We start from the raw sequence: 41,334 nt of genomic DNA on the forward strand, positions 1-41,334 counted from the left end.
TCCTCGTAGCCCATTTCCGGGATGGTGCCTCCTGGCAGCCGACGCCGGATCGCCAATTCTGGCTGACCGGTGTCGCCGAGGTCCCCGACACGACGATCACCATGCTGGTCGACGACAGCATCGGCGAATCTTCGTTGCTGCCCGGCATCCACCCCCTCCTGTACACGTACGTACCTGAGGATTGCTCTTTCACAACCGTTGACCCAGCCGTTGCAAATAAGGTCCTCGACACCGATCCAGGAGCCATCTATTCAGAATGGGGATCGTTCGAGATCCGCGAGTTCGCGTTCTCCGCTGACTGTAACCTCATCATCGTCACCGGCGATGGCCTCAACGCCTAGTACGTTAACGTTAAAGACACGTATTCAACCCATGAGGGAGGATTCAACCTGATCGGGAAGATTCAACCCGATCAGAAGGGGTTGAATCTTCCCGATCGGGTGTAACACCTCATCGGCAACAAGTCTCATCGTGGGGCTGACAGCGGCCGCACCTAACCGGCCAGCACCAGGCGCGGCGCCCGGAGGCAATGCACTAGTGACGACAGCAATGCACTAGTTACGAGGGCATTGCACCACCTACTATCTAGTGCAATGCTGCCCTAAGTAGTGCAATGCCACTAAGCAACAAGCTCACACGCAGCTAGGTCCGACCCAATACCTTTTCAGCAAGGCACCCGTTCCCCGCATCACCGTCAAAGCCCACTAAACGGACGGCCGGTCGACGAGGAACGAGGCCGGGGCGACCTCTTGCGCACACAAAACCATCGCAAAACCGAAAAACGAAAACTCACCCTGAGCTAAGTCGCGTCTCGAAGGCCCTAAAACGCCCGATAAGACGCTGTTTTTCACTGATCATTGTGGGCGATTTTTCCGCGATAAATGGCGGGTAAAACAACCTTGCGCACACTGTCTGAACAAAAACGCATGCTGGGACCTCAGACCTAGCCATAACCTGGGTGGGACAGCACCCACGAGGAAGGATCCCCCAGTGCGCATCGCTCTCTTTTCCACCTGCCTGGCAGACGTTATGTTCCCCCAGGCTGCCCAGGCCACAGTGACCCTGCTGGAACGCCTCGGCCACGAGGTCGTCTTCCCTGAAGACCAGGTCTGCTGCGGCCAGATGCACGCCAACACCGGCTACTTCGAAGACGCCGCGAAGATCACCCGCAACCACGTCAAGACCTTCGAGCCCGTGCTCGACGGCCAGTGGGACGCCATCGTCGTCCCCTCCGGCTCCTGCACCGGTGCAGCGCGCCACGAGCAGAAGGTCGTCGCCGAGCACGTGGGTGACAAGGAACTCGCGAAGCAGTCCCAGCGCATCGCCGAACACACCTACGATCTCACCGAGCTCATCACCGACGTGCTGGGCCTGGAGGACGTGGGCGCGTACTTCCCTCACACGGTCACTTACCACCCGACCTGCCACTCGCTGCGCGTCGCCAAGGTCGGCGACCGCCCCTACCGCCTCCTGCGCGCCGTTGAGGGCCTGACCCTCGTTGATCTGCCCGACGCCGAGGTCTGCTGCGGTTTCGGCGGCACCTTCGCCATGAAGAACTCCGAGACCTCCACGTCGATGCTCGCAGACAAGGTCACCAACGTCATGTCGACGCGCGCCGAGGTCCTCGTCATGGGCGACTACTCCTGCCTCATGCACGTCGGCGGCGGCCTCTCGCGTCTCAACTCGGGCATCCGCCCCATGCACATCGCCGAGATCCTGGCATCCACCAAGGACCAGCCCTTCGAGGGCAACATCTCCTTCGCACCCGAAAGCGCACAGGTGATCTGACATGTCTGAAACATTCATCGGTATGCCCGGCGTGGTCTCTGACGACGCGAATGCTGCGGCCCACACCGGCGGCTGGCGCACCACCGTCTCCATCCCCGAGGACACCCTCCGTTGGGGCCCCACGTTCCCGCAGGGCGCTCGCAAGACCCTGGCGAACACCCAGATGCGCCGCAACCTGGGCCACGCCACCCGCACGATCCGCACCAAGCGCGGGCAGCGCGTCGCGGAAATGCCCGACTGGGAGGACCTGCGTAGCGCAGCCGAGGCCGTCAAGTTCGAAGTCGAGTCCCGCATGCCCGAGCTCCTCGAAGAGTTCGAACGCAACGTGACCGCTCGCGGTGGCATCGTCCACTGGGCGCGCGATAAGCACGAGGCCAACCGCATCATCGCGGACATCATCAAGTCCAAGGGTGTCGACGAGATCGTCAAGGTCAAGTCCATGGCCACCCAGGAGACGAACCTCAACGAGTACCTGAAGGAACAGGGTATTCACGCTCGCGAGACCGACCTCGCCGAGATGATCGTCCAGCTGGCCGACGACATGCCCAGCCACATCGTGGTCCCCGCGATCCACCGCAACCGTTCCGAGGTTCGCGGCATCTTCCTGGATCGCATGGAGGACGCTCCTCGCGACCTCTCCGACGACCCGACCGAGCTGACCGCCGCGGCACGCTCCCACCTGCGTAAGAAGTTCCTGCACGCCAAGGTTGCTGTCTCCGGCACCAACATGGGCGTCGCGGAAACCGGCACCGTCTCGATCTTCGAGTCCGAGGGCAATGGCCGCATGTGCCTGACCCTGCCCGATACGCTCATCACCCTGATGGGCATCGAGAAGCTGGTCCCCCGCTTCCAGGACATCGAGATCTTCTCTCAGCTCCTGCCTCGTTCCGCCACCGGCGAGCGCATGAACCCCTACACCTCCATGTGGACGGGCGTCACCCCCGGCGACGGCCCCCAGGAATTCCACCTGATCCTCATGGACAACGGCCGCACCAAGGTCCTCGCCGACCCGATCGGCCGCCAGGCCCTCGCCTGCATCCGCTGTGGCTCGTGCATGAACATCTGCCCGGTGTACCAGCACACTTCCGGCCACGCCTACGGCTCCGTCTACCCGGGCCCCATCGGCGCGATCCTGACCCCGCAGCTCACCCAGGGCCTCGACGAGCACGATCCGGTGCACACCCTGCCCTTCGCGTCCTCCTTGTGTGGTGCGTGTGGCGAGGTCTGCCCCGTCAAGATCGATATCCCGACGATCCTCATTCACATGCGTGCACGCACGGTCGACGTCAAGCGCAACCTTGTGCCCGACGTGTGGGACCTCGCGATGGGCGTGACCACCCCGGTCATGTCGAACGCAAAGCTGTGGAAGGTCGCGAACATGCCGACCAAGGCGACGCGCCTCTTCGCGAAGAAGGGTGCGATTGGCGCACTGCCCTTCCCGGCCTCGCTGTGGACCCGCGCGCGCGACCTGCCGGTCGCTCCCAAGGAGACCTTCCGTCAGTGGTGGAAGCGCACTCACAAGGATTCCGACGCCAACGCGCCTCGCACGGACGCCCCCGCGACGGGCATCCCGCTCGCGTCCGAGCACGGCATGACCACCAACACGACCCCGAAGGAGGCGTGACATGAGCACCACCACCATGGACGCAAAGACCGCGATCCTGGCTCGCGCGCGCGACGCCATCTCTCGTTCCCAGCAGGACCGTCCGGTGCGTCCGATCCCCCGCGACTACATCCGCTCCACCGAGCACGCGCCCGGTTCTGATGCGGTCGTCGAGGAAATGATTGAGACGCTCGAGGACTACTCCGCGCAGGTCGTCGTGGTCTCCAGCGACGACGAGGCCGCCGACGCGGTCTCGAAGTTCCTGGCGGACAAGGAGGCCACCTCCGTCGTGGTTCCCTCGGGCCTGGATGACGTCTTCAAGAAGGCCGCAGCCCGCGACGGCCGCACGGTGCGCGAGGATAGCCGCGAGCAGGCAATCCCGACGCTGGAGCTCGACAAGATCGACGCCGTCGTCACGCGTTGCCGCGTCGCTATCTCCCTGTCCGGCACCATCGTCCTCGATGGCGAGCCCGACCAGGGGCGCCGCGCGATCACGCTCGTGCCCGACACGCACGTTGTCGTTCTGCGTGCCTCCGACATCGTCCCCACGGTGCCCCAGGCGGTCGATATTCTCGGCAAGAACCCGACCCGTCCGATGACCTGGCTCGCCGGCGGTTCGGCGACCTCCGACATCGAGCTGGTCCGCGTCAACGGCGTGCACGGCCCCCGCTTCCTGCGAGTCGTCATCGTCAAGTGATCTGATCACGACGCAGGAGTGCCCGGCTGCCACGCGGCAGCCGGGCACTGCGTTATGCCTTCTTCATGAGCGGTTCTGTCTCGGGGCATAGCAGCTGGGTCCTACGGGTAGCACCGCAAACCGCGGCAACGCAGCTGAGCCGGACAGGTCGAAGCGACCCGGGGATCGTGGACAGTGCCGTGGGCCGACGTCCGCACACAGGAGTTCGCCTGTCGCGCTTCATCAACCATAAGTCGCATGCAATTCGGATATCCGAACTTTCTACAGCGCCCCAAAATGTTGCAATTCCAACGATATGATTTCAATATTTGAAGTGTTTGCACGGGAATTGCATGCGATATTTCTGAGGAACCACCACACGCGGCCACACAGAACCCCAAGCAGTAGGCAACTCTCAGAAGGCGCCCACATCCCCGGCACCACCACAACTGCCAGAAGCGCGGGGCACTGCACCCGATCTGGGGCACTGCACCCGATCTGGGGCACTACACCCGAACAGAAGAGGTGCATTGCCTACGGATCGGGTGCAGCGCCCCAACACACAAGAACAAACGCGGCACAGGCAAACCGAGTGACTTCCCGCCCACAAGCAACCCGAGCACAGGACACCGAGCCCGTAATGATAACCCCGTCAGCGCAGGTAGCGGCCCGTCACCGAAGCCTCGTTGGCTGCAATATCGGTCGGCGTTCCCTGTGCGACGATACGGCCACCCTCGATGCCGCCTCCCGGACCCATGTCGATGATCCAGTCGGCGCAACGAATCAAATCCAGGTCATGCTCGATGACGAGCACCGTCGCTCCCCGCTCGATGAGGTGCTGCAACACGTCGAGGAGGACCTGCACGTCGTCGGGGTGCAGGCCGATGGTCGGCTCGTCGAAGACGAACAGCGTCCCATCTTGGCGCCGTCCCATCTCCGAGGCCAACTTGAGTCTCTGCGCCTCGCCGCCGGACAGGGCGGGTGTGGCCTCCCCCAGCGTCAGGTAGCCCAAACCTAGGCCTGACAGCGTTTCTAGGAGCGCACCCGCTTTCTTCAGACCGCGCACGGCAACCCGGGCCTCGTCGACGCTCATCGCCATGATGTCGGGCAGGCTCAACCCATCACGGCGAATCGATGCCGCCTGCGCGCCGTAACGGCTCCCCCGGCACTCGGTGCACTCGATGTCAACGTCGGGCAGAAACTGAACGTCCAGGGTGATCTGCCCGGTCCCATCGCAGGTCGGACAACGCAGCGAGCCCGTGTTGTAAGAGAACGCACCGGGTTTCAGCCCGGCCACCTGCGCTTGCTCCGTGCGTGCAAAGGCCCGGCGCAGCTCGTCCAGCACGCCAGAGTATGTCGCCACAGTCGAGCGCACATTCACACCGATCGGCGTCGCATCAATGAGGTTGACCCGCGACAGAGCGCCAGCATCCACGTCGCGCACGTGCGCAGGCAGGGAGTCGCCCGCCAGGCGCGCACGCAGTGCGGGAACCAGCGACTCAAGCACGAGCGTCGTCTTGCCCGACCCGCTCACGCCCGTAACGGCCGTCAGCGAGCCGATGGGAATGTCCACACTCAGGGGCCGCACCGTGTGTATCTGCGAGGTCTCCAGGTGAATCGCGCCGCGCCCATCGACGTCCGCGCCCCGATCTGACTCCCCGGCCGCACGCTTAACCCGACGCACCCCAGCCATGTACGGGCCGATGCGGGAGGCTGGGGCGTGGGAGGCCTCGTCGATGGCGCCCTGGAAGATGACGCGACCGCCGTCCGCGCCAGCTCCCGGGCCGATCTCGATGAGGTGGTCGGCGGCCCCCAGGACCCGCGTGTCGTGGTCGACGACGACAACGGAGTTTCCGTCGGCGATAAGCTCACGGATGATCGATAGGACACCGTCGACGTTGGAGGGGTGCAGGCCGATTGTCGGCTCGTCGAGGACGTAGAGGACACCGGTCGTCCGGTTGCGCACAGCTCGGGCGAGCTGCACGCGCTGGCGCTCGCCATTGGACAGCGTCGAGGACGCGCGGTCAAGGGACAGGTAGGACAGGCCAAGCTCCACGAGGCGATCCATCGGCTCGGTCATCTCGTCGACGATGACGCGGGCCATGGGCGCCACTTCCTCCGGGACGAGGCCGGGGACACGCTGGACCCAGTCGCGCAGTTCCGTGAGACTCAGGCGAGAGGCCTCGCCAAGGTCGATGCCGTCGATGAGCGTCGAGCGCACCCGCTCCCCCAGGCGTGTGCCGTCGCATGCCGGGCACGTGCGGGTGATGAGGTATTTGTCGACGCGGGCGAGCGCTTTCTCATCTTTCGCTTTCGACAGGGCATTCTCGACGGTGGCGACCGCGTTGAAGTAGGTGAAGTCCAGCTCCGCGCCACCGGTCTTGGTGGCGACGACGATGTGGCGTTTTTCGGCGGGCCCCTCGTAGACGATTGTCTTTTCGGCATCGCTCAGATCCCGGAAGGGCACGTTCGTGCGCACGCCCATCTCGCGGGCGACGTCTTTCATGAGCTTCCACATGAGAGACCCCCACGGGGAAACCGCACCCTCGTCGATGGTGAGGGACTGGTCGGGCACGAGGGACGCGCGGTTGACGACGCGCTGGACGCCCGTCCCTTCGCACACCGGGCACGCGCCTCCCGAGTTGAAGGCCATCTGCTCCGCGCCGAGGCCGTCAAAGGACTCCCCGCATTGCGGGCACGTCAGGGGCACTTCCAGGGCAACGCCCAGCGAGGGCGGGACGCGGTGCCCGTTCGGGCACAGGTAGGAACCCGCACGCGAGAACAGGAGGCGCAGGTGGTTGAGAAGCTCCGTCGCCGTGCCGAAGGTGGAGCGCACGTCGGGCACGCCCGGGCGTTGGCGCAGCGCGAGCGCGGCGGGCACGTGCGCCACCTCGTCGACCGAGGCCTTGGCCGCCTGGGAGATGCGCCTGCGCGTGTATGTCGCCAGGGACTCCAGGTAGCGCCTCGACCCCTCGGCGTAGAGCGTGCCCAAGGCCAGGGAGGACTTGCCCGACCCGGACACACCCGAGACCGCGACGAACGCGTTCAGGGGAACGTCGACGTCCACGTTCTTCAGGTTGTGGACGCGGGCGCCGCGCACGCGGATGACGCTCGGCACGTCAGAACCCGAGGCGTCCCAGCATCTTGGGGTCGGACTGCCAGTCCTTGGCGGTGCGCACGTGTAGGTCGAGGTAGACGCGCCTGCCCAGCAGCTCCTCAATGTGAGCGCGGGCCTGCGTGCCGATCTGCTTGAGACGGCTTCCCTTGCGGCCGATGATGATGGCCTTCTGGGAGTCGCGCTCGACATAGACGTTCACGTGAATGTCAAGCATCGGCGGGCGGTCGTCGCCCTCGCGGCGCGGCCGTTCGATGATCTCCTCGACCTGGACGGCCAGGGAGTGCGGCAGCTCGTCACGCACGCCCTCCAGGGCGGCCTCGCGGATGAATTCGGCGATGAGGGTGTCGCGCGACTCGTCGGTGACGTCGCCGTCGGGATAGAGCGGGGGCGAGAGCGGCACAGTCTCGGCGAGCACCTCACGCAGGTGGTCGATGCCCTTGCCTTCCACGGAGGAGACGGGGACGATGGCCGCCCACTCCCCCAGCTTCTCGATGGACAGCAGGTGCTTCATGACGCGCTCGCGCGGCACGGCGTCGCACTTGGTCGCCACCGCGATGATCGGGCGCTTGATGCCGCGCAGCTCGCGGGCGATGAACTGGTCGCCGGGGCCGATGCGCTGGTCGGCAGGCAGGCAGAAGAGCACGACGTCGACCTCGGAGAGGGCTTCGCGCACCATGTCGTTGAGGCGCTTGCCCAGCAGCGTGCGCGGGCGGTGGTATCCGGGTGTGTCCACGAGCACCAGCTGGTAGTTATCCCCGTGTACGATGCCGCGGATGTTGTGACGCGTGGTCTCGGGACGGCCCGAGGTGATCGCGATCTTGCGTCCGACCAGCGCGTTCGTCAGGGTCGATTTGCCGACGTTGGGTCGCCCGACGATCGACACGAAGCCGGCACGGAAGTCCTCGGGGAAGTCCGGGATCTCGATGGTCGCGGCCGCGTCCTCGCGCAGGGATGCGAGCGAGGTCAGCGCCTCGAAGGCGTCGAGGTCGGCGTCCTCCTCGTCCTCCAGGCCCTCAAGCTCATCGTACTCTTCGTCGACCTCGTCCTCGGAATCCTCGTCGTCGCCGGGCTCTTCCCCGGCCTCGTCCTCGATGTCTTCGCCGAGGCCGGCGTCGATCTGCGCGCGAGCGTCGGCTTCCGGGTCGGCCGCGTCGGGTTCGACCTCAATGCGCGCGTCCCCGAAGGCGTTGGGGCCGGCCATGAGTTCGTCGTCGGAGGGGAATCGCATGTCAGTTGTCCTTGTCTTCGGCGGGGTTGTGGTCGGGGGTCAGGGGCTGCGCGTCGGGGTCGAGGCGGCACAGGATCGTGGAAACCTGGCGGCGGCGTCCGCGCGCCCCTTCGGCGGTCATCATGACGCCAGCGAGGGTACCGGTCGCGCCGGGCAGGGGGACCTTACCGATCGCCTTGGCGAGCAGACCACCGACGGAGTCGACGTCCTCGTCCTCAATCTCGCGGTCGAGGAGCTCGCCCAGTTCGGAGATCGGGTAACGTGCGGGCACGCGCCACACGCCCGGCTCGACTTCTTCGGGCTCGATGGCGTGGCGGTCGTGCTCGTCGGTCAGCTCGCCGACGACCTCCTCGAGGATGTCCTCGAGCGTGACCAGGCCAGCGACACCGCCGTACTCGTCGATGACGATCGCCATGTGGAAGCGCTCGGCCTGCATCTGGCGCAGCATGTCGTCCGCAGGCTTCATTTCGACGGCGTATTCGGCGGGGCGCATCATCTGCTCGGCGCGCATGTCGAGCTGGCCGCCCGTGGCCTCCCAGCGGGAGACGAGGTCCTTGAAGAACAGGATGCCGCGGATATCGTCCACGTCGTCGCCGACGACGGGCACGCGCGAGAATCCGGAGCGCACGAAGAGGCGCAGCGCGGAGGGGGCGGGCGTGTCGGCGTCGATGGTCACCATGTCGGTGCGCGGCACCATGACCTCGCGCACGAGGGTGTGCCCCAGGTCGAGGACGGAGCGGACCATGTCGCGGTCCTCTTCCTCGAAGCTCTCGGGTTCGCCGACCTCATCGACGATTTCACGCAGGTCGGAGATGAACTCGGCGCGCGCCTGTGCCTCGGTGGGTTCTGGCGCGGGACGAGAGGAGCGCACGCGGGTCAGCAGCGGGTCCGCGAGGTGACTCAGGCGCGCGAGACGGTCAGCCAGCCTGGTACCAACGAGGGCGATGCCTTCGGGGTTGCGCGCGCCCCACTGGGCGGGCAGGAAGGAGACAAAGACCAGCTGGATGGCTGCGATCACGCTGACGGCGATGAGGGCGACGGCCCACCACGGCAGGTTCGTGCCGACCAGGACGATCGTGCCCATGACAGCGTAGACGACCTGCCAGAACGTACGGAAAGCACGCAGCGACAGCAGGGTGCGCCGACGGCGATCCACGAGCCCGTAGAGGACGCGCGCGTGCCTGCGTTCTTCCTCGATGAGGTCCTCGACGCCGGCCAGGGTCAGGCGTTGAATGGCCTGCTCGACGCTCTGCGCGAAGGACGCCGAGGCCAGGGCGATGACGGCGAGGATCAGAAGCGCGACGGAGGGCACGTCCAGCGGTGACGAGGCCGGGGACGCTTCAAGGGGAAGGATCATCGGGTGGCCAGGAAGGTCAGCAGGAGCTTGCGCTGGAGCGCGAACATTACCTCGCGCTCCGCGTCGGTCGCGTGATCGTATCCCAGGAGGTGCAGCATGCCGTGCGTGGCCAGGAGCAGCATCTCCTCGGCGGCGCTGTGGCCGGACTCTGCGGCCTGGCGCGCGGCGACCTTGGGGCAGATGCAGATGTCGCCGAGCATGCCGGGAGGCGTGGGGTGATCCGCCGTGCCGGGGCGCAGTTCATCCATGGGGAAGCTCATGACGTCGGTCGGGCCGGGCAGGTCCAGCCAACGCACGTGCAGGTCCTCCATCGGCTCGGGCTCGATGAAGATGATGTTGACTTCCGCGTCGGAGCTGACGTGCATCTGGTCGAGCACGTAGTCGGCCAGCGCGGAAAACTCGGCTTCGTTGATCTCGTAGTCGGTCTCGTTGATGACCTCAGTCATGACGTGTACTCCCTGCGTGCGGTGTTGTGGCTGCGCGTGCGTGCGCGACGCGCGGCGTTTCGATCGTCAAAGCGCTGGTAGGCATCAATGATTGCGCCGACCAGCTCGTGGCGCACGACGTCGGCGCTGGTCAGGTGGCAGAACTCGATGTCATCGATGTCGCCGAGGATGCTTTCGACGACAGACAGGCCCGAGGTCTGGCTGCCCGGCAGGTCAACCTGCGAGGCGTCGCCCGTGACGACGACCTTGGAGCCAAAGCCGAGGCGCGTGAGGAACATCTTCATCTGGCCGACCGTGGTGTTTTGGGCCTCGTCCAGGATGATGAAAGAGTCGTTGAGGGTGCGTCCACGCATGTACGCCAGGGGCGCGACTTCGATCGTTCCGGCGGCCATGAGCTTGGGCAGGGCCTCGGGGTCGAGCATGTCGCCAAGCGCGTCGTAGAGCGGGCGCAGGTAGGGGTCGATCTTGTCGGTGAGGGAGCCGGGAAGGAAGCCGAGGTTCTCCCCCGCCTCAACGGCCGGGCGGGTCAGCACGATGCGGCGTACCTCGCCGGAGAGGAGGCGGCGAACGGCCTGGGCCATCGCCAGGTAGGTCTTGCCCGTGCCCGCGGGGCCGATGCCGAAGACGACGGTTGCGCGGTCGATGGCGTCCGTGTACGCCTTCTGGCCGGGGGTCTTGGGGCGGATCGATCGCCCGCGCGCAGAGAGAATTTCCTCCGTGGGGGCCTCGCCCGAGGTCAGGCGCCCGAGCAGCCCGATGGCCTGCTCGACGGCGGCCGCGTCCAGGGCGGTGCCGCGCCGGGCCATGCCGATGAGTTCTTCGAGGAGGCCCGCGGCCACGTCGATGTCGGCCTGGGTGCCTGCCAGGGAGATTTCGCGCCCGGTCACGAGGAAGCGGACGTGCGGGAATCCGCGTTCGAGGGCGCGCAGGACCTGGTCTGCGACGCCGAGGACCACGATCGGGTCCATGTCTGCGGGGATGGTGACGCGCCCCGTGGTGTGTGCGAGGGTGGCCGCCGCGAGCGCCGGCGCTGTGTTCTCCGTAGTCATACTGCTTCCAGTCTACTCTGCCGCCCCATCTTCCTCAGCCTCATCACCTTCGTATTAGCCTGTGTGTATGAACAAACAGACCATTCGCGGGGAAGCTGTCAGCGACGAACAGATTGATGCGTGGGTCGCAGAGGCAGAAGCCGGGTATGACGTTGAAATGCTGCGGAAAAATGGCAGCTTCACGCAATGAAAGCCCGTCAGCAGTATCACTCTCTTTTGGAATATTGAGCCATGCCCATCCTCGAAGAACTCGTTTCGCACCCGCCACAGCTGCCGGTTACGCGCGCCCTGGGCGACATTGCGGCGGCGACGCGGCCGGGTGGCTGCGCGGTGATCACGGCGCCTCCGGGCACGGGTAAGACGACGCTGTTGCCGCCCGCGGTGGCGGTGGCGCTGGTGAGCCACGACGCGTCGGCGGGGCGGGTGCTCGTCACCCAGCCGCGCAGGGTGGCCGCGCGGGCGGCGGCGCGTAGGATCGCGCGCCTGCTCGGCGAGGAGGTCGGCGGGCAGGTCGGTTATTCGGTGCGCGGGGATTCGCGCGCCAGCGAACGCACGCGCGTCGAGATGGTGACGCCGGGCGTGGCGCTGCGTCGACTGCAGCGCGACCCGGAGCTACCCGGAGTGTCGGCGCTGATCGTGGATGAGTTCCACGAGCGCGACCTGGATACGGACCTGGCGCTGGCATTTGCCTTGGATGCCCGTTCGGCGCTGCGCGACGACCTGTTCGTGGCCCTCACGTCGGCCACGCTCGAGGCCTCGCGCACGGTGGATTTCCTGCGGTCCTCGACGGGTGAGGAGCCCGCGCTCGTTGATATTCCGGGGGATATTTTTCCGCTGGAGCTGCGTTACGCTCCCCCTCCGCGCGGCGTCGAGGCGGTGGGCGCGATCGGGAACGAGCGCGTGGGTGTGCGCCGCGAGTACCTGGCGCACGTGGCGCGCACGGTCGAGGAGACGGTCGTCGCCACCGAGGGCTCGGTTCTGGTGTTCTTGCCGGGTGTGGGAGAGATCGAGACCGTCCGAGGCAACCTGCGCCTAGGCGGCATGCCGGTCCTGACGCTGCACGGACAGCTGAGCGCCGCCGAGCAGGACCGCGCGCTCTCCCCCGCTTCCGGCCGCCGCGTCATCCTCTCGACGTCGATTGCGGAGTCCTCGCTGACGGTCCCGGGCGTGTCCGTCGTCGTGGACGCGGGGCTTGCGCGCGAGCCGCGCTTTGACGCGGGTCGCGGCCTCTCCTCGCTTGTCACGGTCCCGGCTGCGCTCGCGCGCCTCGAGCAGCGCGCGGGTCGCGCCGCGCGCACCGGCCCGGGCATCGCAGTGCGCGTCATGGATGCGGTGGACGTGGCACGCAGGCCCGCGCAGTCCGCGCCCGGCATCGCCACGCAGGACCTGACGGATGCGCGCCTGCAGGTGGCCGCGTGGGGCACCCCAGTGGAGGAGCTCGCCCTGCTCGACGCTCCACCCGCGGGCACGTGGGAGGCCGCCGGGCAGCGTCTGTCCTCCCTGGGCGCCATCGACGAGGCCGGGGCCGCCACCGCTCTCGGCCGCACGCTGGCGTCGCTGCCGTTGGACCCGCCCTTGGGCAGGGCCCTCCTGGCGTCGAGCGCGCTCCTGGGGGCGTCGAAGGCGGCGCGTTTCGTGGCCCTCCTGTCGGAGGACGTACGCGCTCCGGGGGCTGACCTGGGTGCGTGGGAGCGTCGGCTGGGTCGCGGAGGCGCCAGCGGCACTTCAGGTGCGCACGCTCAGGCGGCCCGGGTGAAGGAGACGCAGGCGCGCTTGGAGCGCCTGGCGAAGCGCCTTCCGAATTCTTCAGCGACAGACGTGCTTGCCCCGGCACCTGCGCGCCAGGATGCGCACGCGCGTACCCGCGAGGACGAGTTGGCGCTGACGTGCGCGCTGGCGTATCCGGAGTGGATTGCGCGTCGCCGCCCCGGGTCGATGGCCTACATTTTGGCGGGTGGCGTGGGTGCTGAGCTGCCGCAGGGCTCTCCTCTGGAGGGGCAGGAATGGCTGGCGGTCGCGTCGATTGACCGGGCTCCGGCTTCGCGCCACGCGCGTATTCTCGCGGCTGTACCCCTGTCGGAGGAGGACGCCCTGGCCGCGGGCGCGGCGCTGCTGGAAACCCGCACGCAGGCCTCGATTGACAAGGGCGTTCTCACAGCCACACGCACGCGCACCCTGGGGGCGATTCCCTTGAAGGCCGCCCCGGCCTCGTCCCTGAGCGAGGAGGAGGCCATCGCGCTGGTGGCCGAGCACCTGGCCGCCCACGGTCTGGGCGATCTGGGCTGGGGGAAGGAGGCCTCGTCCCTGCGCGAGCGCATGCGGGTGCTCCACGAGGTGCTCGGCGATCCCTGGCCCGACGTGTCGGATGAGGCCCTCGCACGCACCGCGGATCAGTGGCTCCTCCCCTGGGCGAAGCGCCTCGCGAACGGCGGATCCCTATCCAAGGTGTCGATGCTCGACGCGCTGCGTTCAATGCTGCCGTGGCCGGATGCTGCGCGCCTGGATGAGCTGGCGCCGGAGAAGATGCCGATCCCGTCGGGCGGCACCCGACCGATCGATTGGAGCGGCGCGCACCCTGTGCTCACGCTGCGCGTCCAGCAGGCCTTCGGGTGGACGGACACGCCCCGACTGGTGGACGGGCGCGTGCCTCTGGTGCTGCATCTGACGGATCCGGCGGGGCGTCCCGCGGCGGTCACCTCTGACCTGACGTCGTTTTGGGCGGGGCCGTATCGGGACGTGCGCGCGCAACTACGCGGGCGCTATCCGAAGCACCCGTGGCCCGAGGACCCGCTGCACGCGGAGCCCACGAACCGCGCCAAGCGCCGGGGGTAGCATGCTCGCGCTCCCCCGCGCCGGGCGTTTACTCGTCCAGTTTGCCGACGATTCCCCGCCCGTCGGGCAGGTTCTTGGACGGCATCTGGTAGGCGTCAAGGTCCGCCATGGCGGGACGTTCGAGGCCAAGTTCGCGCAGCTGCGCGTAGGTCGACATGCGCACGGGGCCCAGCTCGGCGACGGGCTGGCCTTCCTCTGTGAGCGTGACGACTTCACCGGATGAGGCGCGCGCGAGTGCGGCCCCCACATCCTCTTTGAAATCACCAATTTCTAGAGCCCTCATGCCCCCTATCTAAGCATGCCGACGGGGGTTTGAACGAACGGCACGATCACTATGTGACCCTTCGCTTCATTACACCCGCCAAACGAGCGTCATATGGCCGTTTCAACGTGATAATGCGCACCCAATGATTGACCACCTGTTGGAATAGATCCAGGTCCGGTGCGTTGAGATAGGTAACCCTGAACTACCCAAGGAGAAACATGTCCACGAACGCAATCGAGACCGTCGACCTGCTGGTCGTCGGCGGCGGCAAGGCCGGAAAGTCCCTCGCGATGGAGCGCGCAAAGGCGGGCTGGAAGGTCGCCATGGTGGAGCGCCGTTTCGTCGGCGGCACCTGCATTAACGTCGCGTGCATCCCGACGAAGTCGCTGGTCAACTCGGCTCGCCGCCTGAGCGATGCCCGCACGGACGAGGCGTTCGGCATCGTCGGTACCGAGGGGGCGCACGTGGACCTGGCGAAGCTCCGCGCCCACAAGGAGGGCATCGTTGGTGCGATGGTCGGCGCGCACGAGAAGATGTTCGCGGCCCCCGGCCTGGACTTCATCCGTGGCGAGGCTCGTTTCACGGGCGAGCGCACGGTGACCATCGCGCTGGAGGACGGCGGCGAGCGCACGATTCGCGGCGAGCGCGTCCTCATTAACCTGGGCTCGCGTCCGGCGCGTCCTGCGATCCCCGGCCTGTGGGAGTCCGGCGCCTGGACGAACGAGGAGATCCTGCGCCTCGAGGAGCTCCCCTCCTCCCTAGCGATCATCGGTGCCAGCTACATCGGCGTGGAGTTCGCGTCGATGATGGCGACTTTCGGCGTGGACGTCACGCTCATTTCCTCGGGCGATCACGTGCTGCCTCGCGAGGACGAGGACGCCGCCCGCGTCGTCGAAGCTGGCCTCACGTCCGCCGGCGTGCGCATCGTGCCGGGCCGCGCCGAGTCCGCCTCGCGTGAGGGCAACACGACGACCCTGACACTTTCCGATGGCTCGACGGTGTCCGCCGAGGCGGTCCTGGTGGCCGTGGGCCGCGTGCCCAACACGGACGGCATCGGCCTGGACGAGGCCGGGGTTGAGCTCACCGATCGCGGTTTCATCGCGGTGGACGAGCACCTGCGCACCTCTGCGCAGGGCGTGTGGGCGGCCGGCGACTGCGCGGGCACCCCCATGTTCACGCACGCATCCTGGTCGGACTTCCGCATCATCCGCGCGCAGCTGACCGGCGCGTCCCTGGATGATCCGACGACCACCACGAAGGGCCGCACGATCCCCTACGCCGTGTTCGCTACCCCCGAGTTGGCCCGCATCGGCCTGTCCGAGGGCGAGGCCCGCGAGGCCGGCCTGGACGTGCGTATCGCGAAGATTCCCACGGCCGCGATTCCGCGCGCCAAGACGATGCGATACGCGGGCGAGGGTTTCTGGAAGGCCATCGTGGATGCGAACACGCACCAGATCCTGGGCGCCACGCTGATCGGCCCGAACGTCTCCGAGGTCATCACGGCCGTGCACGTCGCCATGGCGGGCGGGCTGACCTACGAGCAGCTGCGCTTCCTCCCGATCGCGCACCCGACCATGGGCGAGGGCCTGCAGGTCCTCTTCGACTCCTTGGGGTGACCCCCATCGCGTCTCCAGGGCACGACGAGGGGGCGCGCCCGGATCTCTCCCGGGACCTGTGAGAGACAAGGGGGCGGGTCCGAACATGACGTTCGGGCCCGCCCCTCGTGTATTCAGTTGCGCTGAGCGTGTGGCGCTGCGCGTCAGGCACGCTTGGCGTCAGGCACGCTCTGCGTCCGGTGCGCTCTGCGTCCGGTGCGCTCAGCGCGAGGGTTGAGGCCGGAGCGTCCCAGCCCCGGCCTCGTCCCCTGATCGCTCAGCCGATCCAGGCGCCGGAGGGCGCGAAGTGGTAGCGCGTGCCGTCGATGGTGACCCAGCCGGTCACCATCTTGCCGGAGGCATCGAGGTAGTACCAGGTACCGCCGTCGTTGACCCAGCCGATCGCCATCGCGCCGCTGCCGGTGAGGTAGTACCACTTGCCGTTCACGGCGGTCCAGCCGGTGGCCATGGAGCCGTTGCCGTTCAGGTAGTACCAGGAGCCGTCAACGTTGGCCCAACCGGTAGCCATCGCGCCAGAGGCGTTCAGGTAGTACCAGGTGCCGCCGTCGTTAACCCAGCCGGTCGCCATGGCGCCGGTCGTGGGATCGAGGTAGTACCAGGTGCCGTTCGCGTTGGCCCAACCCTTGGCCATGCGGCCAGACGGGGTCATCCAGTGCCACGCGCCGTCGAAGGTGACCCAGCCGGTCGCCATCACGGCGTCGCCGTTGAAGTAGTAGGTGTCGCCATCGATCGTGACGTACTTGCTGCGGGCGCAGTAGCCGTCGGTGTAGCAGTACTTCCAGCCGTCGGCGGCGTTGACCCAGGCGCCGCCGTCGTGCAGGGACTCGTCCACGTGGAAGTAGACCGAATCCTTGACGTCGTCATCGGCGCGAGAGTCCTTGTTGCGGCCCTCGGCGGACACGGTGACGTCGACGTGCGGGCCATCGCCGATCAGGTCGGCGGCAGCGTAGGGGCCGGCCACGAGAGTGACCTCGTTACCCGTGAAGGCGCCGGTGCCGGTGCCGGTCACGGGCTCCTTATCGGCGACCTGGAGGGACGCCGCGGTCACGGGGCCGGAGACCGTGGTACGCACGTAAACCGTGCCCGAGACGTGAGCGTCGGCAAGCGGACGCCAATCGGTGACGCCGTCGTGCGAGTACTCAAGGTTGCCGACGACCGGCTGCGGCTGGTCCTTCAGGACGGCAGCCAGGGCGTTGACGAGGCCAGCGCCGCGGTATTCCTTGCCGTCGGTCGGCACGGCGAGGCGGTCGTAGGTGTAGCCCGCCTGCTTCTTGAGCAGCTCAATCGTCTGATCGGGGGTGTAGTCCGGGTGGATCTGCTTGATCAGTGCGGCAACGCCCGCGGCGTGCGGGGAAGCCATCGAGGTACCCGACAGGTAACCGAAGGGCGGATCCTTCTTCCAGGTCGGCAGGGTCGACCAGATGCGCGAGCCGGGAGCGGCCACGTCCACGGAGTTCTTGCCGTAGTTGGAGAACTTAGAGCGCTCGAGCGTGGCCGTAGCCGGATCGGTGCCGGTGGGCAGGGCCAGGGCGGAGACGGAGACGACGGAGTCGTTGAGCATGGCGGGCACGTCCACGCCGCCAGCCACGTTGCGCTCGACCGCGGCACCCTCGACGTCGTTGGGCGAAGCCTTGTCGATCGTCGGATTGTCATGGTCATCGTTGTCGTTACCCTCGGCGGCGATGTTGACGACGCCGTGGTTCTTCGCGTAGCGGATCGCGCGCGAGGCAGCCTCCAGGCCCGCAGCCTGGGAGCCCTCGGTGGGCATCCAGAAGGCGTAAGGGTCCATGTAGTAACTGGAGTTCGTCACGTCAATATCGTGCTCGGCAGCCCAGTCGAAGGCGCAGGCCACGTACTCCGGGTAGAAGGAGCCGGCCTCGTTCGAGGTCTTGATCGCGACGATCGTGGCGCTGGGGGCCACGCCGTCCACGCCGTACGCGTTGTGCGCGGCGGCAATCGTGCCGGCGACGTGCGTGCCGTGGTAGTGGTCATCCTTCCAAGCGCTCGGGTCCTGGTTGGGGATGCCGTTCATCTGGCAGCCCACTGAACGCGAGGCGTCGAGGTTGTCCTTGAGATCCTTGTGGTCGGGGTCGATGCCGGTGTCCATGATGCCGACGGTGACCTTCTCGCGGGCCACGTCGACCTGCTGGGCGTCAATCGCGCCGATGGCGGACAGACCCCAGGCGTTGGCGTCGCCCTCGTCGGGGGTGAAGTCGTTGAGCTGAGAGTCAGCGGACAGGCCGGTCGTGTGCGTGCCGGCGGCGTCGGCGACCGCGTTGGCCTCAGAGGTGGTGTTCTGGGGCTGCTCGGTGCGCACCTCGTTGCCGGTGACCGTCTTGTAGCGGGTGGGGCCGATCGATTGGTAGGAGATGCCGGTGTCGACGAGGTTCTTGCCGAGGGTGGGCGCGAAGGCGGCCTTCACCGACTGGACGAAGAAGGTGTTGAATTCGGGGTACTGGGCCAGCACCACGCCGCTTTCCGAGGCCTTGGAGACGGCCGCGTTGAAGTCGTAGCGGGAGGCGTCGGCGGTCAGGTTGACCGCGTAGTTCATGACCTCGTCCTGGGCGCGAGCCTCAGAGGTGATCCCCGGGGTGCCGGCCGCATGCGCGGGGGCGCCGAACGCGGTGAGCGTGACGCCGACAGCGAGCGCCGCACCTCCCGCGATGAGGGTCTTCCATGAGCGTTGATGCATCATTGTTCCTCGTTTCTGTTCTGATGGGGACGCGTCTCCGGGGCTGTCCCTGAGGGGATCCCGCGAGGGGATTCCACGAAGGGATTCCGGATGGCACGCCATTGGACCATGGTGTCAAGGTTTGTCGATAACCTCCTAGAGGGTTTCACATTTTAAGAATCCTTGACCTTTTGGTGAAGAAGCGGAGGGGTGGGTGCCCGAAGGGGTTTTGAGACCACTCCCCCAATGCTTGCCTGGCAGGCGTGGGAGCTTGCCTGAATTCGACCCAACATTCTATTGGACAGCTATGGGGCCACAAATTTACCCTGCGATTAAATCGAATGTTACGACAAGGATTTCCCGGCGATCCGCTTGTATTTTTCAACTTGCCAGACAACTTGACAGTTGCGCATGACCTATAGCGACAGCCATGTTAGGGTCAGAGACGACAGTCACACGCGAGTGATGGGAGGCACCGTTGCCAGCATCCGTCTACCTGAGCTTTGACGCGCCCGATGGAGTGCCCGCGACGCCGCGGCGACTTCACGCCGCCCTGTCTGCGGTGCTGGACTTGCCGCCGGGGATTAGCCCAGAGAGGGCCGCGCAGTTCCCGACTCTGGCCCACCGCCCTCCGCACGGGGCCGGTGGAGTTAAGCCGTATTCGCTCGGGGAGCTCAGCCATTCGGCATCCACGTTCGGAGTCGAGGTGCGTTTCCTGGACGACCGTTTGATTGACACGCTGGATGCGTGGCTGTCCTGGGGCGGAGTCATGCGCCTCGGGGCGGGCACCGATGATGACGCGGTACTGGTTGCAACCGAGGGCCAGATCATCAGTCAGGCCTCGTGGGAAGAGCTAGCGGAGCGAGACCAGGACACCGCGTGGGAGATACGCCTGGTCACGCCAACGACGTTTTCATCGAAGGGCAATCACGTGCCAAGCCTGTCTCCGGCGACGATTGCGACGAGTCTGCAGCAGCGTTGGTGGGCATGGAATCGGAGGCTTGCTCCCCCACGCATCGACCGCGATGCCATGGCGAGCGTGCTGGCGACCCAAGATTTCACCCGCACATCACTCGTTTCACTGGCCATGCCCCGCAACGCAGGCCAGGGCCGCTTGAGTTCGCGCCGGATCCCGGCCCACGAGGGCCGTCTACGCATCAGCGGCATCGAGGGCGCCGAGGCGACCCGCATTTTCTCGCGCCTCATGGCCCTATCCGCATACACGAACGTCGGCTCACACACAAGCTACGGCATGGGCGTCATAGACGCTGTGGCCGCGTAAGAGAGGAAATATAAGAATGCTACGAGATAAAGCACTTCCATGGTGCCAAAGGCACAGTAAGCTAATCACTCTTAGCACAGTTGTTCTAGGCGTGATATTCCTATTATTTTACGGGCGCTGTCACTCAACACCCGAAGAATTCGCAATTAACTTTGCACTTCCAGCAGCATACACACTACTCGCACTGATTCCCGGGTACTTCATTGTTGAAACGGTCGGCAAAGGGTTACTTAAACTCAAAGGCCGCGTTGATTACGGACTCAAGAATAAAACAATCCTCCTCATCGGAGAAAAAGAAGAGTGCTACAATGTTGAGGAACAGTTATACTACTCACAACTACTAAATAAGGATAACATCACAAACCAATCTACCGACATAACCTCAGATACGCAGGAATACACTTACAATTTCGAACAATTCACAAAATACGATCTAGTCATTCTGTGCTTTAGCAATAAGTTCCTAAAAAAGATAGAGTCTGACGATAGAACAAAGCACATCCTCAACGAGGAACAAACTAATCTACTACGGAATACACTTGAGTCAATAGGAAACAGCGACACCACAAAAGAAGCACTTGAGTCACGGCAGGATATTACCGGACTGATCACCCTTTGCCCTCCCGGATCACTGGACACATATGAACAACGCGATCCATTCCAACGTCCTTTTACTGTCGTTGTCAACCAAATTGGGCGGATGATGACGGACATCTTTTCGCTGTTGACGACACTTCCCCCGCGCAACGGTGAGTAGGGAGGATCCAACGATGACAAGTTACCTCGTCATGCTGCAGACGAACAGCAATCAGTCCTTCATCTTCTCCTCGCCCCGCCTGCGTGAGCAGATCGGCGCATCCTTCGATATCACGCTGCTGTCCCATTGGGTTAAGAAAGAAGCGAAAGAGATCCTCGATACAGATGATCTTCCAACCTCATTTTGGGTTTCCGACTCGTCCGGCAAGGTGATCGTCCGGTTCGCTGGACACGGAGACGAGCCAAAGGCGAAGGCCAGGGACCTGATCAGGAGGGTCACTCTCCGAGCCCTCACCGATGCCCCAGGCCTCGACGTCACGGGAGTCTTCGTCAAGGCGTCATGCAGTACGGTAGATGCGGACGACCTGCAAGAGCTTGATCACGTGTTCTTGGAGTACTCACTGAACCGCCGTCCCGCAGCGGCACGATTCCCCCAGTTGCCGTTCCTTCAAAGAGCCGAAGAATCGGCTCTCCCTGCCTCAACCCCGCTCACCGATGAGGACGAAGGAAGCATCCGGGAGTACGCGAAAGACCTGGGTGTTCCACTCCTGGCGGATAAGGAGAAGCAGCTTCCAACACAGACAGTAAAGGACAAGGGCCGTTCCCTGTCGCTCCCCTCTCGCGCCAAGCGCGCATGGTCGCGTTCGGCACGTCACCTCCAGCTTCAAGATGTCGTTAAACGCCAGCGCACTTCGGAAGATCCCAAGGGTACAATTGCGAACCTGTACGAGGACCCGTTTCAGCTGGAGAAGGCATTCCAGGACACTTCCGACGAGAGCGACGCCGCCAACGCTGTTCCGGAACTGTCATCCGTCGGCGTGATTCACATTGACGGTAACGGAGTGGGCGCGATCATGCGTGACCTCGGCGAGGCATTCAAAGGGGCCTGTTGTCACCTCGATTCCCTCGAAGAACCAGCGTATAACCACAAAGATAACCCCTGCAACATTGATGAAGGCCGGTTCCAGTGGTTCGTCATGGAAGTGAACTACCGCCTCGACGGGGTCGTCAAGCAAGCGGTAGCCAAGGCCTGGGAAAAGGTCACAGTAATCGCGAGGGAAGACAAACTTCCGGGACCTCCTGTGGTTCCCGTGCTGGTCGGCGGCGACGACGTCACGGTCTACACAGACGGACGCTACGCGATTCCCTTCGCGGAGGCCTACATCCACTATTACGAGGAACTCACGAAAAACGATGATCTTTTGTCAGTTCTCGCCATTGTTGCTGGAGGAAAGAAGCCCGACGCACCAGAGCGGGACCACTTCGAAATCGGCGACTACATCATTCAAAAACCCGGACCCCTCACGGCCTCGGCAGGCGTAGCCATCGTGGGCCGAAACTTCCCCTTCCATATCGCTTACGACCTGGCGGAAGAGCTGGTGAAGCGCGGAAAGAAGCTCGGCAAGAAGAAGCGGGAAGTCCCCTGCTCGACGATCGACTTCCATGTCCTGCGCGACGCGACGGTCCTCGACCCGGAGGACACGCTGAACGAGTACAAGGGTCGCATGCAGCGTCCCTTCCTGGTCGGTCATTACGCGCCGGAGCGGAACGGGGAAGCAGCCAGGGCCGCGGCTTCCGGAGGAGCGCCACAATCACAGGATCAGTGGAAGAGAGTCCTCCAGGCGGTCGCCGTCTTCGACGGCAAGCAACCGGACGACCCCACGCAGACCACCGGCGATCCATTCCCGCGTGCCCGCGCAAATCGCATCGTCAAGCTCCTCGCGGAAGGCAAGGCGGAAAAGGCGGCAACAGAGTGGGACGACGCGCTACAGAACGCACCCCGTGCTGGACTCCTTGTCAAACAGTTGAAGCTTCTCCTGCTTCGCTCGTCGAGCTCTGATGAGGCTGGCGAGTCCCTCGAGCAGATCAAGTGGCTCCTGGACCTGATCGACCTGTCCGAGAACTTGCCTGACGGGTATATCGCTTGCCGGATAGCCCGAGACGCCAACGGACAGATAGCTTGCGACGAAGCGTCAGGCGCGACCACCGCAGGAGGTACCAAGTGAGCGCTGAAACCACGACGAGTAGCACCACCCCCGCAAGCGGTCATGTCACCATCGTGTTCACATCCGACTGGGGCGTGTCCACGGGCGTGGGCCACGCGGGGCGCACGCACTCAAAAATTGAGCGTTGCGGCGACGACCCGGTCGTACGCGGCACGGTCATCACGGGAGTCCTGCGCGAGCAGGCGATGCTGGCGGCGCGGGCCCTCGACGGGCCAGAGGAGGGCAAGTGGACCAGCTTCGCCCTGTGGCTCTTCGGCCAGGACCCCGACGGCAAGCAGGGTTCTGTCCCCCACCCGCGCCACGTTCTCTTCTCGGACGCCACCCCGGCCTCGCCAATCCATATCCACGACACGGTGTCCCTGTCCATCGACCCACAGACGGGGACGGCGCGCGACCAGTTCCTGCGCTTCACGGAGCGCGCGGCGGCCGGCGTCCTCACGGGCACGTTCACGCTCATCGAGGAGGCCGGGGCTGAGATCTCCGATCAACGTACGATCGATGCGGCACACTTCCTCCTGGGGGTCGCGGGCCTCATGGTCCGAGGCATCGGCTCGGGCCGCAGCGGAGGTGACGGCGAGTGCATGGTGGCGGTCAGCGACAAGGACTACACGAAGACTGACCTGCGGAAAGAGGAAGCCGCCGACGCGCTGACACGAATCCTGGCGAACCAAGATAACGGCGACAGCCCCACATACTCATCGGCAGACGTAAAGACCGTTGCAGGTCACCTGCGGAACAGCGTTCGTGAGAGCTTCCAGAAGGTCCCAGACCTGCCAAAGGATCTTTCGAAGAACAGCCCACAAGACATCGCGATTCTCAATTCGCAGCAATCAGAATCCGGTGACACGACCTGGTACGCAACGTCCCTCGACATCGTTCTCGAGTCTCCGGTTGTTTCCTACGAGGTCCCTTTCTCGAACGAGGTACGGTCGTTGGACTTCCTGCGCGGAACCGTGTTGGTCCCGTGGCTGCACGGGCTGCTGCGCAAGAACTACCAGGGCAACGCCCTCGTGAATTCCGCTATCGTCAGCGGCGACCTGCGTATCAGCGATGCGCTACCGGTTTACGAGGAGGTGGCCGGATTGCCCGTTCCTTTTGTTCTGGAGAATGAGAAGGTTCACGAGGACGAACTCGAGGACAAACGAGGCGATAAAGAACCCTGCACGCTCTTCAACAGGCATATCCCCGTCGACGACCAGGTATGTGGAGACCACACGAGTCCCACACGTGGCTGCTATCTATTCGTTAAGTCGAGCGGCACTCCCGTCGAGGGTTGGATCGGGAAGCCCTCGCTGATTGGTCGACAGTCGACGGCGATCAATTCGGAGACAGGCGCAGCGAAAGATGGACAGCTGTTCCTGGTGCGCGCTCTGCCCGCCGGGTTGACGCTGCGCGCCTCGATTGTCGTGTCGAAACAGCTACTGAGCGAGCTTCGCGGCACCGATGCCACACCCGTCGCTTCGCCTCTTACGCTCGACCTCGGTATTGCTGAGCAGCTAGCCTTCCTCGGATCACGCAAGCTCACGGGGACCTTCGGGCGTGCCCGCTGCACCGTTGGTAGCACCTTCACTCGCGTGGGAAGCACCCCGCCCCCGGTAGAGGGTCCTGTCACCGATGAGGGACCCCAGGCCTCGTCCTCTGAACACACCGAGGTTGTGTCTCTGTGGTTCACATCCGACGTGCTCGCACGGTCGAGCGCTCTGGGACCGGGCGGGAGCGTTGAGGATCTGGAGCTTGCCTTCAGGCGGGCCAACGTTCCGGTCACGGTCGTTCAGGAGAGCCCCGATCAGGACTCGGGCGACAAGAATCGTAAACGGATTCTAACTGCGATCCGGCACCGGCGTGTGGACTCGTGGTCGCCGCGGGATAACGCACCTCGCGCCACGCGGCTGGCGATCCAAGCGGGTTCAGTAGTCCAAGTGCGTATCTCCCCGGACGATCTGGGGGCACTCGAGACACTCGGGCATATCGGCGTCGGTGAGCTCACGCCCCAGGGATACGGTCGCTTCCTCGTGGACTCCCCCTTGCTGGCGGAAGCGACGCTGCCCTTATTCAAGACCAAGCGTAAGAGCTTTACAGCACCAACGGAGGCTGTCTCATGACCATCTACCGCTACGACATGACGATCCGCGTGCGCGTCGTCTCCGCGCTGCACTCCGGTGGCGTCGACGAAGTACCTGTGCGCCCCATGACCGACGAGGACGGCCGGACTGTGCAGCCGAACGCTTTCGTGCGCAATGGGCTGGGTGAGGCGATCCTGCCGGGTCGCTCCATCAAGGGAGCCATTCGTGCCGCATTCGAAGAACACATGAATGAGCTTGACTTCGTCGAGGAAGAACTCAAGAGCCTGTGGGGCGGTGAGATGCGTCGGGAGGTCGGTACTCGCAAAAAGCAACGTGGGGGCGGAACCGAGGAATCTCTCCCGCTGCGGGCAAGCGCCCTCACCTTCCACCATGCCGTGGTGTGGGACCGCACTAGAGGCGAACTCCCCCACCGCATGAGCACGGCCATTGACCGCGCCACCGGCGGGGCTGCAGACGGCGCACTTTTCGCGTACGAGTACCTGCCCGTAGACACGACTTTCGAGATCCGAGTCAGTGCCGAAGCCCAGGACCCGACCCCCAAACCCCCAGAAGACGAGGATACAGAGTCCACAACACCGAGCAAGGAAACAAAGGGAACACCGCCTGCGCCCCCTGAGCTCGTTGAGAAAGCCCTGCAAGCGGTCGTGGAACTCCTCCACGGCAAGTGCATCAGCCTCGGAGGCAGGACAGGATCCGGTTGGGGGCGCATCGAACCGCTCAACGAGAACGCTAGGTATGACAAGCTGGCAGTCGTCCCAAGTTCACAGAGCGAAAAGGGGGATTCAACTAGCGTTCTTGCTCAAATACTCGACCAGCACTCGCCTGTAGACATCAAGCCTCACCGGAACCTGGACCGTCAATCTGGATCAACCACCATCAAGATTGAGTGGCAGGCTCCGTCGGGATTATTCGTCGGAATGAACAAACCCGACGGCATCAAACCCTCGAAAGAGGACACGGTACCCGCAGCGCCACTGCGCAACTGGCACCTCAATGACACGCATCGCGCCGATCACGGGGATACTACTTATCCGACAGTCGCGCATAAGGACAAGGCCTCGCTACTGCTTCCAGGCACGTCGATCCGCGGCACGTTGCGGTCCCACTGTTCTCGCATTGCTCGCAGCATCGTCAGTGACAGCGAAGGTTGCGACGAACTCACGATGGCAGAGGATGTACACAAGCAGCTCGCCGCAGATCCGATCCTCGTGCGCTACTTGTTCGGGACAACCGAGTACCGGGGAGCGGTCCGCGTCCACGACTGCGAGGGGCAGATACCAGCACAAGAGGAAAAGGATAAGCCTCTAAAGCTCACACGCAACGCGATCGACCGAGTCACCGGAAGCGCTGCCCACGGAGCGTTGTATTCGGAGCTGCTGTATCCGCATGCCACATGGGATTCGATTCAGATCGACGTTGACCACGCCCAACTCTGCCGAAATATTCGCCAGGACCCTGGTGGTTTCGTACTTCCAGCCCCCTCGTCATCAGCCAAGGATTATGAGCTTCCAGGCTTCAAGATCCGCCTGCAAGCGGCTATCCTTCTGCTGACCATGGCCATCACGGACCTCTGCGAGGGAGTCCTCCCTCTTGGGGGAGGGACAGGCGGGGGGCTCGGCTTTATCGATGTCTCGCATGTGTCTTTCGAAGGGCTACCTGGAAAGAACAAGTCGATCAGTAGCCAATTTGAAGAACCCACAAATTCGGACGATGCACACGAGGTACGCAAGGCACAAGCAACCTTTGCACGAAGCATTCTGGAGAGTATCCTCGCCGCTTTTGCGGAAGATGGTGAAGAAGCAACCTCGGCTGAGCAAAGAGTCATCAACCTGATTCGAGAGTGGGCGGATCTAGGACCCCGTGACAATCAGGGAGGTTCTCTTCCCTCTCACTTCCGCCCGACGACGGTGCGGATCGGGTGGAATTCACCAACGGGCGTATTCGTGCATGACCCTCAAGCAGATAAAGGAAATACCCAACATCCCCTAAGAGCTAAGACTGCTGGAAAGAACGAGGAGGACAGCAAGGATCCCCTACTACTCCCCGGCACCTCAATTCGCGGGGCACTGCGCTCCAGGTGTTCGCGGATCGCTCGAACGGTACTGTATGCCGATAATCCCCCATCACAGGTCGAGAGCTTCACTCAGGCGGATAGCGATGGCAACCAGGTACCTATCGATGTTCACGAGCAATTGGCCAAAGAACCACGGCTCGTGCGTTACATGTTCGGTACCACCGAATACCGTGGGGCAGTTCGAGTCCGAGACTGTACGACAAAGAACATCGGACCTTCCATCAAGGTGACACATAATGCAATCGACCGTTGGACAGGCGGAGCTGTCAAGGGCCTCCTGTTCGAAGAGGTGATCTATCCACATGCCACGTGGAATGACATCGTGATCGAGGTTGACACCGCACGTCTTCTTCAGAATGTGAAGACCGAGTCGGGTATCGAGGGCCTATCACTCGATGAGTGTTTGCCCTTCGCCCGAGCATCCTGGTGTCTTCTGTGTATTGCCCTAGCAGAACTCAGCGCGGGCACGCTTCCGCTCGGAGGCAGGACAACCCGAGGCCACGGCCAAGTTGAGGTAACGAGCCTCAGCGTGTCTGGCGCTGATGGTCAGGTCGTAAATACTCCAGCAGAAGCGACTTTGTGGAAACGCAACGATAGCAGTGAAGACGATGCGCGCGGAGGCGCAACAGCACTTCTGGCCTATCTGAGAAACAAGACAGAGGAACAACCCTCATATGAGGATTGGGCTGAATGTTTACTAAAGCCCGAAGAGCCAACAAACGGTGCCTCCAAGCCTAATGAGAGCGACAAGCAATGAACGAGACAAATATCAATAACCACGGTCGCGCAGCAAACCTACTCCCCTGCCACCTAACGACCACCAATCACATAATCGATAACGCTACTGCGCTCGCTGCGTATATCGATGCGAAATTTGCTGCCCACGAGTTCGTCGGCATTGTGTGGACAACCAACGGTACACACCGAGTGCCGGATGTAAAGTCCGCAAACTTCGATGACTCACGCACTTACGAGATCCGCCTCTGGCAGGTTATTGGCAGTGACAACGCAGACTCGACGCTTGCTCACGAGTTCCGTTGGGTAAACGGCGTGGGCGCCGTCGAGCTAACGCTCACGGAGGACACGGCTGAGGCAACGTCCAAAAGCTCGGAGTCAAAAACTGTCAGCGGGTGGTTCCGCAAGGTGAGCTATCTGCAGCACCAGTCTGCAGAGGGCAGTGATGCGGATTCTTCCTCGGAGGCCACCTCCGCTCAGACTGGCGAAAGCAAAGAACACGCCACCACCAAGCAGATGACGACAGTCGAGTTCATCCAACAAGAAAATAAGTACGGAAACACGGTCGTAGTCGACCAGCTATTCACAGGAGAGTGGAAATAATCATGACTGAAACTAGATTCAAATTTCATTCATCCGTCAACTCAATTCCCGTCATCAGACCTTCGGCACCAACAAGCAAAAACGCCGCCATCGCAAGAACCAATGACAACAACGAACTAAGTAACTTCCTGGCAGATAGAGCACCAATGACATTGGACTATCTTGCCGCCGACACATTCTCAGGAGAAATGCGCCTCACGATCAAAACTATGACGGCGCTCATCTTTGGAAAACAAGACGGATCCGAGGGACAACCAAGGGAAATCGAATTACAAATCGACCCCACAACAGGAAAACCCATAATACCAGCAACAATGATAAAAGGGATGATAGCAAATGCTTACGAACGAATAACCGCATCCCGCTTTAGGATATTTGGGGACCATAGCGACACACTCACTTATCGCGCAGACCCTGCCGCAGCAAACGGTCTGATCCCAATTCGCCTAGATAGCGAATACGAAAGCGGAACACATAGAGGCACCCTACTATATGGGCCTAACAATGCACGATTCGCCAAAGTATACACATTTGATGGTAGCAGAAGGCTGAATACCAACCTTGAAATTAAGCATAATAGTCAGGTCTGGTTTCAGGCGGCACCAGTCGACTCAACCTATGTAGTTACTGCAATTTGGGACGACAAGCGTAGCACCTACGAGCCCCTTGAACTCCCCGAGAACATAGCAGCTAAAATTAGTCTAGACAATAACACATACTCCCGAACTGATGAAGAGTCTAATTCTCACCAGAACATGGAAAGAGGATACAAAGGTTGCTTCTATGCAACAACTCCAGATGATTTACTCAAAACCGACGAAAGAATATACAGCAAAAAGAACTCTGAACGCATATTCTTTGACGAGAGCTCATCTCAACGGAGCATCAACATCTCACCAGAAATCGCCGCGACGTATGATCGCGTAATACTCTCCTACGCATACAACAGCGAAGAAAAAGAGAAGCGCCCCGAGAAAGCTAGCCGTTTCGTATACGAACGCAACAATCGCGGCCTCATAGAAGCAATCAATCACAACGGATTACTTGCATACGCACGCATAATCAACAACAAAGTTGTCGAACTATTTCCAACGGAGGTTGGTCGTCGCAATTATCCACGCGCACCCCGAGATCTCGCTAAGGCACAGCAGATACTCCCGGCTTCGAAAGCGGACGAAGCATCACCAGCAGATCACCTCTTCGGTTTTACAGCAGAACAGATTCCAGACACCACTTCCAACACTGTTGCACTCAAAGGGCGCATCACGATCTCATCCGTTTCAACCGACAGCGTTCAATTCCAAAGCAAGAAACGCCCGGCGTTGCACCCGCTTTTACCCCCTAAAGAGTTATCAGCGAGACGCTTCCTTACAGACGCGAATGGAAAGTTGATTAGTGGCAGGGATCGCCCATACTATTACTCAATGGGAGACATGCTTGGCGCCGCCGCTTACCCATTTCGCTCTCAAGATCTTGAGAGCCGTGACGGGTTCTTAAAGCGCGCAACTTATGAGCATTACAAGGATTCTATGAGCGGCAATAATATTGATACGTCAAATATGCGAGTTCAGACTCGCATCAACGTATGGATTCCCTCAAAACAGACATTCGATTGCACGCTTAGATTTGAAGGACTCTCAACTTCAGAACTTCGCGTGCTCATACTAATCGTAAATTCCGAGCAACTCGGTACATGGGCAAGCAGTTCACACAGCAGACAAACGGCTTACCTGCGCATGGGCACCGGAAAAGCCCTTGGCCTTGGCATAGTTAAGGTCGATTGTCGCCAATATTCGATATATCGAACCTCCGGGCAGGATACGGACCACTGGGGCCTCGTCAATGACTATAAGGACCTTGATGGATGTTTTGGAGCTCCGAGCGAATTACTCGCCGACGCTAATTCAGGTTGGGACTATCACTCGTTCATTGAGCAGGCACAAGAGTTTTACGAACTGCTCTCTAAGACAGTTTCAGCAAAAGCATTCATGCGCTCTTGCATCGGCTATTCGGACGAACATCCCGTTCGGTATATGCATCTTAATGAAGACAAATGGAATAACGAAACGGATAGTAATACCGGCCGTTCAAAGAAAGGACACGCTTTAGCACCCATATCTTTGGCTGCGGATAACTGGGAGAAACCTATGTCTGTAGGTAGAAAGCCGTAGCGTATGCTTAAGTGAGTGCACCTGTACGGGCTACACGATCCGCATACCTCCGCGACGCTAGCCCCTCACCACACTCCCCGACACAACCCCACGTCGTCCAGCGCTATGGCTGCGCCGAGTATGTCGGCGTGTTCGGCGCAGGATGAGCAGATGGGGTTGATGTGGACGACGTCGTCGCCCTCTGAAATGAGGGCGGCCAGAGATGAGCGCACGCGCGCGAGCGTGGCGGTGTCGAGGCAGAGTTGGATTACGGACTCTTGGATGCGGTAACCCCAGGATTCCAGTGTTTTGGCGACGCGGAGCCTACGGTTGTTGTCGGCGATGTCGTAGGCGATGATGTAGATCATCGCCAGGCTGTTCCGCTCCACTGGTAGTCGGGTTCGGTGATGGCGCGTGCCAGCATCTGCGCGGAGTGGGTGATGTGGCGGCGCCACGACCCCGAGTATCCGGGGAGGGCACCGGTGATGGATCGCTGGCAGGCGGCCTCGTACGCGTCGACGAGGATTTTCTTGCCGTCGGCGCCCAGCCAGACTCCCCCGGCCTCGGCCTCGAGAACGCCGTGTTCGGGTCGGAGTTTGCGCGTGCGCAGGAGCGCCATGACGATCTGGTCGACCAGGAGTGGGCGGAACTGTTCCATGAGGTCCAGCGCCAGGCTGGGCCGCTTGTCGGTGGGCGCATGCGCGATGCAGAGGGATGGTTCGAGCTCGGCGGCGTGCAGCGCGCCGACGCATTCGGACAGGAGGATGGCGTACCCGTAGGACAGGGCAGCGTTGGGCAGGTCGCGGGATGGACGCCGGCTGCGCCCATTGAAAGTGACGTCGGCAGGCACGCCGCGGCGAGCGCGTCGAAGTAGGCGTTGGAGCACGCGCCTTCGATGCCCATGATTTCGTCGAGGGTGCGCACGCCTGCGAGGGAGCGACGCGAAGCGTGCATGTGAGCGGGCGCGTCGACGACGTGCACGGCCTGGTCGCGCCGAGCGATACGCGCGTGCCCGCGTTGATGGCCACGGCAGCGATGGTGTCGATCGCGTCGGTCAGGCGTTGCTCGGTTGGTGCCGCGAGCATGAGGGTGGTTCCGACGCGTGAGTAGCGCAGGCCTCGCCCCGTGGCGTACCTGTCAAGGTCGAGCAGGACCGCGGCGGCGAGGACGCTCACGATCGGGTTGGTGTCCGAGGCCTGGGCGAGGCCGTCGATGATGGGCGCGTCGGTGCCGGGCAGGGCCAGCGCTGAGAGGCTCGCTCGGGTCACGAGGCCTGGGTCGGCTGAGCGGAGGGCGGCTCGTGCGAGGTGGTGGTTGCCGTGGTCGTAGTCGTCGGTGACTCCTCTGCTGAAGGCGTCGTGTCCTGCTCGCGTGTCGTCGTAGGTGCCGTGGGGGCTTTCTGCGGTGAGCCGACGTTCGAGGGTTTCGCGCACCGATTCGGCCAGGAGTGCGCGGGTGACGGTGTCAGCTGTCGCGAGAGTGTTCGTGTCGAATGCAGTCATGCGTGGCGAGGCCCAGTCGCTTGCGGCAAGGACGCGCAGCTGGTCATCAGTGAGACATCCCGACGTGGGGGTGTTCGCTCTGGTGGGGTTGGGCTCTGCTGTGAGGAGTCGGAGTCTGGCCGAGTGAGGGCCTCGGGGGTGATTGCTTCTCTCAGGGACGAGGTTGTGGCAAGTGTCGTCATCGTCGTGCCTTCCGCTCAACAAGCTTGTGGTTGCCCTACAAGCGTTGAGTGTTGTGGCCGCGCGACACGCCGATGAGGAAAGCGATTTCCGGAGCGACACACATCCTGCGGGCGGTCCTTGGCGATACAAGTAGCCGCAACGAAAAGTCTGATAATCTGACCTCGTGCTTACTGGTCGAAGGGGTGCTTTTTCGACCACTGGCGATCCGACGTGGCGTTCCCCCTGGTCACAGGGGGGGGGGCGACACGCCGGGCAGTGAGAAAGCACCGAGCGCCATAAGGTACATTAAGACACGTTGAGCTTCGCGGTGCGCTTGATGTAGCCCGCGCGAGAAAGCACCGAGCGCCATAAGGTGCATTAAGACGCCATGAGTCGATCCATGATCGGGTACAGGTATTGCACGTTAGAAAGTACCGAGCGCCACAAGGTGCATTAAGACTCGAACGCGCCGGCCAACCTAAGGATCGCTGATTGGCGAGTTAGAAAGCACCGAGCGCCATAAGGCACATTAAGACCCATCGCCGATAAGGATTGCGCGGGCGAGTTCCTCGTCCAGGTTAGAAAGCACCGAGCACCATAAGGTGCATTATGACTTACGATGCTCGGGGTCCTGGTTGATCGTCTGATTGAACAGTTAGAAAGCACCGAGCACCATAAGGTGCATTAAGACAGTTCGTCTTGCGTGTAGTAGATGGGGCGGTAGCTTTCCGTTAGAAAGCACCGAGCGCCATAAGGTGCATTAAGACACGTTTTCGTCACGGTCGGTGTTGTTCCAGTAGGAGAAGGTTAGAAAGTACCAAGCGCCATAAGGCGCATTAAGACGGACCGCCGCAGCCGGGTTGTAGTACGCGCGCGCACAGGTGAGAGAGCGCCGAGCGTCATATGGCGCATTAAGACTTCACGCGCGGGTAGCAACGTCCGATCAGCCACTCGTTTGAAAGCACCGAGCACCATAAGGCGCATTAAGACATGACCCCTATTTGCGCCTCGTAATCCGACTCACACTCGCTAGAAAGCACCGAGCACCATAAGGCTCATTAAGACGCGCCGTTCTTCTTCTCTGACCGCTTGAGCTTGTCCTCGGTGAGAAAGCGCCGTGCGCCATAAGGCGCATTAAGACGTGCCGGGAGCAACCGTCGTCTGAACCCAGCCCTTCATGGTTAGAAAGTACCAAGCACCATAAGGCGCATTAGGACTTGCCAGCTGAGGACTTGTCGAGAACGGCCTCCAGCTTGTGACAAAGTACCGAGCGCCATAAGGTGCATTAAGACTCGTTGGGGAAACGCCGGTCGGCAAGGATCGTCAGGAGGTTAGAATGCACCGAGCGCCATAAGGTGCATTAAGACTAAGACTCGTAAGCGTCCTGGAACTGCACGTTCGCGGCGTGTGAGAAAGTACCGAGCGCCATAAGGTGCATTAAGACGTTTCATTGTAGAGCTTTGACGTGTGGTGCCACTCCGTGAGAAAGCACCGAGCGCCATAAAGTGCATTCAGACCGGCCCACCTGCACGCCCTGCTGCACGATGCTACGCAGGGTTAGAAAGCGCCGAGCGCCAAACGGCGCATTAAGACAGCGCTACCAGTTTCTTTGTGTTGAGCTTGGGCTATTAGAAAGCACCGAGCGCCATAAGGCGCATTAAGACGACGCAACCGATGTTGCCGAGCACTCCATGCTCTCGTGTTAGAAGGCACCGAGCGCCATAAGGCGCATAACGACGCGTGATCGTCTTGCGGTGGTAGTCGAATTTCACCGTTAGAAGGCACCGAGCGCCATAAGGTGCATTAAGGCGCCACAAACGACGCCGGATCAAACTCAACGATCGCACGTTAGAAAGCACCGAGCACCATAAGATGCATTAAGACGCATAATCCAGCATCTTCTTAGGCGAACCCTTGCGCCGTGAGAAAGCACCGAGCGCCAAACGATGCATTAAGACGTGACCGGCTTGTCCGGGGTCGACTGAACGGGCTTCTCCGGGTTAGAAAGCAACGAGCGCCATAAGGCGCATAAAGACGCACGGCCCCAGTATCCGTCAGTCATCGCGTTCGCATCGTGAGAAAGCACCGAGCGCCATAAGGCGCATTAAGACCCATCGGACCAGTCATCCGTGATGGAGTACTCTTCCAGTTAGAAAGCATCGCGCGCCATAAGGTGCATTACGACAAGTCACGCTGCCTGTCCTCGATCTTGCCTGTCGATGCACGTTAGAAAGCACCGAGCGCCATCAGGCGCATTAAGACTTGAGGGAGGCAGTAGACGCTTCGAGAGCAGCCTTCACCTGCGAGAAAGCACCGAGCGCCATAAGGTGCATTAAGACAGGGTCGGATAAGGAGTCAGCTCGGGAATAGCAGGCAGGTCAGAAAGCCCGAGCGCCATAAGGTGCATTAAGACGGAATCTGGGTAGCGATCACCTTTTCCTCAAACTGATCAAGTTAGAAGGCACCGAGCGCCAAACGATGCATTACGACTGAATTTCGCCTGTATCAAGTGCAGAGAGGAACAAAGTGAGAAAGCACCGAGCACCAAACGGCGCATTAAGACTACCTGTAGACGAGGTGTAGTCCTCCACCCCTTTTCGAGGTTAGAAAGTACCGAGCGCCATAAGGTGCATTAGGACTCGCCGGTTTCGGCGGCGACGAACGCGTTTGCCGCGTTGCGTTAGAAAGTACCGAGCGCCATAACGTGCATTAAGACTTGTCTCCTGCGCGCTTCTTGATCTTCTTCAACGCGAGTTAGAAAGCAGCGAGCGCCATAAGGCGCATTAAGGCTCCCCGACCGCCGAGAGTTCCATCTGCAGATTCGACTCGTTAGAACGCACCGAGCGCCAAACGGTGCATTAGGACTTCGGCGTCCCAGCGCTGGTGCTTAGCCTTCTTCTGTGTTAGAAAGAACCGAGCGCCAAACGGTGCATTAAGACACGTGTTCCTGGCCAATTGCGGCGATTTCGGCGGCCATCGTTAGGAAGCACCGAGCGCCACAAAATCTCGCATGCAATTCCCCAGAGCACATATCAACAAGCACCAGGACACCGCAGAACTTCAACGTTCTGACTTCGAATCTTGAAGGACTGTCAGCCGAATTGCATGCGACATTTTCTAACAACCCTGCAAGATGAGCACCAAACGGTGCATTAAGACTTCGCGCGCAGGGTGACCTTGATCGACCGTTCAGTCATAGGTTAGAAAGCACCGAGCACCAAACGGTGCATTAAGACTCAAAAGACGGGACAATACCCAGATAGTCAACAATCACACTAGAAAGCACCGAGCGCCAAAAGGTGCATTAAGACTCCTTCTCGTACTTAGCGATAATGGCAGCACGCTGCGCGTCAGAAAGCACCGAGCACCATAAGGTGCATTAAGACCCGTCGCGATCCTCCCATTCGTGACCATAGAAGTCACCGTCAGAAAGCACCGAGCGCCAAAAGGTGCATTAAAACAGGATGTATGAGCGGATGGTGGGGACGGCGAGGCCGACGTCAGAAAGCACCAAGCGCCAAAAGGTGCATTAAGACTTGTATCCGGCGGGGTTGGCGTTCTTGATCTGTTCGTTAGAAAGCACCGAGCGCCAAAAGGTGCATTAAGACTTGTCGACAACAGGGTCACCCCACATGTACGCATTACGGTCAGAAAGGACCGAGCGCCAAGAGGTGCATTAAGACCCGTTTTCGTCACGACCCACCGAAGCCAACCAATCCTTGTCAGAAAGCACCGAGCACCAAAAGGTGCATTAAAACGTGAGCACCCATGTGCGTGACAGGCCTGAATCATGACGGGTTAGCTAGCACCGAGCGCCATAAGGTGCATTGAGACAGAAATCGGAAGGAACCCAAAGGGCCACCGCCAATCGTGCCAGTAAGTACCGGGTGCCACAACGCGGCTCCACACGAGTTAATCAGGAGACAAGCTCAGTACTGAACTAGCACGCACACGGCTGAGGCCTCCCCGGACCAACCGGGGAGGCCTCAGCAATGCGGGACGCGGCAGGAGAATCTACGACCGCGAACCAGCACCCCTCTTTGACGGATGCCGTCTATCCTCTCCCTTCCACCAGGGCATCCAGGCTCGATACCCATCAGGCGGCGGGGTCAGTGACTCGGGCTCGAAGCCGAGCTCCGCGGGCGTCTCGGGGATGCGGTCGACGAGGAAATACTTATCCTTGTCATCGCAGTGCTCACGCACGATGGTGCGGAACTCGGCGAGCTCGCAGTACAGGACGCCCGTGATCGGATTCCTCCTGTACACCACGATCTTGTACAGCCAGTAGGCGAACAGCGCGACGTTGGCCGCGAGCGCCAGGGCCGCACACGCGATGTTCGCGCGCGGGTCCATGGTCGCGAAGTTGAAGATGTCCGAGGGAGGGACCAAGACCTCGGGCAGGAGGGTGTTCATGGAAATCCAGAAGACCAGCGTGAAGCAGCGGAACCAGATCCACTGCCCCTTCGCCCACGTGAACGCCGGAATCGTGCAGGCGAGCAGCAGGGCGAGCGTGCAGTACCACGTGTAGTCGGCCAGGGAGTTGTACAAGAACGCGTGGTTCCACAGGTCGTAGGCGATCACCCACGGCCACACCATGTCCACCCAGATGAGGCCTCGCACGGAACGCTTCCCGGGCGAGGTAACGATGATCTTACCCAGGCCCGTGATCGTGATGATGTTGAGCAGGCCGGCCGCAGCGGACAGGAGGTTCCAATACCCGCCGATCGTGCGGAAGCCCGTCTCCGGGTCGATGCCCACGTGGCGCTCGGCCAGGTTGGCGGCGACCTCCTGGTACCACTGCTGGGAGTGCAGCTCGGCGCTCACTCCCCGGGCCTCGGGCAGGCCGGCGATCATGTCGATCGTGTGCGCGTCGTTGACGCCCTTCAGGCACTGCCAGTCGGCGCCGCACGCGTAGTACGCATCCGCGTTGACATAAATCGTCAGGTCGCGGATGTTGGCCTCCATGATGTTGACGGCCAGGCCGATCCACAGTGCCACGCCGAGCCAGATCGCGTACTTGTGCGCCTTGACCGGGTTGCGCTTCGCGTACACCAGCACCGTGCCCGTCATTGTGGCGGTCAGGATCATGATCGCGTACTTGCCGAACGGAAACCAGCCCACCATCGGCGTCCCATGGATCCACGCGTAGGGCATGAGGGCGATGCCGCCCACGGTCCACACGGCGAAGATCGTCCAGTTCCACCTCCGATTGATTTCCGCGACGGCGATCTGGGCGGCGAGCACCAGCAGCCAGATGAGATACACCTTGGGAGTCCCCAGCTCCCACAGGAAAAGCGAGTCCACGGCATTCTCCTTCGAACGCACAACCAGGCTAATAGTTGTCGGCTATCATAATCCGAAACACTAACCTAGTGTGCGGGGTTCACCGTCGAATCCCCATCGTTCCGGGGCTCCACACGGGCCAGCGCTAGCGCGGGCGCCCCTCGTCAATTCCTCAAGGAGGAGGACCCATGACACGCCTACCCCGTCGTACCCTCTGCGCTGCCGGCCTCGCCGGAACCACCGCGCTCCTGGGAGGCATGTACGCCTTCAGCCAGCTCAGCGGCAAGGCCACGCCCGAGGAACAGGCCTGGCACTACCCGGGCGACGACCTCATCGACGCCAACTACGACAACGGCTACTCCTCGACCTACGCGATCACGATCGACGCGCCTGCTTACGCGGTGTGGCGCCTCTTCAAGCAGATCGGCGCGGAAAAGTCCGGATCCTTCTCCTCGGAGTTCCTCGAGCGAGTCTTCGCGCGCCTGCCCTTCTTCAACTCCTACGAGATCCAGGAGGAGTTCCAGCAGCCCGACTCGATGATGCCCGGCGACATCGCGGCCTTCGACTTCCACGGCATGTCGATGGAATGGGCGGACGTCGTGCCCGGCAAGTACATGGTCCAGTGGGTCGACACGAAGAACCCGCCCAAAGCGCCCGGCTCCTACGCGTTCCGCTTCCCCGGGATGACACACTTCGCGGCCGCCTGGTGCTTCTACATGGTGCCCCTGTCGGGCGGGCGCACGCGCCTCATCAACCACTGGCGCATCGGCTACGAGCCCGACTCCCCCGCTATGAAGGCCCTGAACTGGATCAACATCGAGTTCATCGGCGGGTGCATGACCCACCTGCAAAACCTCTACGTCAAGCGCGTCCTCGAGTTCAAGAAGAAGCAGCACCTGACAGGCCGCTTCATGCGCGGCATGCTGGGCGGACGCTTCTTCAACTCGGGCACGCCCGCCGGTCGCTACGACGGGACTCCCCTGTTCGAGGACACCTTCACCCAGTGGTTCCGCTACGGACGGTCCGCCCCGGCCGTCACCGAGATCCGCCCACCCGTCACCGACGACCCCTCCTGGCCGCCGACGGGCGCGGACAGCCCGTGGGCGAGCGAGGTCGACGCCTCCTACTTCGACGGCTGGCGTGAGCCGACATTCTCCTGGGAGGAGCAGATCCGCCAGAAGATGGAGCGCACCTACCTGCCCAATTGGGGCAAGGAGCAGCGCTGATGGGCGGCGGCATCACTCCCCCGGACTACCCAACGCTCTTCTTTTTCGAGGTCGGCCAGTGGTGGGACTACGCGATGCTCCTCCTCGTCGTCGCGCTCCTCGCCGGCGCCGCATGGCTGGCCCAGCGCAACATGTGGGTGGTCCTCGCGCTCTTCGTGGTCATACCCATCGCCCTGACCATCTTCTGGTGGCCGCACTCGACGGCGGGGACGGCCTCGGCGGGCTGGTTCCCGATCGTGAAACAGTACTCGGCGCTGGCGGGGTCCCTGTGCCTCGTCGCCCTGCAGGTCTTCCCCAGGCTGCGACACAACCGCTGGTACCTCATCATCCCGCCCGCGATCCTGGCGGTGAACATCGCCGAGGCCGTGGTGCGCGACTTCCAGTGCTACGGGATTCACGGGGTGGATCCCGCCCAGGGGATGGTCACGTGGGGCGGGCCGTGGAACATCATGAACGGCGTCGCGGGAATCCTGAACCTGCTCGCGATCTCCGGGTGGGTCGGGATCTTCGTGTCCAAGGGCAAGGAGCGTGCCATCATCTGGGGCGATCTGACGATCGGGTGGATCATCGCCTACGACCTGTGGAACCTCGCCTACGTGTACAACTGCCTGGCGGACCGCGCGTGGTACTCGGGCGTGGCACTGCTGGCCTCGTGCACGATCCCGGCGCTCATGAAGTTCGGGAGAGGCGCGTGGATCCAGTACCGGGCGTACACGCTCACGCTGTGGTCGGGCGTCGTGCTCACGTTCCCGCACTTCATGCAGGATTCGATGTTCGCCCACCGCAGCGCGCACAACCCCTGGGCGATGTTCATCCTCTCGGCTGCCGCCCTCGTGGCGAACGTGTGGGTGTTCGCGGCGCACGTGCGCACGATCGTCTCCAAGCGGCGCAACCCGTTCACGCAGGAGGTCCACGCCGACGAGGCCACCTACGCCTCGTGGGTCCGCGACCTCGCGTCCGACGAAGACAAGGAGCTCATCGCCGCGCGCCTGGGCACGACGCCGGAGAAGGCGGGCTTTACGTCGGCGAACCGTGGATAAGGAGCAACAATGTTACGCGACTATCCTCCGATCGGATCTGTGCAGATCGGAGAACAATGACGCTCATTGGACGTATTCCCGCGCCAACAAGACCCGATAACAGAGCTATCGAAGCTCCTCCAGAAACTGTGGACGTGCCTTCATTGCATGGATCAGAAGTTCTCCACCGCTATCGAAAATCAAGACGACCATCTCAAGCACGCGTCCAGATTGATCAATGCCCACCACGAGCCAGCGCCCTGGATCGTTCTCATCATCGAGGGGCCGCGAGTTCAAGGCGTGCTCGTAAGCATATCGGACCGCTTCATCAGTAAGCCGGTCACGCACGAAATGTTTGCGCGCGCTGGCGTGGAGTTTAAGCGACATGGGTCCACTCGCGCACGGCTGCGCGTATCGCGTCGGAACGACTATCGATCCCCTCGCGGGCAGCACGTTCCATAAGGGCGTTGAGAGTCTGCGCATCCAAACGCACTGTGACGGCTGCCCCTGGCCCCTTTCCCACCGGAGGACGGCCGGGACGCGGAGGCGGCAGCTTGGTCAGGTCATAGCCGCGCTCAGCCTCATCAGCCCACGCTTGAATCTGCTCGTCACTAACGAACTTTCCATGAAGAAGACGCTCACTCATACAAATATCGTATACGAAATTCATGCCACGCATGGCGACCACCCCATAACATCTTCTTCACTCATTGACGAGGTCGGGGCTGGGTTGCGTTGTCGCGCGCACGCTTGTGCGGCCGGGGTGGAAGAACGTGCATGGTGGTTACTGCGCATTCTTGATGTTTCGTGTCGGTTCTGCGCGTACCCTGAAACAGAAGGGCGCGCTCCCAACGACGGGGGCACGCCGCAGGGCACCTCACCGTGGAGGAGTACAACGCCATGACGGTTCCACCATTATTCGACCACCTCGACACCGCGGATGAGGACCAGCTGCCGCGCGACACCGCGTCGCAGGACGTGGGCTTTGAGGCCAGTGGCGGCCCGGGGGTTGATGACGACGCCCATCCTGCGGGCACCCATCCCCGACTTCGGGCATGGCTGCACGTCGAGCCGTTCTACTGGACGATGCGCGTGGTCTACGTATGCCTCGCCGCAGGAGCCGTCTTCGCCGTCTACATCAACGGGGTTGCCGAAGGCTGGTGGAGAGCCTGGGGCGAAAAACCCAGCGTCGCTGCCACGGCCCCCGCCGCCCAGCCCACGCCCGCACCAACAGTGTCGAGCGAGGCGGCGATGTCGGGCGGCTACCAGATCGGCCCAGACGGCGTCCTCGTACGCCCCGCCCAATACGCCGCAGACACCTACACCAAGCCTGAGTTGCCTGAGGAGGCCAAGGAAAACACCGAAAGAGGCGCAGAAGCAGCCGCAGAACACTACCTCACACTCCTGATCTATTCTTGGAATACCGGCGACACCCAGCCACTTGCCAATATGTCTGACCCATCATCGAACTTTGCAAAGAACCACATTGCCAATACTCAAGAAATGTATACAAATGGCTGGTCATATGGAAACTCAGTAACAGTACAGGAGGTACTTCGTCTTGAAGCAGTTTCATCGCAAGATGGAACGATTCCACCAAATACCGTCGGAGTTCGCTTTCGCGTCAGCGCAAATAATGGAACAAGGTGCAAGGGGCAGAGCATTATTGTTGACGATTCCGAACACAGTTCAACAATTACCTTATTCATGACATGGAAAGATAACCGGCTCTTCATAATTGGGGGTGTAGTTGGGGTCTGAATCCGCCGGTTTCGAGGAGGCAGCGGGTGATGTAGTGGGTGA

At 62.2% G+C, this 41,334-nt stretch carries 27 protein-coding genes and 2 pseudogenes; 17 read left to right on the forward strand and 12 right to left on the reverse strand.

Annotated features, from left to right (window positions below; translation table 11 throughout):
• The 4 genes and pseudogenes from QP415_RS08420 to QP415_RS08435 all read left to right on the forward strand — a co-directional run.
• Positions 1–341 (forward strand): annotated as a pseudogene (locus QP415_RS08420) (hypothetical protein); the annotation flags it as partial.
• Positions 342–990: 649 nt separating this feature from the next.
• Positions 991–1,788, forward strand: a complete 798-nt coding sequence (locus QP415_RS08425; RefSeq protein ID WP_016461305.1) for a (Fe-S)-binding protein — start codon at positions 991–993, stop codon at positions 1,786–1,788.
• Between the two features lies 1 nt (position 1,789).
• Positions 1,790–3,412, forward strand: a complete 1,623-nt coding sequence (locus QP415_RS08430; RefSeq protein ID WP_285099679.1) for a LutB/LldF family L-lactate oxidation iron-sulfur protein — start codon at positions 1,790–1,792, stop codon at positions 3,410–3,412.
• Between the two features lies 1 nt (position 3,413).
• Positions 3,414–4,088, forward strand: a complete 675-nt coding sequence (locus QP415_RS08435) for a LutC/YkgG family protein (RefSeq protein ID WP_048675520.1) — start codon at positions 3,414–3,416, stop codon at positions 4,086–4,088.
• Between the two features lie 631 nt (positions 4,089–4,719).
• Here the strand turns inward: QP415_RS08435 and QP415_RS08440 are convergent.
• Genes QP415_RS08440 through QP415_RS08460 form a run of 5 tightly spaced genes read right to left on the reverse strand, consistent with a single transcriptional unit; the run spans position 4,720 to position 11,265 of the window.
• On the reverse strand, positions 4,720–7,185 hold the full coding sequence (locus QP415_RS08440; protein WP_285099680.1) for an excinuclease ABC subunit UvrA: 2,466 nt from the start codon (positions 7,183–7,185) through the stop codon (positions 4,720–4,722).
• A gap of 1 nt (position 7,186) precedes the next feature.
• Entirely contained in the window at positions 7,187–8,413 is a 1,227-nt protein-coding gene (era, locus tag QP415_RS08445) for a GTPase Era (RefSeq protein WP_285099681.1), read from the reverse strand.
• 1 nt (position 8,414) lies between these two features.
• Positions 8,415–9,770 carry a hemolysin family protein gene (locus QP415_RS08450; RefSeq protein WP_285099682.1) on the reverse strand — a complete coding sequence of 452 codons (1,356 nt, stop codon included), beginning with the start codon at positions 9,768–9,770 and terminating at the stop codon, positions 8,415–8,417.
• Positions 9,767–10,216 (reverse strand): rRNA maturation RNase YbeY, encoded by a 450-nt coding sequence (gene ybeY, locus QP415_RS08455; RefSeq protein ID WP_016461311.1) that lies wholly within the window; start codon positions 10,214–10,216, stop codon positions 9,767–9,769. Before ybeY ends, QP415_RS08450 begins: the two co-directional genes overlap by 4 nt.
• On the reverse strand, positions 10,213–11,265 hold the full coding sequence (locus tag QP415_RS08460; protein WP_016461312.1) for a PhoH family protein: 1,053 nt from the start codon (positions 11,263–11,265) through the stop codon (positions 10,213–10,215). The genes ybeY and QP415_RS08460 overlap by 4 nt, the downstream gene beginning before the upstream one ends.
• 67 nt (positions 11,266–11,332) lie before the next feature.
• Between QP415_RS08460 and QP415_RS08465 the strand changes: the two genes are divergently transcribed.
• Positions 11,333–11,455, forward strand: coding sequence for a toxin-antitoxin system antitoxin subunit (locus QP415_RS08465; RefSeq protein WP_285099683.1), 123 nt, complete (start codon positions 11,333–11,335; stop codon positions 11,453–11,455).
• A gap of 41 nt (positions 11,456–11,496) precedes the next feature.
• On the forward strand, positions 11,497–14,097 hold the full coding sequence (gene hrpB / locus QP415_RS08470; protein WP_285099684.1) for an ATP-dependent helicase HrpB: 2,601 nt from the start codon (positions 11,497–11,499) through the stop codon (positions 14,095–14,097).
• 28 nt (positions 14,098–14,125) lie between these two features.
• Here the strand turns inward: hrpB and QP415_RS08475 are convergent, their stop codons facing one another.
• Positions 14,126–14,380 (reverse strand): type II toxin-antitoxin system Phd/YefM family antitoxin, encoded by a 255-nt coding sequence (locus tag QP415_RS08475; protein ID WP_285099685.1) that lies wholly within the window; start codon positions 14,378–14,380, stop codon positions 14,126–14,128.
• A gap of 200 nt (positions 14,381–14,580) precedes the next feature.
• On the opposite strand from QP415_RS08475, the gene QP415_RS08480 reads away from it, so the two are divergent.
• A complete protein-coding gene (locus QP415_RS08480; RefSeq protein ID WP_285099686.1) occupies positions 14,581–15,978 on the forward strand; it encodes a dihydrolipoyl dehydrogenase family protein in 1,398 nt (465 codons plus the stop codon).
• A gap of 256 nt (positions 15,979–16,234) precedes the next feature.
• Here the strand turns inward: QP415_RS08480 and QP415_RS08485 are convergent, their stop codons facing one another.
• Positions 16,235–18,670: a S8 family serine peptidase gene (locus QP415_RS08485; protein ID WP_285099687.1), complete on the reverse strand. Its 2,436-nt coding sequence runs from the start codon at positions 18,668–18,670 to the stop codon at positions 16,235–16,237.
• A gap of 457 nt (positions 18,671–19,127) precedes the next feature.
• Between QP415_RS08485 and cas6 the strand changes: the two genes are divergently transcribed.
• Genes cas6 through QP415_RS08520 form a run of 7 tightly spaced genes read left to right on the forward strand, consistent with a single transcriptional unit; the run spans position 19,128 to position 30,360 of the window.
• Positions 19,128–19,931: a CRISPR system precrRNA processing endoribonuclease RAMP protein Cas6 gene (gene cas6 / locus QP415_RS08490; protein ID WP_285099688.1), complete on the forward strand. Its 804-nt coding sequence runs from the start codon at positions 19,128–19,130 to the stop codon at positions 19,929–19,931.
• A 16-nt stretch (positions 19,932–19,947) separates the two neighbouring features.
• Positions 19,948–20,688 (forward strand): hypothetical protein, encoded by a 741-nt coding sequence (locus QP415_RS08495; protein WP_285099689.1) that lies wholly within the window; start codon positions 19,948–19,950, stop codon positions 20,686–20,688.
• Positions 20,689–20,701: 13 nt separating this feature from the next.
• A complete protein-coding gene (locus QP415_RS08500) occupies positions 20,702–22,693 on the forward strand; it encodes a hypothetical protein (protein WP_285099690.1) in 1,992 nt (663 codons plus the stop codon).
• Positions 22,690–24,795, forward strand: a complete 2,106-nt coding sequence (locus tag QP415_RS08505; protein WP_285099691.1) for an RAMP superfamily CRISPR-associated protein — start codon at positions 22,690–22,692, stop codon at positions 24,793–24,795. Before QP415_RS08500 ends, QP415_RS08505 begins: the two co-directional genes overlap by 4 nt.
• Positions 24,792–27,608 (forward strand): RAMP superfamily CRISPR-associated protein, encoded by a 2,817-nt coding sequence (locus QP415_RS08510; protein ID WP_285099692.1) that lies wholly within the window; start codon positions 24,792–24,794, stop codon positions 27,606–27,608. Before QP415_RS08505 ends, QP415_RS08510 begins: the two co-directional genes overlap by 4 nt.
• Positions 27,605–28,189, forward strand: a complete 585-nt coding sequence (locus QP415_RS08515; RefSeq protein WP_285099693.1) for a hypothetical protein — start codon at positions 27,605–27,607, stop codon at positions 28,187–28,189. Before QP415_RS08510 ends, QP415_RS08515 begins: the two co-directional genes overlap by 4 nt.
• Before the next feature lie 2 nt (positions 28,190–28,191).
• The gene (locus QP415_RS08520; protein ID WP_285099694.1) at positions 28,192–30,360 is read left to right on the forward strand and encodes an RAMP superfamily CRISPR-associated protein; all 2,169 of its coding nucleotides are present in this window, start codon (positions 28,192–28,194) and stop codon (positions 30,358–30,360) included.
• A 65-nt stretch (positions 30,361–30,425) separates the two neighbouring features.
• Here the strand turns inward: QP415_RS08520 and cas2 are convergent, their stop codons facing one another.
• From cas2 to QP415_RS08540, 3 genes and pseudogenes are all read right to left on the reverse strand, one after another.
• Complete coding sequence (cas2, locus tag QP415_RS08525; RefSeq protein ID WP_285099695.1) at positions 30,426–30,707, reverse strand: CRISPR-associated endonuclease Cas2; 282 nt, start codon at positions 30,705–30,707, stop codon at positions 30,426–30,428.
• A pseudogene (gene cas1, locus QP415_RS08530) lies at positions 30,704–31,293 on the reverse strand (CRISPR-associated endonuclease Cas1). The gene cas2 and the pseudogene cas1 overlap by 4 nt, the downstream one beginning before the upstream one ends.
• A 4,724-nt stretch (positions 31,294–36,017) precedes the next feature.
• On the reverse strand, positions 36,018–37,307 hold the full coding sequence (locus tag QP415_RS08540) for a DUF5692 family protein (protein WP_285099697.1): 1,290 nt from the start codon (positions 37,305–37,307) through the stop codon (positions 36,018–36,020).
• Between the two features lie 167 nt (positions 37,308–37,474).
• Here QP415_RS08540 and QP415_RS08545 point away from each other — a divergent pair, with 167 nt between their 5' ends.
• The gene (locus QP415_RS08545) at positions 37,475–38,512 is read left to right on the forward strand and encodes a hypothetical protein (protein WP_285099698.1); all 1,038 of its coding nucleotides are present in this window, start codon (positions 37,475–37,477) and stop codon (positions 38,510–38,512) included.
• Complete coding sequence (locus QP415_RS08550) at positions 38,512–39,552, forward strand: DUF5692 family protein (RefSeq protein ID WP_285099699.1); 1,041 nt, start codon at positions 38,512–38,514, stop codon at positions 39,550–39,552. The genes QP415_RS08545 and QP415_RS08550 overlap by 1 nt, the downstream gene beginning before the upstream one ends.
• A 105-nt stretch (positions 39,553–39,657) precedes the next feature.
• Here the strand turns inward: QP415_RS08550 and QP415_RS08555 are convergent, their stop codons facing one another.
• Positions 39,658–39,918, reverse strand: coding sequence for a toxin (locus tag QP415_RS08555; protein WP_285099700.1), 261 nt, complete (start codon positions 39,916–39,918; stop codon positions 39,658–39,660).
• Complete coding sequence (locus tag QP415_RS08560; protein WP_034475470.1) at positions 39,908–40,177, reverse strand: ribbon-helix-helix domain-containing protein; 270 nt, start codon at positions 40,175–40,177, stop codon at positions 39,908–39,910. The genes QP415_RS08555 and QP415_RS08560 overlap by 11 nt, the downstream gene beginning before the upstream one ends.
• Positions 40,178–40,431: 254 nt before the next feature.
• Between QP415_RS08560 and QP415_RS08565 the strand changes: the two genes are divergently transcribed.
• On the forward strand, positions 40,432–41,292 hold the full coding sequence (locus QP415_RS08565) for a DUF6318 family protein (protein ID WP_285099701.1): 861 nt from the start codon (positions 40,432–40,434) through the stop codon (positions 41,290–41,292).
• The last annotated feature ends 42 nt before the right edge of the window (positions 41,293–41,334 follow it).

The sequence above is a fragment of the Pauljensenia sp. UMB3104 genome (assembly GCF_030217285.1).
Lineage (GTDB): Bacteria > Actinomycetota > Actinomycetes > Actinomycetales > Actinomycetaceae > Pauljensenia.

What these genes read in the sequence shown, in the direction of transcription:
- QP415_RS08520 (WP_285099694.1), top strand. Translation starts at nt 28,192, where the DNA reads ATGACTGAAACTAGATTCAAATTTCATTCATCCGTCAACTCAATTCCC.
- QP415_RS08435 (WP_048675520.1), top strand. Translation starts at nt 3,414, where the DNA reads ATGAGCACCACCACCATGGACGCAAAGACCGCGATCCTGGCTCGCGCG.
- cas2 (WP_285099695.1), bottom strand. Translation starts at nt 30,707, where the DNA reads ATGATCTACATCATCGCCTACGACATCGCCGACAACAACCGTAGGCTC.
- QP415_RS08450 (WP_285099682.1), bottom strand. Translation starts at nt 9,770, where the DNA reads ATGATCCTTCCCCTTGAAGCGTCCCCGGCCTCGTCACCGCTGGACGTG.
- QP415_RS08545 (WP_285099698.1), top strand. Translation starts at nt 37,475, where the DNA reads ATGACACGCCTACCCCGTCGTACCCTCTGCGCTGCCGGCCTCGCCGGA.
- QP415_RS08460 (WP_016461312.1), bottom strand. Translation starts at nt 11,265, where the DNA reads ATGACTACGGAGAACACAGCGCCGGCGCTCGCGGCGGCCACCCTCGCA.
- QP415_RS08465 (WP_285099683.1), top strand. Translation starts at nt 11,333, where the DNA reads ATGAACAAACAGACCATTCGCGGGGAAGCTGTCAGCGACGAACAGATT.
- QP415_RS08430 (WP_285099679.1), top strand. Translation starts at nt 1,790, where the DNA reads ATGTCTGAAACATTCATCGGTATGCCCGGCGTGGTCTCTGACGACGCG.
- QP415_RS08480 (WP_285099686.1), top strand. Translation starts at nt 14,581, where the DNA reads ATGTCCACGAACGCAATCGAGACCGTCGACCTGCTGGTCGTCGGCGGC.
- QP415_RS08565 (WP_285099701.1), top strand. Translation starts at nt 40,432, where the DNA reads ATGACGGTTCCACCATTATTCGACCACCTCGACACCGCGGATGAGGAC.
- QP415_RS08550 (WP_285099699.1), top strand. Translation starts at nt 38,512, where the DNA reads ATGGGCGGCGGCATCACTCCCCCGGACTACCCAACGCTCTTCTTTTTC.
- QP415_RS08515 (WP_285099693.1), top strand. Translation starts at nt 27,605, where the DNA reads ATGAACGAGACAAATATCAATAACCACGGTCGCGCAGCAAACCTACTC.
- QP415_RS08560 (WP_034475470.1), bottom strand. Translation starts at nt 40,177, where the DNA reads ATGAGTGAGCGTCTTCTTCATGGAAAGTTCGTTAGTGACGAGCAGATT.
- QP415_RS08555 (WP_285099700.1), bottom strand. Translation starts at nt 39,918, where the DNA reads ATGTCGCTTAAACTCCACGCCAGCGCGCGCAAACATTTCGTGCGTGAC.
- hrpB (WP_285099684.1), top strand. Translation starts at nt 11,497, where the DNA reads ATGCCCATCCTCGAAGAACTCGTTTCGCACCCGCCACAGCTGCCGGTT.
- QP415_RS08475 (WP_285099685.1), bottom strand. Translation starts at nt 14,380, where the DNA reads ATGAGGGCTCTAGAAATTGGTGATTTCAAAGAGGATGTGGGGGCCGCA.
- QP415_RS08495 (WP_285099689.1), top strand. Translation starts at nt 19,948, where the DNA reads ATGCTACGAGATAAAGCACTTCCATGGTGCCAAAGGCACAGTAAGCTA.
- era (WP_285099681.1), bottom strand. Translation starts at nt 8,413, where the DNA reads ATGCGATTCCCCTCCGACGACGAACTCATGGCCGGCCCCAACGCCTTC.
- ybeY (WP_016461311.1), bottom strand. Translation starts at nt 10,216, where the DNA reads ATGACTGAGGTCATCAACGAGACCGACTACGAGATCAACGAAGCCGAG.
- QP415_RS08485 (WP_285099687.1), bottom strand. Translation starts at nt 18,670, where the DNA reads ATGCATCAACGCTCATGGAAGACCCTCATCGCGGGAGGTGCGGCGCTC.
- QP415_RS08500 (WP_285099690.1), top strand. Translation starts at nt 20,702, where the DNA reads ATGACAAGTTACCTCGTCATGCTGCAGACGAACAGCAATCAGTCCTTC.
- QP415_RS08510 (WP_285099692.1), top strand. Translation starts at nt 24,792, where the DNA reads ATGACCATCTACCGCTACGACATGACGATCCGCGTGCGCGTCGTCTCC.